Source organism: Oceanobacillus damuensis, assembly GCF_001618145.1.
In the GTDB taxonomy this organism is placed as follows: Bacteria; Bacillota; Bacilli; order Bacillales; family Amphibacillaceae; genus Oceanobacillus; species Oceanobacillus damuensis.
On record NZ_LQNF01000014.1, the window covers coordinates 57672 to 107386 of the forward strand.

Sequence of the window (49715 nt, forward strand, 5' to 3'; positions counted from 1 at the left end):
TCTTTTTCTTCCAATTCGATTTGCTTTTGACGCTCAATGATTCTGATTTGCATTTCCTGCTCGGTAACCTGTTGTTTCGCGCGAGCAGTTTCATAGTCATATGCCTGGTCGGCCCGTGCTTTAGCTATATCCTGTTCTCTGCGATATTCTGCCGTTTTTAACTGATTCTCTTTTTCCGCTTCGGCAATTTCAGTTGCTCGTTCCAATTCAGACTTTTGTGCTTCTTTGGCCGCTTCCGCACGTTTAATCCGTGTTTCTTTATCTGCTTCGGCGGTAGCTATATCTGCATCACGTTTTACTTGAGCAATACGCGGTTTACCGAGCGATTCAAGATAACCGTTTTTGTCCCGTACCTCTTTAATAGTGAAGGATACGATGACAAGGCCCATTTTTGCCAGATCCTGAGAAGCAACGCGCTGCACTTCCTGGGAAAACTTATCACGATTCTTATAAATTTCTTCCACCGTCATTGAGCCAAGAATCGAACGAAGATGACCTTCCAGTACTTCTTTCGCTTCGTTCTCACGGTCTTCTTTGGATTTACCTAAAAATTGTTCTGCTGCAGTCGCGATTTCGCCGATGGACCCACCAATTTTAATGATTGCTGTTCCATCCGCCATCACCGGGACTCCTTGCTCCGTATAGACTTCGGGAGTGGTTACCTCAAGCTTGCTGGATAACAGACTTAGGGGTTCTGCCTGCTGGAAAACCGGCAAGACAAAAGTACCTCCGCCCCGAATAATTTTAATTTTGTTGCCAGATTCATCCACATGAACATTTTTCCCGCCGAGATAGCTTCCAGTTACAATAAGCGCTTCATCAGGACCTGCAGTACGATATTTCGTAACAAAAACACCAATGAGTGCGATTAATAAAAATGCTGCAATTCCAATGACAATCCAAATTTCTGTCATTTTGTATCCCCCTTAAATTTATTTATTAAAAATACCTACCTTTTGATAAGTATTATTAACCAGAGTAGCTGTAATCCAAATTGTTTTCATAAGAGACAACGTATAAAACCCCGTTCTTCACTTCAATTACAAGCACTTGCTGCCCTTCTGGGAGGGGTTTGTTTTCATAGCTTGCAGCCGTTTTTGAAATCATACCACTTTTGTTTTCTATGACCATTTCACCAAAACCATCCTTTGGGACAGGGATGATAATTTTTCCTACTCGACCTTTTAATGACTCTTCTGTATAGCTCAGAGATTCTTCAGCAGATGACATCGGAGTAAGGACAAATACATGAAGAAGTGTATCCAGAATGGTGGCAATCAGGATGGAAATGATAATAATCGTGATATGTGGAAGGGAAGTGATGTATTCCAGCACGTACCCAGATGCAGAGAAGATTACAATAAATGCTAAAATCACTGCTGGATTCATGAAAAATACCGTTTCTCCAATTCCTTCCAAGATATCGCCAAAAAAGATATAAAGTACGGTCAGCAGTCCAGAAACAACCAGCATGATTAAGTAAAGGCTTTCCAATGGATAACCAAAAATTGTCATATGTATCAGTCCTTTATGTGATGTGTGAAAGGCCTTGTAGCTTATATACGGAATACCTATGTAAATGGTTCCAAAAAAGTCTAAAGATTTTTACGTTTCTATGAGAGCTTACATTTCTGTGGAAAATCAAATCATGGAGTGGGGAAAGATAGAAGCATTGGATTTTGGTCAAAATTCATACATATTAAATATATTCTAAATGTTTGATGATATCAACCGTATTTGAATATTGCATTTTAAATTTATGATCTAATAATATGGCGACACTATTTATCCATCTTAGAAAACTCGATTGTCAACAAGCCTTTTGGTGAAAACCTTAGTTGCACTTAAGCAGGTTGTCAAGTTTATACTTTTCTTCCTGACAAAAAAGGCACTTTATATGCAGTGCCTTTTACACAATAATCCCATTGATGTTTCTATAAATTGACGATCCCATACTTCTTCATTTTGGTATAGAGCGTTACTCTTGAAATACCTAATCTTTTTGCTGTTTCAGATTTGTTTCCATTCGTTTGATTGAGGGTTTTCTCAATGAGCTGCTTTTCTATATTTTCTTTTTCCTGTGGCAGGACATTATTCTTTTTAGTCTGCTGACTGGTATCATTGGGTGATAGACTGGGCAGGTAGCCTAACAGGTCTTGTTTGGTTATCTGTGATTTTTCAGTTAGGATGATAATTCGCTCCATCAAATTACGCAATTCCCTGATGTTCCCCGGCCAGTTATACTGCAGGAGCAAATGAATTGCATCTTTTTCCATTACAGGGATAGGTACCTGGTAGTGGGAGGCAAAATGTTTAAGGAACATCTCCGCCAATTCGTGTATATCGTCCATTCTGTCCCGAAGCGGCGGCATTGTTACTTGTATGACATTTAATCGATAATATAAGTCGGACCTGAATTTCTTTTCTTCCATTAATTGCTCAAGATTTTGATTCGTTGCTGCAATAAAGCGTACATTCACTTGTCGCCCTTTGGAATCTCCAATTCGGTATATGCTGTTTTCCTGTAAAACGCGGAGCAGCTTTACTTGCATCTCGAGGGGAAGCTCACCAACTTCATCAAGGAAAATCGTGCCGCCATCTGCCATTTCAATTTTCCCTGCTTTCCCTTTTTTCTCGGCACCAGTGAATGATCCACCCTCATATCCGAATAGTTCACTTTCAAATAATGCTTCGGGAATAGCACCGCAATTTACAGGAATGAATGGGCCGCTGTTGCGGTCGCTTGCTTCATGTATGGCGCGTGCGCAAATTTCTTTTCCTGTGCCGCTCTCTCCCAGAATTAATGTTGTTGCATCTGTTTTTGCCGCTTTACGGGCAATATTAATTGTCTGCTGCAATGGTAGGCTTTTTCCTGTCAATTTGGAGAAAGGAGTTTCTTCCATATTTGTATATACCTTTTGCCTTAATTCATGTAGTTCTGCAGAGGTCGTTTCCAGATTATCATTTAATTTTACAATCTGTGAAATATCCCTTTCCACAGATAATGCCCCAATTAATTGATCCGTCTCATCGAAGATAGGAACAGCATTAACGACTACATGCTTATCTTTACGAGGTCGGTGATAGGCATTTTTAACAGGCTCTTTTGTCTCAAGTACTTTCAATACCATTAAATCATCGTTATGAAAAAATGCGTTTATTGGTTTATGAATGATATCAGCTAGCTTAATATTGTACGTTTGAACAGCTGCATCATTCCAGAAAATGACTTCCATTTTACTATTTACAATTGTAATTGCATCATCTTCCGCAGCTAAAACAGCTTCCAAATAAAATAAATGATTAAGCATTATCTTCACCCCGCGATGTGTTAAACCATTGTAAGTATCATTGTATAGTTATTTAACAATATTGTAAATATACTTTACATCTGTTTTCAGATTACTTGTTCGATTTCTTCTATTTAGATATTAAAGAATTAAAGATTTTTCGTTGGTGACAAGAGTTTTAAAGGTTTTGATGTATGTTGGATTTAAGTTGGCACGAGTTTTGCTAATTATAATGGTGAAGGGTTATATCCCTAATTATTTTACTACAATCCCAAGGAGGTTTTTATATTGGTACTGCCATTTAAACACGAACCATTTACAGATTTTACCGAGGAGACAAATATTAAAGAATTTGAAGCGGCTCTAGAATTGGTTAAAGGTCAACTAGGCAAGGAATACCCATTGGTGATTAATGGAGAGAAGATCTTTACGGATGATAAACTTGTTTCCGTCAGCCCATCCGATAAGGAACAGGTAGTAGGTAAAGTATCAAAAGCAACTAAGCAGCATGTCGATCAGGCATTTGATTCGGCAGTGGAAGCTTTTAAAACCTGGAAAAAATGGACAGCGAAAGAACGTGCTGATGTTCTTTACCGTGCAGCAGCCATTGTTCGCCGTCGCAAACATGAATTCTCGGCATGGCTCGTCTACGATGCGGGAAAACCGTGGAACCAGGCAGACGGTGACACTGCAGAGGGCATCGATTTTCTGGAATATTACGCACGGCAAATGATCGAGTTAAGTCAAGGTAAGAAATTGGTGGACCATGAAGCAGAACATAATGACTACTTCTATCAGCCAATGGGTCCTGGAGTGACGATTCCACCATGGAACTTTGCATTTGCCATTGTGGTTGGTACGGTTGCAGCTCCAATTGTGGCGGGTAATCCGGTACTCTTGAAGCCATCTGAAAATACACCGGTTATTGCCTATAAAATGGTTGAAGTGCTGGAAGAAGCAGGTTTGCCAAAAGGTGTTCTCAATTTTGTTCCTGGAGATCCAGCTGAAATCGGTGACTATCTTGTGGATCATAAAGAAACTCACTTTATCAATTTTACCGGTTCACGCGAAACTGGCACACGCATTCTTGAAAGAGCTGCAAAAGTTCAGGAAGGACAACAACATCTTAAACGTGTCGTAGCCGAGATGGGTGGCAAAGATACAATTATTGTCGATAATGATGCAGATCTCGATTTGGCAGCAGATGCGATTGTGAACTCCGCATTCGGTTTCTCTGGTCAGAAATGTTCAGCTTGCTCAAGAGCAGTCATTCATAAAGATGTATACGATGAAGTTCTTGAGAAGTCAATCGAATTGACAAAGGAACTGACAATGGGTAACCCATCTGAAGAAAACTATTATATGGGTGCGGTCGTCAATCAGAAGCAATTCGATAAAATAAAAGAGTATATTGAGATAGGCAAGAACGAAGGGGAATTAGTTTACGGTGGGGACGCTGACGATTCCAAAGGTTTCTTTATTTCTCCAACTATTTTCACAGATCTTGATCCTAAGGCAAGAATCATGCAGGAGGAAATTTTTGGACCTGTTGTTGGATTTGCAAAAGCTGAGAATTTCGATGAATTACTTGAAATTGCCAATAACACAGAATACGGTCTTACAGGTGCAGTTATTTCGAATAATCGGGAGCATTTGAATCGCGCGCGTCATGACTTTCACGTAGGAAATCTATATTTCAACCGTGGTTGTACGGCAGCCATTGTCGGCTACCAGCCATTTGGTGGTTTCAAAATGTCGGGTACGGATTCAAAAGCTGGTGGCCCAGATTATCTGCAGCATTTCCTGGAAGCGAAAGTTGTTTCCGAAACATTTTAGTTTTAAATGATCTCGCGGCAAGTATTGTTGCTTGCCGCGAAGGTAAACTGATTTTTAATTTACGAAATGTGATTGGAGTGGAAGGGATGTCACATTTTAAAGGGGAAACTGACATGACAAACCTAACGAGAGATTTTTTTATCGGTTTATCAAATAACAAATTGTTAAATAGTAATGCAAAAAAATGGGGGTTCCGTTTAGGGGCAGATAAATTTGTCGCAGGCACGAATATTGAAACTGTAATTGAAACGATCAAAGAGCTGAACAGCCGTAATATTTGCGGTACTCTTGATAATCTTGGGGAGTTTGTGTCCGACAGAATGGAAGCAACCACTGCAAAAATGGAAATAATCGGGATTTTAAATAAGATCCATGAAGAAAATCTTGACTGCCATATATCGTTAAAGCTTACTCAGCTTGGATTGGATATTGATCATGATTTTTGCATGGAGAATATGAGGGAAATTCTGGAAATTGCAGCTGATTATAATATATTCATTAATATTGATATGGAAAAATATATTCACTATGACAAGACACTGGAAGTATTAAAGATTTTGCGTCGCCAGTACAGTAACGTCGGGACAGTCATTCAGTCCTACCTTTACCGTGCAGAGGATGATCTTAAAGAATTGAAAGATGTAAGGATCCGGCTTGTAAAGGGGGCTTATAAAGAAAGCGCTTCCGTTGCCTATCAGTCTAAGGAAGATATTGATCGTAATTTTATTAAACTGGCTAAACAACGCCTGCTCGGGGATGCGTTCACTTCCATTGCAACCCATGACCATCATATTATTCAAATACTAAAGGACTTTGTCAGAGAGAATAATATTAACAGGGATAAGTTTGAATTCCAGATGCTTTATGGTTTTCGGACAGAGATGCATTATGATTTGGCTAATGAAGGATATAATTTTTGTACCTATATTCCGTTTGGAAGCGATTGGTTCGGATACTTTATGCGCCGGTTGGCAGAACGTCCGCAAAATATGAATCTGGTTTTCAAAGATGTGTTTTACAGCAAAGATAATAAACTAAAGAAAGAACCGATTATACTTGGTACCTTGGCAGTGACCTCCGTATTGGTCTGGAAAAAAAAGAAAAACAGAAAAGAAAAAATTGGCTGATGCCCACCAGCGTAACAAGCACAGTGGTTTTGGAAATATATATTAAAAACAAAGCGACACCTGCTTAGGCAAGTAGTCGCTTTTGAAAATTTATTGGTAATTCATTTTACACTCAATGCCCCGCTACATCTCGCTTCGTAAAAAATATCCAGGATAACATCAAAAACAGCACATAATAAATCAACAGTACCGTAATGGAGAACCCCAATGTCATTCCTTCTATCCACGGTGTATTTCCGTTGAAATATAGGCTTAAATCTGTATTTGCAAAGAGGATATACTTTGCCCACGAACGTTCCATGAAAAAGAATACGATTTGGTTCCCTACCATCATGAAGAAAATGGCCGTTCCAATTGCCAGAGCACTATTGCGAAATACCGTCGAAATCATAAAGGCAAAGGTGGCCATCATTAGAAGCGTCACAAGCTGAAAACCATAGCCGGTAATAATTTCATTGATAACCGAAACATATTCAAACCCAGTATTTTTCTCCATTACGATATGTGGATTTATTCCCTCTACACCAAATAGAAGCGCTCCTACGACCCAGGAAAGCAGCAATACAAAGAGCAGGGTAAACAGAGAGAACAAGAGAACCGCACCATATTTGGAAGCGAGAATTTTCTCCCGGGAAATCGGGCGAATAAGTAAGAGCTTAATCGTTCCCCATCTGAACTCATTAGCTACGATACCTGCAGCGACGATAATCGTGAGCAGGCTGACAATTGATAAAAGCATTTCATTTTCCATAACGAACTGCCATGCACCATAGCCTGCTGGCTGAATGTCATTTTCCAGGTAATAATTATTCATTTCGATGGAACTTAAATTGAAATCCTGTAAGAATGGTTCTTCTTCCATTTCGTTTGTCAGTTCCTCATTCTCTTCCTGTAAGGTTTCCCGCCAAGTATCCGCTTCATATCCATCGTTCAGATCCCCGTACGTGTTTGCTAATATACCAAGACCAAGAATAATGACACCGAGTAACAGATACATGATCCATGTTGATTTTTGAATGTATATTTTGGCAATCTCATTATAAATCAGGCTGAAAAAGTTACTCAATTGTATTCTCTCCAATCAAATTAAAGAATTTATCTTCTAAGCTAGATTTGGCAATTTCAAGCTGGTAGATGGAAATATTGTATTCTACTAAAGTCCGAATCATAGCAGGAATCTTTTCTTTCTCACTTTGGAAATGTAACTTTCCATCTGTTTCCATTGCAGTAATTCCATGATGTGTCTGTAATAGTTCCATAGCTTCGTTCATTGGAGTGACTTCCATTTGTACCTGTTTCAGTTTCTCTATGTCCGTTTTTTCATTCACCTGTTGGATAGCAACGAGTTCACCGTTTTTAATAACGCCTATCCGGTCACAAATCAACTCAATTTCGGATAAGAGATGACTGGAGATGATAACGGCCACATTCTTCTCTACGGCAAGCCGTCGGATATACATTCGAATTTCCCTTATTCCGGCTGGGTCAAGACCATTTGTTGGTTCATCAAGAATCAGTACGCTTGGGTTATGTAATAAGGCCTGGGCTATACCAAGACGCTGCCGCATTCCCAATGAATATCTGCCAACTTTTTCCTTCGCCGCTTTTTCCAGGCCGACAAGGCTAATGACTTCTTGTATACGTTGCTTTGATACCTCAGGAATCATACGGGCGTAATGGTTTAAATTTTGTATGCCGGTCATAAACGGATACATCTCGGGGTTCTCAACAATTGCTCCGACTTCCCGTACAGCTTCTATGTAGTCTGATTTAATACTCTTACCGAGAATGGTGACATCCCCTTCAGATAATTGCATTAGTCCAACCATCATTCGGATTGTCGTTGTTTTCCCGGCACCATTTGGTCCGATAAGCCCGAATACCTCCCCTTTATTGATGGTGAAAGATAACCCTTTAATAATTTCCTTCTTGCCAATCCTTTTTTTAACATCAATCAATTCCATCGCCGTTTCTGACATATTTCGATACCTCCATTATTAAACACTACCAATATATACGAATTACGTTTTTAAATGTTTCATAAATTTACGCATTTAACTGAAAAATAGGTTTTTCCATATTTTTTTGGTAGAAAGGTTTTTCGGGTAGATAATTATAAGAAGATAATGTCACGATGTTACTGTATTTCTGTTCAGGGAGCCAATTCGATCGTTTTTGATACACCAAATGTTTAACATATTGCACAACGGGAAATTAAACACTAACTTAACAAATAGCTTTTAAAATTGAAAGGAGTTTTTACATTGGATACAACTTTACAAAATCAGAAGAAAGCAAAAACAGGTTTAGTCGTTGCAGGAGTTCTTGCAAGTGCATCTCTTGTTCTGCTTAACAGCAATGCACGAACAAAAGTGAAGGATACATCAAGAACAATGAAGGACTCCGTAAACAAATATGCTACAACAATTAAAGAAGATCCTAATGGCACAAAGCAAGCACTGATTACACGTGTGCAGAATGCAACCGAAATTTCCAAAGAAGCGATTAATAAAATTCAGGCAATCTTGGATACACAAGCAAAAGATATCAAGGAAACGACAAAGAACGTTGCTGACGAATCCAAAGAAGTTTTATCTTCAGCTAAAGATGCACAGGGTAATTTAATGGAAGCCAAAGATAAAGCTCTGGAAGCGAAAGACGAACTGATTTCTGCTAAGGATGATGTTAAGTCTAATTCATCAGAAGATAATAACAATAAAACGGCAACAACTACAGATCATACAATTACAAAGACGCCAGTAAGCTAAGCAATTGAACAAAAGCGCAGAAACTCAATGCTAGCAAGGGACTGGAAAGCACATGGTTGTCGCGCTTGGAATATCCATTGCTTATGACAGGAGTTTCTAGGAACCGGAGCTGGACGTGGCCGTTTATATGTAATAATTAATTGCTGCCAAAATTTATACTTTCTTATGTTAGACAACTTGGCATGCGCCAAGCCTTATCGGCGAATGCCTTAATTGCCAAGGAAGGCTGCTTCAAATTCTAATTGATGGATTGAAGTAGCTTTTTAATTTGCCTTCAGCTTCCTTTTAAAGTGAAAAAATTCCTTCTAAATGAGCTTTAATGGTTACAAGTTCCATTCTTACATTTAATATGTCTTCTTCTTTTACAGCTGCCATCAGTTTATTGATACTTTCATCGATTCCTTCATATTCTCCTTCATCTCCAATTAATTGCAGTTTCCACTTGTTATCTTCATACATGAAGTTCAACTCTTCCGCCTGCGTTTCAATATATGTCCAGTCCGGTTGGTCAAGAGCTTTCTCAAATTGGTCAATATGATCGAAAAAGTAATGTCCTCCGACTTTATTCGTACACGCCGAAAGAAGGACCATTAAAAATAGATATGTCAGGACTTGCTTTTTCATTGTCGTAACCTCCGATATGTATGTTACATCTAGATTGTCCAATAATATAAAAAGGTTGCATCAAGATATATGAAGGGGCTCGCGGACATGTCAGAGATGGTATTAATTTTAATTCGCTCTATAAGTGCATTTCTATTATTATTGCTTATGGCCCGCATTATGGGAAAAAAGCAAATTTCACAGCTTACTTTTTTTGATTACTGTGTTGGAATTACAATAGGATCGATTGCCGCTACCATGTCAGTCGATCAAAATGTCAAAATTTCAAACGGATTGGTTTCGTTGATCATCTGGGGTCTATTTCCTATCATTCTGGCATATGGCGGCTTAAAATCGATAATATTTTCTAATATAACAGATGGCAAAGCAACAATTGTCATACAGAATGGGGAAGTACTTGAAGAAAATTTGAAAAAAAATACTATAACTGTCAATGAATTGATTTTATTATTACGAGAAAAAGGTGTTTTCAAATTTTCCGATGTTGAAATGGCGGTCCTTGAAACGAATGGGGATCTCAGCGTAATGCTCAAGACGGAGATGCAGCCGATAACACCTCATTCAATTGGTCTGAAACCGGAGCAGGAACATGCACCGAATATCCTGATTATGGACGGACAAATTCTTGAAAAAACACTTCAGAAGCTTGGCTACTCCAAAGGGTGGTTATTGGGAGAGGTTCAAAAGCAGGGAGCGAACGAGATTGAAGATGTCTTTGTAGCTCAACTGGATTCATATGGTAATGTATACGTCGATTTATATAATGAGAAAAGCAAGAAGCATACAGCAGAAGAAAGCCCCACTGCTGGCAGCAACATTAAAAAGAATCCAGGCAAACCTTGAAAGCATTTATTGCAAACCACACTTCCAATGTGAAGGAGCTTTATGCAGAACAGGCATCCAAATTGAAAAAGACATTTTCACTCCTGATGAAAATTACTTCTCAGTCACTTGCCTATGGAACTAGTAACTTTATTTCGAATCTTATATTTAGTTTTTTTGAAACTTTTACCATCCAATATCGTATAACTACCTGAAAATTAATTTTAGGAGGAATGTAAGATGAGGAAGTGGATGGTATTCTTTGTATTATTATTAACTGTAATTCTCGCCGCTTGCAGTAATGAAGATGCTGAGGGTGTGTTTACGAAAGCAATGGATGTTTCTGGGGAAATGGAGAGCGCCGAGGTAGATATGAACATTACACAAATTTTATCTACATCTGATGAGTCAATGGAGTTGGAAATGGAAAGCGATATGAAGGCAGAAATAATAATGGATCCGATTGCTATGTATCAAAAAGGTACGATGAATATGGAAATGGATGGATTCCCCATGGAAATGGATACAGAAATGTATATGACAGAAGATGGCCTATATACATATGATTCCATGTCACAAACATGGATGAAACTTGATAATGAGATGTATACAGACCTATCTAATCTGGCGCAGCAGGATCCTTCCGCACAACTTGAAATGATGGAGCCTTTCATGGATGATGTAGAATATGAGGAAAAAGATGATTCCTATATTTTTAGATTTGCAGGGGAAGGGGAAGCACTGAACGAATTTTCGGAAAGTGTAATTCAAGAATATTTGGATACTGAAATGTTTGCTGATCTCGGAGCAGATGTTAATGAGGTACTTGAAAGCATGACTGTCAACAAATTAAATTATGAGATGGAAATCGACAAAGAATCTTATGAAACGAAAACATTTTATATGGATCTTGATATGGCACTTTCCGCAGAAGGTGAAGAAATGTCAATTGCACAGCAAGTAAACGCCGTATACACTGGCATCAATACGATAGATTCCATTGAGGTTCCACAGGAAGTCCTCGATAATGCAACGGAGATGAGTTACTAATAGGAAGATTTTCCTCAAAGAAGACGGATGACTACACTAAAAGATACCTTTTTGAGTTGTATTTTCAAAGAAATACAACTCAAATTATATTAAAGTTGATCGATAAAATAACAAATAAAAATTGTATTTTATCATTAATAGTGACAAAGTTAGCTTTTTACTTAGATAAGGCGGAAAAGGAATGGTTTGTCCTTTATTTTTAATATAGTACTGTCATGTCATTTTATTTAGTGAATTTTTATTTATGTGGGGGTAATTATGAAAGTCCATATTATACATACTGGTAAAGTGTATATTGATAAAGCATTGGCTTATAATGAAAAAAATCTACATCCTATGCCATATACTGGTTGGTTAAGAGGTGAAGAAACAAAGATGTGGGTTCCTGTTTCATCTTATCTTATAGAGCACCCGAAAGGTCTTATTTTGGTTGATACCGGATGGCACGAAGAGATGAGGACCAATCAGAAAAAGCATCTGGGTCGTTTAGCATATTCTATGTACAGAGGAGAGCTTCCAGAGGGTGATTCAATAATGGATAAGTTGAACACTTTGGGTATAAAGAGTAATGACATTGACTTTGTTTTATTAACGCACCTACACTCTGACCATGTTAGTGGTCTGAAGCACCTACTAGATGCAAAAAAAATACTTACAAGTGAACTGGAATGGAAAGCAGCAAACAAAAAAATTGGCTATATAAAATCAATGTGGAAGGATGCTCCGATTAAAACGTTTGCATTAGAAGATGTGCCTTATGGTCCATTTAATAAAGGTCTTGATTTTTTTGGGGACGGAACTATATTCCTGATTCATACTCCAGGTCATACTGACGGAATGTTTTCTTTGCTGGTTAAAATGGACGAAGGCTGGTTATTGTTAGCTAGTGATGTCGGATATTCAAAAAAATCCTGGACACATATGATATTGCCTGGTGTTACAACTAACAAATCAAATGCAAGACAATCATTAAAATGGGTCAGGGACTTTTCCAGTAGAAAAGATTGTATACAAGCTATCGCAAATCACGATCCTGCTACAAAAGCTCAAGTCATTGAGTAATATGAATGGATAAAATAGAGTTATGTTAAATGAGATGTATCTTGAACTCTAAAAACCTCCTAAACAAGAAGAGGTGGGACAAAAGTGGTTTAGTTATAGAAAAAACCGAACTATGATTCTGAATTCTTTAGTTAGAATTCGAATAAGAGCGGATTTTTCTTCTTTATAAACTTTTTTATATTGAAATCATTTGCCTTTTGTCATGGGGCTTTTACTTATGTCCCAGCCTCTTAGTCTCATTTAACCATCTTTCACTTCAAAACAGTATCTATACTAAACAACCGGCTTCTTGTATCGAACCATAAATACTAAACATATAGTTAATAAACATATGTATATTCAGAATTCCACCTGTTATAATGGAAGGGGTTACATTATACTTTTTGCTTCCTTTGCACCAAAGGAAAATAGTGATGATAGGGGGATTTATATGAAAGAACTGAACTGGGATACTCCAGAAAAACTGCGCTCGTTACTGGATGAGATAGTCAGCTGGAAAAGCATGACATTATCAGAAGGAGAGAGGCAATTTCCTGCAAAGCTACATGCCAAGCTGCAAAGTCTTGCCTATTTTCAGAAGCATCCGGAGCATTTAACAACTCATGAAGCTGATTTGAGAAGAAAATTCTTAACAGCCTTTTATAAACATCCCGAAGCAAAAGAAACAATTTGCCTGATCAGTCATTTTGATACGGTAAATACAGAAGAGTATGGTGTTTTCGAGCCTTTGGCAACACAGCCTGAGGAGCTTACAAAGGTTCTTAGGGAAAAACTGGATGAAGTACAGGAAGATGTGCGTAAGGATATTGAATCAGGTGAATTTCTATTTGGCCGAGGTACAATGGATATGAAAATGGGGCTCGTCATGCACATGAGTCTGATTGAAAAAGCAAGTGTGGAGAGCTGGCCAATCAATCTCCTGTTGCTGACGGTACCTGATGAAGAAGTAAACTCTGCTGGAATGCGTTTTGCAGTTCCCGTATTGCTGGAACTTCAAAAGAAGCATCAATTTACATATAAACTATTTCTTAACAGTGAACCAACTTTTCGTCAGGATCCCACAGACAAGTCAAATTACTTGTATACAGGTTCAATTGGAAAACTGCTTGCTGCTTCTTTGTTTTATGGCAAAGAAACACATGCAGGTGAGCCGTTAAGCGGTATAACTTCTTCTTATATTTCGTCATTTATGACAAGGGAAATGGAATGGAATGACCTATTTCAAGAGACAGTTCTTGGAGAAACAACACCACTCCCGGTAACATTGCAGCAGACCGATTTACGGTTGCATTATTCGACTCAAACGCCATATCGTTCATCGGCATTGTATAATATTTTTCTTATGAAACATAGCGCTTCGGAAGCCTTCAATATTTTTAAAAAGGTAGCGGAAACCGCGGCTGAAAAGTGTAACGAGGCATATGAACATATTTGTAAAAAACATAACGTCGAACCGATTGGAAAGGTTAAAGTTATTCGCTATAAAGAGTTATTAGCATATGCTGCCAACAAGCTTGGTGAAGATTATATTAATGAAGTGAAGGCGGATATTCATTACAACGAGGCTTGGGATGATAGGGAAAAGTCGCTTCGCATTACAGATAAATTAATGATTCAATGTCAGGAACTTGCTCCTGCAATTATTGTATTGCTTACACCTCCATATTATCCTGCTGTTAATTCTTCAGGGAATAAGCTGATTGAGGACTGTACTTCTTTTATTGCAACGGTTGCACAGAATAAATTTAATTTGCCGATTAGACGAATTCATTACTTTAATGGAATTTGTGATCTTAGCTATGTAAACTATTCTGGATCGGCAGAGGGCTGGAATGCTTTTGAGGAAAACACACCTGTCTGGGGTGACAGCTATACTCTCCCGTTTAAGGAAATGCAAGAACTGAATGCACCAGTACTTAATGTTGGTCCATTTGGGTATGATGCACATAAAAGGACAGAGCGGCTGAATATCAAGAACGCATTTGAGGAGTTTCCTGTAATCATGGAAGAGTTAATTCATATGGTCAGTAAGACTGAGTAACATCCTGGATATGCAAACTTAATAGTTTAATGTTTTGGGATTATATTTCACTTCTTGTCAGCAATGGTATTAGAACAAATGGGGTCTTATCTGTAATAGGGTAAGCCCTTTTGTATCTGTTAAAAAAAGGGGCACAAAACTATTATGCCCCGATCGTGTTCCTCCATTTACATGCTAGCTTCTATCTTCCGTGTTCCTGTATCATCATCTTTCCTTTGGCGTTGGATATACCAGATTGCTAACATGATTAGTAAACCAGCAGAGCTGCTGATTAGGTTGGGTATGATCAGCATGATGCCAGCTGCAAATAATAGAATTCTTTCCGACGTATAGGAATTTGTGATAAGGTATCCGATCACAGAACTGCTGACTGCTGTCATTCCCAATATCGCTGTTGCTCCGGAAATAATTAGATTGACTGGAGTCACATCAACAAGTACAAGAATCGGATTATAGATAAAAATATACGGAATGATAAATGCAGCTACAGCAAGTTTCACTGCCGTTACTCCAGTTTTAAAAGGATTAGCTTTTGCAATCCCTGCTCCAGCATATGCGGCTAAACATACAGGGGGTGTAATATCGGCTATAATGCCGAAATAGAAAACAAACATGTGAGCAGCAATGGGGGCAACACCAAACTCGTTTATAAGAACAGGTGCAGCGACCGTAGCTGTAACAACATAATTGGCTGTTGTTGGTAATCCCATGCCTAGTATAATACAGGCAATCATTGTAAATATTAATGCAAAAATAAGATAGCCACCTGATAATGCAATAATACCTGCAGCAAACTTTGTGCCGAGCCCAGTAATGCTCACGACTCCTGCGATTATCCCTGCTGTACCGACTGCTGCAATAATTGGGAGGGCTACCCGGGCACCTTGTTCAAGGACGTGGATAAGTTGTTTGACATTCATTCGTGTGTCCTTTCGGGCCAGACTTACTAGAAAGGCTGCTGCAATTCCCATCAGGGCTGCTCTTTGTGGGGTAAACCCTGCCATAATTGTTCCTATAATGACAAACAATGGTAAAAGCATATAACCATTTTTTATCATTAATTTACGAAAACTGGGTAATTCAGAGGCCGGTAAGCCAAGTATATGCAGCTTTTTTGCTTCAAAATGCGTACCAATAAAGATTCCGGTGAAATATAGGATTGCCGGAACTAGAGCTGCCAACATGATGGTACTGTAGGATACACCCAAATATTCCATCATGATAAATGCTGCCGCACCCATAAGAGGAGGCATAACCTGTCCGCCTGTTGATGCTGATGCTTCCGTTGCAGCAGAAAACTCCGGTTTAAATCCTGCTTTTTTCATCATCGGAATGGTGAAAGACCCGGAAGCAACCGTGTTTCCAACCGAACTCCCAGAGACCATCCCTTGTAATGCACTAGCGGCAACAGCTGCTTTTGCAGTCCCTCCAGTAAACCTGCCAGTTAATGCAAAGGCTAAATCATTAAAGAACTTACCAATTTGTGTATGCACTAAAATAACTCCAAAGAAGAGAAACAGAAAAATGAATTTTGCTGAAATCTGGATAGGCGTTCCGAAAACGCCGCTTTCTTTAAACCATAAATCTGTTGCGATACGGTTTACTGAAAAACCAGGATGAGACAGAACTTGAGTAGGTATCATGTTACCAAATAGAGTGTATAAAATGGCAATGCTTGCTACAATCACAATCGGCAATCCAACTGTTCGACGCGTAGCTTCCAACAATAATAGAATACCGAGAATAGAAACGATGACATCTAATGGACCATAACCTGAAATTCGGCTTTGGAGAATTGAATCGAAGAATATAATTTTATGATAGGTCACATACATTGCCGTAAAGGCTAATACGACATCATACCATGGAACTGATCTTTGTTTTTTTTGCCAACCCATTTTAGCAGGGAAAAGCAGGAAAATAATCCCTAGGGCTGTACCTAAGTGAATTGCACCTTGTTGCTGAGATGGAAGTGTCCCATAATAACCGGTGTATAAATGAAAAAGAGTTAAAGCGATCCCGAGAAATGTGACGACCCACGCCCAATTGCCGATATTTGTCCGATAATTGTTTTCTCTATCATATTTTTCAAGTATTTCATTCATATCAGTCTGCTTATTTTCTTTCATCCAATCACCCTTTGTAATAAAGTCATATTTTCAAAAGCCGGGCTCATCAAGTTCATGTGGTCGATAAATGGAGGAAAAGGCCCCCTCAACTTGAAATCGGGGGCCCCTTATGAATTGTTCTTCTTTTTAAACAATATGGAGATTATTTCAGCTCATCCAAGCTTTCGATTCCACTATTTTCACGTGTGACGATTTGAACGACCTCTGGATAAATATGACCGATGAACGCTGCGTTGGTTACTTGATTTCCTTCAAAGTCTCCCTCGCCGTTTATCGCATCAAGTGCTGGAACATGCACCGTCATTCCGAGATCCATATTGCCATCACGAATACTGGATAAGTTTTCAACCGAAGCACCTGTCTCGGTATTCGTAATGTTTAAACCATCAATATTATTTTTCCAAATTGTGGCCATCTCACCACCAAGCGGATAATAGGTGCCGCCTTGACTGCCGGTTCCCAAAATAAGATCATTTTTAATTTCACTGACGTTCAGTTCTGCGACAGGATTATCAACAGTCAGTCCTTGTTCTTCATAATAACGCTTTGCACCGGGATGAATTGGTAAATCTTCTGCACCTTTAAGGGCATTTTCCAATGTCATATGTTCCGATTGGGCATGTGTGTTTTCACTGGCGTTTTCTACCATGCTTTTAGCAAGCTCATATCCCAATTCTTCACTGATTGTGTCTGTATTCCCCATTAAAACAGCATATGCTGTAACTGTTTCTATATCCGAATCCAGAAAGTCATACATGTCTTGTGGGATGGTGTAGCGTAAATATCCGCTATTTTCTTCAATGTAGGCAATTGCATCATCAGAAAGGCTTAGCATCTTTACATCACCCGCTGAAGCTTGCAGGCTTTCGATGCTTCCTGCAGGCAGTCCAAGTATTCCAATCGATATGTCAATATTACCATCCTGTACACCATCGGCAGCATCACCAAATCCTTCCTGGTATGCATTATAATCATCGTCCCCAATACCATAGGCTGCCAAAATCAATTTAGAAACAGAATTCGTTTCACTTGCCGGTGGGCCGATTGCAATGTTTTTCCCGCCTCCACCACAAGCAGAAAGGACTGTAATCATCATTAAACCAAAAACTGCAAATCCAAATAATTTCTTGATTCTCATTTTAATTGCCCCCTCGTATAATAAAAATAGTCAATAATTGGATCCTGCATTTGGCATAGAGAAAGGAGTAGTGCTTCAAGGTTAGTAACTTATTTAGGAAATGATACTTTGCGCGTTAATGGTATCAAATTTCTAAATATTATTAATTATGTAATAATAATACAATTGTAATCAGTGGAAGTCAATTACATATAGCTTTTTCTAAATGGATTTATTTTTGGCTAAGATGTTTTAAGATTAAATATTCTAATTATTGCAATTTTATTTGTGGGCATCTATACTAACTGTAATTAAATAAAGTGCGAATTCCTATGAAATATAAAGGGGAGATGGGTATGCCTTTTGTTTCCGATAAAGTGAAAAATTTACCGCCCTATTTGTTTTCAGAATTTCAACGGGAGAAGAAGAAACTTGAAGATAAGGGAGTGGATGTTATCGATTTAGGCATAGGGGCTCCGGACTTGCCTGCTCCTGATTTTATCTATGACAAATTAATGCACGAAGCCAGAAAACCGGAGAATCATCGGTACTCTGCCTATAGTGGATGTCTTGAATTTAGAGAGGCAATCGCTCATTTTTATAAACGCAGCCATGGGGTTGACCTTGATCCGGAAACAGAGGTTTTAGCGCTGATAGGGTCTAAAGAAGGGATTCATAACTTTGCTCAGTCAGTCATCAACCCTGGAGATAGTGCTATATTGCCGGATCCAGGCTATCCTGTATACCGTACTGCAGTCCATCTGGCAGGTGGCAAAAGTGTACTATTACCATTAGATGCCGAAAATGGGTATACCCCGTTATTTAATAACTTAACGGAAGATGAAAGAAAACGTGCTAAGTTAATGTTTTTAAACTATCCAAGTAACCCAACAGCCGCTACGATTGAATTAAATACATTCTCAGAAGCAATCAGCTTTGCTAGTGAAAATAATATGGTTATTGCTAACGATGCTGCCTATAGTCTTGTGACATATGACGATTATAAATCTCCAAGTATTTTGGAAGCACCGAATGCAAAAGACGTAGCAGTAGAATTTGGATCACTATCCAAGAGCTTTAATATGGCAGGATGGAGAATAGGTTTTGTCGTTGGTAATAAGGTAATGATCCATGCATTAGCTACATTAAAAAGCAACATTGATACGAGCCAGTTCCTGCCTGTTCAAAAAGCAGCCGCTTACGCGTTGAGAAGTGATCTTTCCGTTGTTAAAGCGAATAACCGCATCTATAAAGAACGGATGGAAAAGTTATATGCTGCTCTCGCAGAGGTCGGTATTGTTGCTGAAAAACCAAAAGGTACATTGTTTATTTGGGCACAAATACCGGGTGATTACAGCTCTCTTTCTTTTTCTGCTAAACTATTGGATGAAGCAGGAATTATCGTTACACCTGGTACGGCTTTTGGGCCGGCGGGAGAAGGATTTATTCGAATAGCATTAACGGTATCTACCGACCGATTGGATGAAGTTATCAGGCGGTTGAAGAAGCTTGATTTACAAGGAGGAAAAAACGGATGAATACAGTTCCGTTAACCGCAGCCCAAGCAATTGTGGAATGTATGAAAAGAGAACGTGTAGAGCAAGTCTTTTGTGTCCCGGGAGAAAGTTATTTGCCAGTTCTGGATGTATTGCACGATGAACCTTCCATTCATGTGATAGCAAATAGACATGAAGGTGGGGCAGCATTTATGGCGGAAGGCTATGCGAAGTGCAGTTTAAAGCCAGGTGTCGTTTTTGCTACCAGAGCAGTCGGAGCGACAAATTTATCCATTGGTGTACATACCGCTTATCAGGATTCAACACCAATGGTTGTCTTTTTAGGTCAGGTGCATCGAAAATTTAGAGGAAGAGAAGGATTTCAAGAGGTTGATCTGGATCGTCTTTTTCAGCATATTGCAAAATGGTCTGTTGAGATAAATGATGCAGAACGTATACCCGAGATTGTGCAACGTGCTTTTCGAGTGGCACAAACCGGGAGGCCTGGACCGGTCGTTATATCCCTTCCTGAAGATATACTTCCCGAAAGAGCGGTAATGCAGTTTGGTCCGCTAATGGAAAAGCCAAGGCCAGCTCCATCACACAATGAAATCACGAAGGTAGCTTCGATTCTTAAAGCAGCAAAACGACCACTGATCATAGCCGGGGGCGGCGTCAAAAGTGCAGAGGCAGAGGAACTGCTTGTACAGTTTGCCGGAAAATTCACATTACCTGTAATCGCTGCTTTTCGCCGTCAGGATGCCTTTCCGAACAATCATGCATTATACACAGGACATCTCGGTCTTTCTACGAACAAGGAAATCCTGCAAACCGTTGAAGAAGCGGATGTGATCATTGCACTGGGTACGAGACTTTCGGAAGTGACGACCCAGGATTATACGATTCTATCTAGTGATAAAAAACTGATTCATATTGATATAGATTATGGAACGATTGGAAAGGTTTATGCGCCGGATATTGGAATTATTGCTGATTTAGCGGAAGCTTTACAAGTGCTCTATCAAATGGAAATTGATGTCACCTGGAAAAGCTGGGCAATAAAGAGACGACAGGCTTTCAGCAAGGTCAGTAGCTTGGAAGTTTCAGCGACTGATGTCATTAATAAGCAAGTAATTGCCATGCTGGTTGAAAAACTCCCAACTGATACGCTATTGACCACAGATGCCGGCAATTTTGCCGGATGGCTTCACTCCTTTTACCCCTTCCAAGAAAAACATACATTTGTCGGGCCTACTTCAGGGGCGATGGGATACGGCATGCCTGCAGCACTCGGAGCCAAATTGTCCTTCCCGAATAAAACGGTCGTTTCCCTTTCAGGTGATGGAGGGTTCATGATGACTGCACAAGAATTGGAAACAGCTGTCAGATATAATATACCAATCATAAGTCTTGTTTTTAATAATCGTATGTATGGTACCATTCGAATGTACCAGGAAATGCATTTTCCACAAAAGGTAATGGCGACTGATTTAGGGGTAGTTTCTTTCAAGGATCTCGCACAAAGTGTTGGTGCAGATGGGTATGTAGTAAATTCAATAGAAACCTTTGAAACAGCGCTGGAACAAACATTACTGAAGCAGCACCCTACAGTAATAGAAATAATTACAAATAAAGAGGATATTTCTGTTTCATCAACCATATCTGGCATCCGCAGAAAAAATAGCTGATTAAAAGACATCCTTCTGTTGCTTAAGGATGTAGGTTTTATCCAATATAAGAAGTTTGATGAAATGAATCAGAGCGTATATAATTGGCGCTTAAGCAATGGAACTTCAGTAGGGCGGGACCACTGAAAAACGATCTGTATTCATTAGTCTCGTAGACTGTCAATATTTGTGCCCCCAGTTATGAAATTTTTCTTAGGATATAAGGTGAAAGATTTTAAGGTTTCAAACGTCTAGAAAAAATAAAATGAAGACAGCATCTTCCTGAGTGGAATGAAAGATGCTGTCTTCATTTTAATTGGATTTCAGAATTTTGTTAGGATTTAAAATGGAGTTCGGATCCAGAACTTGTTTGATCTTTTCCATTACTTTCAAGGCTTCACCATGTTCTTTTTCCTGATATTTTCGCTTTCCTGTCCCTACACCATGCTCCCCAGTACAGGTACCACCACGAGCGAGAGCATATTCTACTATTTGTTCGTTCAAATTCATGGATTTTTCAACCTCTTGCGGATCGTTCATATCAATCATAAGAATGATGTGATAGTTTCCATCACCAACATGTCCAGTGATTCCTCCAGGAAGACCGAGTTGGTCCACAACGGTTCTTGCATGGTGAATTGCTCCTGCCAGTTCAGATATTGGCAGGCATACGTCTGTGACCATCATCTTCCTTCCAGGATAACTGTGAATATAGGCATAGGCCAGATTATGCCTTGCATCCCAAAGCTGATTACGTGCTGCAGTATCTGTTTCAAATTGGATGTCAAGGCAGTTAAAGTCTTTAAAAATTTCTTCCGTAAATGCGATATCCTGCTTTAATCCGGCCTCATTTCCATGAAATTCCAAAAAGAGGGTCGGAACTTCCTTATAGTTGGAATCACGAAACTGATTGACTTGTCTTACAGAAGTTTCATCTACAATCTCAATTCTTCCAATTGGTATTCCAGCCTGTAAGACTGCTACTACAGCTTCTACTGCATCATCCACTGTTTTGAATGTTGCCCTTGCAGCAGAGATGACCTCTGGTATTCCGAATATTTTCAGAGTCAATTCGGTAATACAGCCTAATGTACCTTCAGAACCGACAAAAAGTCCATTTAGATGATAGCCGGAAGATGACTTTGCCGCTAATGTACCGGTATGGATTGTGGTGCCATCAGCCAGTACAACTTCCATATCACGGACGTTATCCCGCATTGTTCCATATTTTACTGAAAGTGTCCCACTGGCATTAGTTGCTGCCATACCACCAAGTGTTGCATCAGCTCCCGGATCGACCGGAAAAAAAAGACCGTACTTTTTCAATTCCTTATTTAGTTGGGTTCTCGTCACACCGGGCTCAATTTTTACGAGAAAGTCTTTTTCTTTGATTTCAATAATTTTATTCATTTGTGAAAAATCAACCGTTATTCCATGGTCATAGGGGATGACATGTCCTTCCAAGCTTGTGCCCATTCCAAAGGGCTGAACCGGAACTTTATTGTCGTTTGCAAGTTTCACAATTTGACTTACCTGCTCAGAATTATCGGGAAAAACAACAATATCCGGCAAACTTGGTATATGGTATGATTCGTCTTTGCTGTGCAATTCGAGAATTGTATCATTTGTGCTAATTTGATTTTCATTCAGTATGTTATGTAATTCCGAAACTATTTTTTTCATGGTTGCATCCAATCTAATCGCCCCTTAATCAAAAATTATTTCAACTATTTCAACTATTTAGTTTGCAATTTGTAGTATAAATGATTTTTAAGTGGAAGTCCATGAAAGCTAAAGATAGCTTCATTTCTTCTATATTAGTGTCTGTTAGAAAGTAAGCGATTTTTAATAAATAGAAATCTAAATCTATATTGACTTTTGGATTGGTAAATATATACTATATAATGTTGGATTATCAAACAAATTAATTATGTTTATCTGCTTAAACTATTACATTGGTCCCGTTATAAAATACTTAAACCATATAAATTGTATCAGAAAAAATGGCTGATTGATGGACTTGTAGAGAGAGCAATATTCAACAAGTAGTTAACACGACATTATAACAAGGGGGTAAAAAAATGATGGATCAAAATTTTAATAATAAAAAGCCTGACATATCTGCAGATAAGGAAGTTGTCGATACTTCACGCCGTAAGTTTCTGAGAAATACTGGAATTGCAACTGGTGGGGTTGTTGGAGGAGCGGTTTTAGGAGGCTTATTAGCTAACCCTTTCAAATCACACGAACCAGCTACAACTATGGCAACGGAGCACCCTGAGCCAATTAATTATGCAGAGTCTTTGACCTTTTTCAGACGTCAAAAAGATTTTGATGCCTTAAGTGCGGCAACGGAAGTTATTTATCCGGAAGATGCAAACGGTCCAGGAGCAATTGCTTTAGGAGTACCTTATTTTATTGATAAGCAATTGGCTAGCCCATGGGGAAGTAACGCGGATGATTATAGGAAACCTCCTTTTAAAAATGGCCAGACACCATTAACAAGAGGGGATATCTTTCTGCAAGGTGTCAGAAAGCTTAATGAGATCAGTGAGAATGAGCATGAAGTCTTATTTAAAGATTTGGAAGAAGATAAGCAATTCGCGGTACTCGAACGTTTTATGAAAGGCGAGGTAGAGATGAACCTGGTTATCTCGGCGGAATTCTTTGCATTGCTCAAATCAAGTACACTTGCAGGTTGCTATGCAGATCCGCTATATGGCGGAAATAAAGATATGGCTGGATGGAAGATGAAAGAATATCCAGGTTCACAAATGTCCTATATCGACATGATAGAAGCAGATGAATTTATTTTGATTGAGCCAAGAAGTGTCGGCGGTCATAAACACTAATTCTTTAATATTGAATAGTGGAAAAACAGGGGGATTATGATGGTTACAAAATTACCGAAAGTAGATGTTGTTACTACTGGCGTAGGTTGGACAGGCGGCATTGTGGCTGCAGAACTGACTAAAGCTGGATATAAAGTAGTAGGTTTGGAACGTGGAGAAGATAGAACAATTGAAGATTATTTGCACGGTCATGATGAATTGAAATACAATCAAAGAAAAGAATTAATGCAGAAGCTGACCAAAGACACGATAACGTGGAGAAACACGATGGATCAGGATGCTGTTCCAGTTCGTGATGAAGAAGCGTTTGTAGTTGGCACTGGAGTAGGTGGGGGAGGCGCACACTGGGGAGCTCAGACCTATCGCTATTTTCCATATGACTTTGAAATAAAAAGTAAAACAATCGAACGTTATGGTGAAAGTAAAATTCCTAAAGACATGCTTATCCAGGACTGGGGGCTTTCCTATGATGAAATAGAGCCTTACTATTCCAAATTTGAGCAGATGGCTGGTGTTTCAGGTGAGGAGGACCCGCTTGCTGGACCGCGTTCGATTCCTTATCCGACCCCGCCAATGAAAAAAAACCGTCCGATGCGATTGTTTCATGAGGCTGCAGAAAAACTCGGTTACCACCCATATGTCGTGCCTGCGGGAACAGTGTCTGAAGTCTATACCAATCCTGACGGGGAAACATTAAATGCTTGTCAGTATTGTTCCTTCTGCGGTAATTATGGATGTGAATATGGAGCGAAAGCGGACCCGGTTGTAACTGTCGTACCTACAGCCAAAAAAACCGGTAATTTTGAGCTGCGTACGAATTGTCTGGTCACTCGAGTATTATATGACGGTGACAAAGCAACAGGGGTATTATATAAAGATACTCGCACTGGAGAAGAGTTTGAACAGCCGGCCGAAATTGTTGCTATGACAAGCTATGTATTTAATAATATTCGCTTATTATTGCTTTCCGGTATTGGTGAACCTTATGATCCCAAGACTGGCAAAGGAATCATCGGAAAAAATTATGTTGATCACCATACGATTATGGGAGCAACTGGATTTTTTGATGAAAAATTCAATTTGTATGCAGGAACGGGTGCATTAGGTTCAGCATTCACTGATTACTGTGCAGATAACTTTGATCATAGCGATGTTGATTTTATCCATGGTGGACAAATTGAAATCCATATTATGGGAAATGAGCCGATTGCCAATAATCCTGTACCAGCCGGAACCCCGGCTTTTGGAAAAGAGTTTAAAGAAAAATCGTTACATTATTCTAATCGAACGCTCTCGGTAGTTTCCCAAAGGGCATTTATGCCGTGGAAAAATCATTACCTCGATTTGGACCCTGCATATACGGACGACAATGGTGATCCACTAATTCGTGTAACTTTTGACTATACTGATCAGGATTGTAATTTGAATGAATTTTTAGCTGATAAATGTGCTGGTGTATTGAAAGAAATGGGAGCGGAAATTATTGATAAGCACCCAATGCCGGAACATTTCGGCGGGCGCTTTACATTCCAGCATGATTCCGGTGGGGCGATTATGGGATCCAGTCCAGAAAACTCTGCAGTAAACAATTATTTGCAAATGTGGGATGTTGATAACTTATTTGTATGTGGTGCATCTGCTTTTCCACATTTTGGCCCAACAAATCCAACTCCGACTACCGCAGCATTAACTTATCGTGCAACTGAAGGTATGATTGAGTATCTTAAAAATGGTGGCGGTCAATTGGTTAAAACAGGAAAAGAGACTCAAAACGTCTAAGATATTAGGGTAAATCCTATCAAAACTTCTGCATTCGGTTGGCTGAATCTGCTGGGAGAGGTGCTTAAGTACTTTCTTCACATGTATATATTATAAATTATCGCAAAAAACTTAAACTTTTAGACAAAGTAGAGTATAATGAATAGTGTATGGAGGTGACACCTTATGGGTTTCGCAAATATAGGCATTCCTGGTTTAATACTTATCGTAATTTTGGCCTTAATCATTTTCGGTCCAAAAAAATTGCCAGAGATTGGTAAAGCTGCTGGACAGACACTTCGTGAATTCAAGACTTCTGCTAACAGTTTGATGGACGACGATGCTTCAGAAGATAACAAAGATAAAGAAAAAGCAAAAACAGAGACAGAAAAAGCATAATAAAAAAATCAGAACCTATCTATTGACGGGGTTCACTTGTGAGGTGCAAATCAGTAAAACGCAAGTTAAACCTCACTATAATCACATAACTTTCACTATTAATTTCACAGTAAAAAATGGCTCGGAGAAATGTCCAAGCCATTTTTCTTTATATTATCTGGTGTTAAACGCTTGATCCCCCTAGTGCTGTAAGAAAGTTTCCATTATCTGGTTTAGTCTATAGTTAAACCAACACTACTTGCTATCAGTTAAAGCACGCTCAAATAGAGTCCTACCATACAAGTACCCAACGATTTAAATGGCCCTCTTAACTCTTGCACTAGTATAATAATTCACACTGATATCTTTGTTCTCTAATTCTTAAGATCCTACTCATTTAACTTCATGCTAAAACAATTCCTCCAATAAACCCGCCAATCTGTCCCATTATAATACTAAAATGAGACTTATATTAATAAGAGTTTGGGATATGTTAAAGATAAATACCAGAATCTTAGGAGGAAAGTTATGGAACATGGAGAAAAATTGAAAACTGCGGGACTTGCTATGGGAAGCGATTTTAAAGTACAAACAGTTGGTGGTGCCGAAAAAACAACTAAAACGTTTGCAAACATGGATACAGTCAAGCATATTGTTAAGGATTGGAATGCAATGTCCAAAAAAGCAGCTAATCTTACAATAGACCAATACGGTCCCCCTAATGAAGCTACTGAAAGCAGGCTGATTTGGTATAATAATGGTCCTTGGAAGAGAACCATTGTCTATCGTGATGAAATCCCACACGATTTCCCACAGCCCCATACCGATGTTATCGAGAACTATATTAACTATAACGTGCCCATTGAAAAGTTTAGTGAACTTGCAAAATTTGATGGCAGTGTCATTGTTGAGAGAACAAGAGGTGAAGTTTCTTCTCGTTGTGATATGGAAGCTGCAAATATACTTGCACTGAATTTGGTGAATGACATTGTTACAGATAAATTAAGCGTTGAGGAAGCCCGTGAAAAATATTGCGAAGTGACCTCAGCTTTTATGATGAACAGATCAGCACCATATGCAGAGAAACTTCAATTTGAAGTATCAAAGGACGAAAAATATGATACAGACGTTGTGATGATTGCTGATGAAATGATGGAGCAAGCCAAAGAAAAAGTTAACGAAGTAATCGATGATAATCTGAATAATGGCAGACTTCATTAAAATAAAAAATAGAAATCTTTAAAAAGCTGTCTGAAAAGACAGCTTTTAATCATCCACGATTTCTGTATTAACATTTAAATTCACAGGAGATTTCCCTTGAAAATCTATGTATTTGACTGTGTGTTTCAATGTTTGCACCTCTGAAGCAAGCCTGTTACCTGTCTTTAGATAATGTTTTCCACTAAAGAAAATAGAAGAATCTTCAAAATTAATTTGTCTCATAATACATTAACTCGCTGTTTTTGGTTTACTTATAATTGTGTGAAAAGCTCTGTGATTTGACTGTTATCCATGGGTTTGCTGAAATAGTATCCTTGTCCTTCATGGCACTTTTGTTTTTTAAGGTAATCTAGCTGGTCTTCACTTTCGATGCCCTCGGCTATGACCCTGAAATTTAAGTTTTTTCCCATGCTTATGATGGTATTGGCGATAATTTCCCCGTCTCTATCAAGATCGTCGATAAATGACTTATCAATTTTTAGTGTATCTATCGGAAGCTGCTTCAAATAGCTTAATGATGAGTATCCTGTCCCAAAGTTATCAATTGAAACTTTCACACCTAAATTCTTTAAATCATTAATAGTCTGGGAAGAGGTTTTAATATCGAGAATGGTTCCTTCTGTAATTTCAATTTCCAAATAGGATGCATCAAGCATTGTTTCATTCAAAATCTCTTTTAAGTCTTGGATGAAATTTCGGTCTTTGAATTGGATCGGAGAAACATTTACACAGATCCGCTGCATCAAGATCCTTTCCTCCTGCCAAAATTTCATTTGGCTGCATACCGTAGCTAAAATCCATTTTCCAACAGGGACTATCAAACCGTTCTCTTCCAAAATTGGAATGAATTCATTGGGCGGGACAAGTCCCAGTTTTCGATTATTCCAACGGAGCAGTGCTTCTGCACCGACAATTCTATTGTTTTTCAGATTTACGATCGGCTGGTAGACGACCGTAAATTCATTTCGGAGCAGTGCTTCTTTTATTTCTAAATCGAGCTGATAGTTTCGTTCAAGGACCATGTTTTGATGGTCATTGTTAAAACAATACTGATTACCGCCTTGTCTTTTAGAATGATACATAGCAGTATTTGCATTCTTGATTAAACTCTTCAAAAAATTATCATAGGAATCTTCCTCTGAAGGTATGTAATCTTTGCTTATCCCTATACTTGTAGTGGTAAACAATTGTTTATGATCAAACACATAGGGCATACCGATTCTCTTTAAAATTGCAGACGCAATTTCCCTGATTGATTGTTCATCATCATTGTTTTTCAGTATGATAATGAACTCATCTCCGCCTTGACGTGAAACAAAGTCTGTTTCACGCAGACATCCCTTTAACCGGTTTGCTGCTGTTTTTAGTATGGCGTCACCTGCATCATATCCGTAGTTATCATTGATTGCTTTAAAACGGTCTAGATTCAGAAATAGTGCCGTTACTATTTCGTTTGTTTTTTTCGGTTGGCTTTCGACCCATTTAGTGAATTGATTCCGATTTGGCAGTTGGGTTAAAGGGTCTGTATATGCCATCGATTCGATTACTTCTTCGTACTTTTTTCGGGTTGTGATATTATATTGGATTGCTATGTATTTATATGGCTTCCCTTTTGCATGTAAAAATGGAATGATGGTCGTGTCTACCCAATAATAGCTGCCATCTTTTGCCTCGTTTTTAATTTCACCTTGCCATACATTACCCATACTGATTGTTTTCCACATTTCTTTAAAAAATGATTTCGGATGGTACCTCGGCTGACGATATTTTGATTGCTGCCTATTAATTCTTCCAGACTGTATTTTGATATCTCGCAAAATTTTTCGTTTGCGTGTTTTATAATACCCTTGTTATCTGTAATTGCTACGATTGATGACGCATCAAGGGCAAACTCAATGTCTTCCAGTTTTTGATATGCCTGTTCTAACTCGTTTGTATCGTTCATCGGCAATACCTCTCTCGCTACTTATGTCCTGCTTCTATTTTACTAGAATTCTATTATACTATCTATGACAAATATCGCAATAATTTACAAAGTTTTTGAAATATAATATGCAGCGGTAATAGAATAGTGGGTGGGAGAGGTATTTGGAAAATTCAGGGGTAATCCGGGAAATTCTGTTAGAAGACTTGGTTGTCACTAAGCTTTATGTGCCCATTCTCAGTTGCGTTTATGAAGGTTGGTGAGTTTATATTTTCGTACCTGTCGAAAAAAAGAAACCGGCACTTGGCGCGGTTTCTGCATTAGTCACTGATTTTTTCAGGTTCCGGATAGTCGTATCCTTTTGTGTCTACTTCAACTTTTTTCATGGTTTGATCCTCCAATGGCTTATCCCCATCACGCTCCTGGCCAACGATCGCGTCCACTGCTTCCATCCCTTCTGTAACTTGTCCGAAGGCCGCATACTCGCCATCCAGATGGGGGGAGTTTTCCACCATGATAAAGAACTGTGATCCGGCTGAATCGGGATGTCCCGACCTTGCCATGGAAATTACTCCGCGTTCGTGTGTCAGCTCGTTTTCAAAGCCATTGGCACTGAATTCACCCGCAATCGAATAGCCTGGACCTCCAGTGCCATTTCCTGCAGGATCACCGCCTTGAATCATAAATCCTGGGATAACCCGATGGAAAATCAAACCATCATAATGACCGGCTTCAATTAAGTTAATGAAGTTAGCCACAGTATTTGGAGCAATCTCCGGGTAAAGCTCAATCATTATTTGTTCATCATTGTCCATGGTTATCGTAACAATTGGATTTTCTTCCACATCCGGATAGTCCTTACTTGATGTTTTACTGGACTGGTCTTCCGGCTCATTTTCCTGTGCGATTCCACAGCCAGTTAAAACAATAATCAGAAGTATTAATGCAGCAGCTCTTATAGCTATTTTTAATTTTGCCCCCATGCTCGTGTCCTCCAACATTTAAAAATTAAGCAGAATCATTATAGCATGTCTTTTGAATGACCTGCTAATTATATAAATTCGCTATTCAGCTGCAAAAATCCTTCTCTGTATGCGTTTTGTTGGATTCATCATGCATAATGGCCGCCGATCTTTTTGCTTCGATCCAAGGTGACACCGGCATCCGTATAGCTGGAAGCACGGAGTATTGCAGTAGAACCATATTTATCACGAATAGCGTCCATCACATAGCCTATGTCACTCTTCTTTGCACGGTCTTCAAATAAATCGAGTTGCGTTTCCCCTTTTTCGACTAAGTTAGTGAGGGTTACGTAGACATGCCGTATATTGCTTTTCCCATCATAAAACTTTTTGAACAGCTGCAGGCATTGATGATAGACATCCATTGTCACATTGGTAGGTATATCAATCGATCTGGAGCGGGAAAAGCCACTGCCTGTTTCCTTTGAATAGGATATTCCAAGATGAATTGTTCTTCCTGTTTGATTGGCTGTTCGTGCTCTGCGGCATACTTCCTCACAAAGGTCAAGAATACAGTAAGCAACTTCATCTTTTGTATAGTCTCGAAGCAGAGATATACCATGCCCGAATCCTTTTTGTTCGGTCTTTGCAAAATTTCCGAATACAGGACTTAAATCGACTCCCCATGCATGCCAATACAATTGTTCACCCATAATCCCGAACCGTTTTTTCAGTTGTTCCGGATTATAATTGGCAAGCTGGCCGAGTGTAACGATTCCCATCCGGTTCAGGTTTCGTTTCATTCTCCTGCCGATTCCCCAAATGTCTTCAATTGGAAAGGGCCAGAGCTTTTCCTCGACATCTTCATAGGTGCACTCGGCAATTCCAAGCTTTTTGGCATGCAGGTCCATTACCACTTTTGCAAGAAATTTATTGTCACCAATACCGATGGATGAGGTGATTCCAAAGCTTTCAAAAATGTCATTTTTGATTCGTTGTGCTACATCCTGCCGGTTTCCAAATAGTTTTTTGAGCCCGTTAACCGTCACCCAGACTTCATCTACGGAGTATTGATGAATTGCCTCTTGAGGTGCATATTGATTGAGAAGCTTTGTTATTTCCACGGATACATGGAGATAATCCGCCATATGGGCAGGGACGATATGGATATCGGGATCGTTCGGCAGTTCAAAAAAGCGACTGACATTGCTGATTCCATGCTTTCGTTTTAATTCGGGGGAGGCAGCAAGCACGATACTCCCTGACCTGCTTGGATCTCCAACTACAGCGAGAAGTGTTTTCATTGGGTCCAGGCCGAGCTTTACGGCTTCCACACTTGCGTAAAACGAGCGCATATCAATACAAAGTACATCATTGCGAGGGTAAGAAGAATAATCCAAGTCATCACCGCCTTATAGGAACGTTTGTTCCTATTATATGCAGTTTTTTGGAAATTATCAATTGGGAATTTAATACATTTATCTTTTCAATGCACAAAAGTGGAGGTGACTGTTTAGAAACGCATGCATAAGTAAGGGGCTGGAAAGCGCATGGTTTTCGCGCTTGGAATGTCCATTGCTTATGACAGGAGTTTCTAGGAACTGAAGCTGGACAATCAAAAGCGGAGGTGACTGTTTAAAAAAAGGATGCCAGAAGCATCCTTTAAAATTCCGATTATTAGTGAGAGGAGGAAAGAAGCTAGCTGATAAATGGTCGACTACATCTTAATAATGTTTTACGAAAGATGTTCCAACGATAATTAACAAGATGAACAGAACGACAATCAAAGCAAAACCACTGTCGCGTCTGCCACCAACGGAACCACCATAAGCACTCATATGTTTCACCTCCTGTATTCGTATACACACATTATATGGAAGGAGACGAAAATAAGGCAGGGCCCTCACCCTAGAATGGAGATACAAAAATAACGCTTCTTCTATAATAGAAAATAGAGGATTCTCCTGACTTTTATAGAATGATAATTAAGAAAAGCGATCTGCAAGCTTTAGCCAAAGCCAAAGGAGGGATTGAATAATGGAAAAAGAATTAAGAAATTATATTGTAAACGATGAAAAACTCAAAGGGGGATTATTAGGTTTAAGTATATGCTCTCTTTCCTCCGGTGAACCATTGTTTGAACATAACAGTAAAATCCGCATGCATCCAGCTTCCAATATGAAACTTTTGACTGGTGTAGCGGCTCTTAATGTGCTTGGTCCAGCGTACAGATTTGAAACAGAAATAAGAGCGGATGGATCTATAATAGAAGGTAAGCTGGAAGGAAATCTATATCTGATTGGAAAAGGTGATCCCACTTTACTGATAGATGATTTTGATGAATTCGCGACAAAGATAAAGATGCAAGGAATCCATACAATAACAGGGAATATTATAGGTGATGATACATGGTTTGATGATGTGAGACTTTCCCATGATTTGGTATGGACGGACGAACAATATTATTACGGGGCACAGGTATCGGCGCTGACCGTATCTCCTAACGAGGATTATGATACGGGTTCTGTCATGATTGAGGTTACCCCTGCAGCTACTGGAGAGAAACCATCATTTGCAGCTTTCCCAAACACCAATTACATAACCATTCGAAATGAAGCTGTAACAGTCAGTGAAACAGTGGAGGATGGGCTGATTATAGAAAGAGAGCATGGAGGCAATCTCATCACAATCAAGGGAAAGATTTCCTATGATTCAGATCCGATTAAAGAATGGATGGCGGTATGGGGAGCCAGTGAATATGCAACGGCCATTTTCAGTCAGTCGCTTGAGAAGGCTGGAATTAATTGGAGTGGAAGTGTCAAACAGGGGAGCACTCCAAAAGAAGCGGGTTTACTTGTTTCGAGAAGTTCCATCCCACTTTCAGAATTACTTGTTCCATTTATGAAATTGAGCAATAATGGCATTGCTGAAATTCTGGTGAAGGAAATGGGAAAAGAAAGCTATGGTGAAGGCAGTTGGGAAAAAGGCCTTGATATTCTGGGAAAAGAAATGAATAAATTTAGAATGGATATGGGGAGCATGATGATCAAAGACGGTTCCGGCATCTCCCACAGTAATCTCATTCCACCAAAGGAAATTGCACAGCTCTTATACGAGGTACAGAAAAAAGAGTGGTTTCCGGTATTTTTGCATTCACTCCCAGTTGCAGGAATAGAGGAAAGAATGACTGGCGGTACACTTCGGGATCGAATGAAAGGTCGTGTGGTAAAAGCAAAAACGGGAACAATTGAAGGGGTCAGTACACTAGCGGGGTACATGGACACTAGCAGTGGCGAACAACTGATCATTTCCATTATGGTAAATAATTTGCTTGATGAAGATACAGGGAAAGCAATTGAAGATGAAATCATCGAGATAATAGCAGCAGGACATTGGAAAAGGTCAGAACTTTAAACGATAAAAGCGATCGTTCAATTTGGAATGATCGCTTTTTTGCACTATTTTTTTCCATCGTTCAATTTTCTTGCCTCTTCGGGGCTTGACATCTTTGCTGTACCTTTATAGCGAAGACCCACATCCCGGTCGGATTCCACACGTCCGCTTTCTCTTAGCTTTTTTTCCTGACGGTCTCTTCCCATATTAAGCACCTCCTAGTGTTAACATGAGTTTTTTTATAAAAGGTTATACATACAAGGTGAATAATTAATCTTCTTTTCAAAATTAGTAAATGGAAAGTAGGCACCATCTGCTGTTAATTGAATATCTAATAAATAGAATGGATTATTTGCCTATTTTGTTACTAAATTTAAGGAAGTGATTTTATTGTTTTATCACGTTAAAGAATTACAATATCACGCAAAACCGGAGCGTCCCGACCCGGTATTTGCAAGAAAACTTCAAGAGGTGCTCGGTGGGCAATGGGGTGAAATTTCAGTTGCTATGCAATACTTGTTCCAAGGATGGAATACACGCGGTGACGGGAAGTATAAGGATTTATTGATGGATACTGGAGCAGAGGAACTGGCACATGTGGAGATGCTTGCGACAATGATCGCGCGTCTTCTCGATGGGGCTCCTGATCTTGAATTAAAAGATGCTGCAAAAGATCCGATGGTAGCTGCAATATTGGGGGGATCGAATCCGCAGCATACAATTGTTTCAGGATTAGGAGCGATGCCTGCGGACAGTAATGGAAATCGCTGGACTGCAAATTACATCATTGCAAGCGGAAACCTGCTTGCAGATTTTCGAATGAATTTAACAGCTGAATCCCAGGGGCGTCTTCAAGTAGCCCGCCTGTATGAAATGACGAATGACAGAGGAGTAAAAGATATGCTTTCCTGGCTGCTTGCAAGGGATACAATGCATCAAAATCAATGGTATGCTGCAATTAGAGAATTAGAGGAAAAAGAAAACATTGTAGTTCCAAGTACTTTCCCACGCGAATTGGAAAAGCAGGAAGTAGCATATACTTTATTCAATTTATCACAAGGGAATGAAAGTACAACAGGTAGATGGGCACATGGTCCAAGTATGGATGGGTGTGGGACGTTTAATTATGTGGAAGACCCTGTACCTTTTGCACCTGCCCCAAAACTTGCCCCAGCACCACCGTATTTCTTCAATACACCACTCTGGGCATTGAGAAAATCAGATGATTTACCGGATCCGGATATGAAATAAAATACTGACCAAAAAAGACCATTAGCTTTTTCTTAGCTAATGGTCTTTTTTTTGCAGATAGGAAGTATAAAAATTTCCTATCTGCATAAGTGCAACTAAGAAAGAAGAAACATTCTTGATTATGTACAACGGGTTCACTTGCAAATTTTCTGATGAATCTACCAAATTTGTCGCCAGTTTTATAGTAAAGCAAGATGGGTAATATACAGTAAACTAAAAGGGAGAGAAACGAATGAGTGCACACCAAGTATTAATTCTATTGATTATCGGTTACATCGTTTTTTCCATTGATAAGAAGCAAAAGTTTTTCCCTGTGCCGGTGGTATTAGTGCTTTTGGGATTAGTACTTGCTATTATTCCTTATTTTGATGATATAACGCTTACCAAAGAGTTGATATTTAATGTTTTCCTGCCTGCCCTGTTGTTTGTTTCAGCATATAGCTTTCCTTTGGACAATTTAAGAAAAAATAAATGGATTATCGGTACATTGGGTACCATTGGATTGCTTCTTACTGTACTCATTCTTGGTGCAGCTATCTATCTGGTCGGTAATCTGTTTATCCAATTACCTTTTGTAGCATCACTGTTAATCGCTTCGATTCTTGCACCTACTGATCCCGTATCCGTTGTTTCCATCTTGAAACAATCATTAAGTGACGAGAAAATAGCGGATATTGTTGAAGGAGAATCGATGATTAATGATGGGACAAGTATCGTTGTATTCACTTTATTGCTTGAGATGTTCACGCAAGATAAGAGTTTTTCATTTGGGTACTTTATTGGTGAATTTTTATACGTTTCCATCGGGGGAATTCTATTAGGCATTATATTTGGCTGGACTTTGAGTAAAGCAGTACACTATTCCAAGCATCGTCAATACCAAGTAATGCTGAGTATTATTGTTGCTTATGGCAGCTTCTACCTGGGGGAAGCTATAGGTGTTTCCGGAGTGCTTTCAACAGTAACCGCGGGCCTAATGTTGTCTTTTGAGTTTGGGAGAAATATTAAAGAGGATTATTTCAGAGAATCGCTGGATGGATTCTGGAATGTTGTTGAACCATCTGTTCTATCGCTCATTTTTCTGCTAATTGGAATTCAGGCGGCAGATTACCTATTATTTTCCGAATGGATGTTAGCAATTGCTATCTTTATGTTGTCATTAATTGTACGGTTTATTGTATTAAATGGGCTCACGTTAACAGTTCCGGGCTGGAGACATACTATTTCAACGAAAGATACCGGACTTGTCACATGGTCCGGCATTAAAGGGACGATGTCTGTCGCGCTGTTGATGGGATTTGAAGCTGCAGCTGATAATGCCGATATGCTTATTTCATTAACCTTTGCCGCAGTGTTATTATCCTTAGTCATACAAAGCCTTGGTGTCTATCCAATTGCCAAGAAAATCAAGCAATAGGATAGCGTCTATTGTTATATATATGATATAAAACGAACAGACGTTTGCGGATAAGGGGGTTATATAGTATACTATTAGGAGGTTAATCCTCTTCCAAATATAATTTCCCCCCCTCAATAATTCAATAGAATAGGTGATTTCCAAATGAAACTGATTCTCGCTGAAAAACCATCCGTAGCGAAAAATATCGCAGACGCATTAAAGATTAAAACAAAAAAAGATGGCTATTTTGAAGGTAATGACCATATAATCACTTGGGCATTCGGACATCTTGTAGAACTGTATGATGCGAAGGACTATGACAGCAAAATGAAAAGCTGGAAAATGGATAACTTTCCTTTTATCCCATCTGAATTTAAATATAAAGTGAAGAGCAGTCCACGCAATAGAGCCCAATCAGACGCAGGAGCAGCCAAACAGTTAAAAACGATTCAAACGCTCATGAAACGAAATGATGTGGAGGCGATTATTTCGGCATGTGACTATGACAGAGAAGGCCAGTTAATCGGAGACAGCATTATTTATCGTGGTGGTTCAAAGCCACAGGCAGAGGTATACCGTCTTTTGCTGAATGAATGGACTCAGAGTGAGGTTTTAAATGGCCTTGAAAGGATGAAACCGAATACTGCAATGAAGCCTTTGAGGGATGCCGGCATCAGCAGACAATGGGCTGACTGGGTAATCGGCATTAATCTGACTTCAGTAGCTACGTTAAAATATCAAAAAGGAAAAGGAAAAGCATTGAACATTGGCAGGGTCCTTTTGCCAACACTAAAAATAATTTATGACCGGGATCAGGAAATTGAGAATTTTAAGCCGGAGGATTATTTCAAGCTGAAGGCGATATTTCAGACAGAGAACAATAAGGAATATGAAGGGATATATATCGAAGGAAAAGAGGAAAAGTTCAAGAAAAGGGAAATTCTTGATCAGATTCAAGATAGGATTCAAAACAGGCAGGCAGAAATTATTGATAAACAGGTAGAGAAAAAGAAAGAGTTTCCTCCATTCTTATTCAACCTATCTAATCTGCAAGGATATATTACGAATAAATTCAGAGGGTGGACATCCGACAAAGTATTAAAAGTGGCACAATCTCTTTACGAAAAAAAGTATATTACATATCCAAGAACATCCAGCATGGCATTGGAGGAAAGTCTTGTTGGAAAGACTGCAAATGTATTGAAAACACATACCGAGGACCTTCCATATAAAGATGAAATAAAGTTTATAAAATCAAAAAGAGTTTTCAACAACGCAAAAGTGGAAAGTCATAGTGCAATTATCCCAACGTACGTTAAACCAAAACGGCTTTCAGCTGATGAAACGATCGTTTACACAGCAATTAAGAATCGTTTTATCATGCAATTTATGCCAATTGCCGAATATGAGGAAACCAAACTGACAACGAAAGTTGATGATGACGATTTAGATGGAGTTTTTATCTCGAAAGGAAAGGTCCAGCTTACAGAAGGTTGGAAAAAGGTTGAAAAAATCCAGTCCAAGGATACTTTACTGCCTTTGGTTGAAGTAAAGAACCGAGTCAGTTTGATAGATGCCGAGGTCACTTCAAATGTGACAAAGCCCCCAAAACATCATACAGAGAGAACCTTGCTTCGAGTTATGGAAACATGCGGGAAAAGCTACAAGGAAGATGACAGTGAAAAGCTAATGGGAAGTATACTAACAGGCTTTAGTATTGGAACGCCTGCAACGAGAGCAGAGACAATCAAGAAACTAAAGGATGTTGGCTACATTAAAACTGAATCAAAAAACTTGTTATGCACGGATTTTGGAAAGCGCCTCGTTGAAACGTTTCCAGTACAGGATTTATTTGATTTGGAATTTACCGGACGACTGGAAAAAGCATTATCAGATATTCAAAAAGGAAAAGCCAGCAAACTAGAGTTTCTAAAACTAGTCTTCCATTTTACAAATCAGTCTGTCGAAACGATTAAAAATGGGGATGCCATCATTATTAACGAAGTGAGTTCAACACGGGTAACAAATGAAGTACTGGGGACTTGTCCAGCATGTGGCGGCAAGGTGACCGACGGATATAAGGGCTTTGGCTGCAGTAATTGGAAAAAAGGCTGTAAATTTATAATATGGAAAAACGATAAATTCCTTGCAACTATGAGGAAAAAACCAACCAAAACATTGGTGAAGGATCTTTTAAAGAATAAAAAAGCGTATGTGAAGGGTTTGACAAGCAAAAATGGAAAGAAATTTAATGCCTATTTAAGCTATGAAAAAAATTCGGAAAGTGACTATTACAGCTGGAAAATGGATTTCTCCAAATAAAAATGGCCGTATATGTGTAATGAAAGCGCATCCGGGAAAATAGTTCAGTTATTGCTGGGAAATTGGTGTATACTTAATAGTAGAGGTAGCATAATTCATTAAACGGATATCCAGAAGAATTATATTTGCGATGCTAATTTTCCTCGAAGCAGAAGGATGATAAACATATGAAAAAAGTAATCGTAAGTACGAAGGAAAATCTGTCATATGGTACATTAATATGGATTTATGCAAGTAATAAGAAAGTATACCACAGCAGTAAGTGTATCGATAGTGATGCATCTTTTAGTGAATACGACTCTAACTACATGGGAAAAGTCCACGAGCTTTATCGGAATCATGACAAGCAACCTGCACTTTTCAACCGTATGCTTGCAAAATCAAATAGAATATTCGGTGTTTGTTTAAATAACAGACGTTCAGATAACGGGTTAAAAGATGTAAAGGTTCTATTCTTCCCGAACTGGGAACAGGTTCAGGAGTTTGCTGAGAACGATTTTCCGGTTCTTGCGGAAACGGAATTAAACAGAAGGAAAGAAGCTAAACAAAAGTGGATGGAAAGAGGTAAAGTTTTTTCAAACAAGAAAAAAACGATATAACCTCTCTACTTCCCAACATGAAGATAAGAACTGTTCGGCTAGGCTAAAACCTGCCCGGGCAGTTCTTTTCTTTTGACTGTTATCTAAAAAATGGGAGTGCAGCGCCTTCTATTATTAAACGGTCAGACAATTAATGAAAAAGAATTGAAAAATATACCAACAAAGGCTTACAATAGGATAAACAGCTGAAATCGATAATAACAGACAAAATATTTATAGAGGAGCGACGAAATGAAAAATAAAAAACTCATCGCCATTAATTTGTTGACACTCGTTGCTTTCCTTCTTGTTGTAAGTGCAGGTATTCACCAAGCCGAAGCCACAAAGGAGGAATACGGAAAAATCGACAAGAAAGAAGTTGAAAAACAGGATTTGTCTATAACTGACGTTGAAATGAATACGACCGAAGTCAGTCCCGCGAAAGAAAATTTGCAAATACATACGCCATTATCCTTTGTCAAAAGAGGGAACGCAGGTAGTCTGGCAATTCAAAACATGGATTTTCCAGCAGAAGACACAGGAGAGATAGAAATAGCAGAAGAAGAAACAACAGAAGCAGTGGTTACAGAAACTGAAACTGACACAAAAGGAAGTTCTGCAGTGAGTACCGAAACTAGCACATGGGAGCCAAGCGGTAATTCCACTGAAAATAGCGTAAGCAATAAAAAAACGATAATATCTACGGAGCCGAAAGAAGATAAAAAAAAGAAAGAAACAACTAAAAAAGAGGCTGCTGATAAATCGATAGAAGAAGAGCAGCAAGAGGAAGAGGAGACAGAAGAGAACAAAACAGATGGAAATTCTGAGAAAGACCAAGAAGATGAATCTCAAGAACCGGAAGAAAAACAAGATGAAGCAACTGAGGCAGAAGTGGAAGAAGAGGAAGAAGAGGAAGACCTCGAACATTCACCTGATTCAACAGATGAGGAACAACCCGCTGCTGGATAAACAATAAAGTGAATAATATAGGCGAATAAAGGAGGATGCGCTATGGCAAAATTCAAAGGGAAAACTGCTATTATTACCGGGGCAAGCAGTGGAATTGGATCTTCCATTGCCCAGCATTTAGCGGAAGAGGGTGCAAATGTTGTTCTTGCAGCCCGCAGAGAAGAGAAATTGGTTGAAGTAGTTAACACGATTAACAAGTGGGGAAAGGGAAAAGCATATAGTATCAAAACGGATGTTTCGAACAAGGAAGATGTAGCCTCCATGGTAAAGAAAGCAATCGATACGTTTGGAGAAATTGATATTTACGTCAACAATGCAGGAGTGGTTGGCAATGGGGCGGTAAGAAACGAGAAAGTAGAAGAATGGGACCAGATGATAGATGTCAATATTAAAGGCGTCTTGTATGGGGTTCATGCTGTTTTACCTCGCATGATTGAGAACGCAGCAGGACATATTGTCAATATTGCATCTGTCTCAGGCCTTGAAGTTACAAAATCCAGCACGGTTTACAGTGCTACAAAATATGCTGTTCGTGCCATTTCAATGGGGCTTGAAAAAGAACTGGCAAGAACAGGAGTAAGAGTTACAAATATTTCTCCTGGAATGGTTGAAACGGAACGGAACTCTGATAAAATGCCAACAGATCGGAAACCATTACAGACGGAAGATATAGCAAAAGCTGTTATTTACGCAGTCACCCAGCCAAATTATGTAAATGTAAATGAAGTTACTGTCAGACCTGTATAGAGAAAATTTTCGGGCAGTTATTAAGATCATAAGTTAAAATACATTTAAAAACGGTTAATTAGATAGATTTTTTGTAAAAATGATATGATTATTAGCCTATTCACAAAAAGTTTGATATTATTATTGATGAACACACTAAATAATTAATGGTTTGAGCGATTTTATATTTATTTGCAGTATTTTTATCTGATGAAAGCGCTTATAACTCCTTACAATTATCAATAATGAAAAGAAATGAAGGGTGGAGAACGATTAATGAGTAAACCAAAGATAGTAGTTCTTGGTGCTGGTTATGCTGGTCTTGTTACAACAAGACGTTTATCGCAAAAGCTGTCACCGGAAGAAGCAGAAATCGTATTAATCAACAAACACAACTACCACTATGAAAGCACATGGTTACATGAAGTCGCTGCAGGAACAATCAATCCGAACCAGGCGCGTTTTATGCTTACGGATGCTGTTAATCCTAAAAAAGTTCGCCTGATTTATGATAGTGTCCTTGAAGTGAAGAGAGACGAACAGCGTGTAGTTCTTGAAAACAGTGAAGTAACCTATGATTATCTTGTCATTGCATTAGGATGGGTATCAAACACTTTCGGAATTCCGGGTATGGAGGAGCATGCTTTTGCAATCACTGATATTGATTCAAGTCGCCTGATTGCTGAACATATTGAATATCAATTTGCGAAGTATGCTACAGAAGAAAATCCTAATGATGAAGACCTTGCTATTCTTGTCGGTGGAGGTGGTTTCACTGGAATTGAATTTGTGGGGGAACTTGCTGAAAAAATTCCTCAGCTCTGCAAGAAATACGATATTGATCGTAGCAAAGCACGTATCATCAATGTTGAGGCAGCACCTTCAATTTTACCAATGTTTGATGAAGATCTTGTTACATATGCGAAGAAATCGCTTGAAGATCGTGGCGTTGAATTCATGATTGGTACACCAATTAAAGAAGCAACTTCAGAAGGCTTTATCGTTGGTGATGATAAAGAATTGGTTAAAGCTGGTACCGTTGTTTGGACAGGCGGAGTTACCGGAAACCCGGTACTTGCAAAATCCGGCTTCGAATTGGTAAAAGGTAAAGTAAATGTAGATGCCGATCTGCGTGTGCCTGGCGAAGAAAATATCTTTGTTCTTGGGGACTGTTCATGGGTAATGGATAAAGAATCCGGAAGACCATATCCTCCAACAGGACAATTGGCAACCCAGGAGGGTGCAGTAGCCGCAGATAACATTATTGCAATGCTCCGCAACCAGCCAGTAAAGGACTTTGTATTCAATAATAAAGGTACTGTTGCATCCCTCGGTATTACAGATGGTATCGGAAATATTCTTGACGGCAACAAAATTAGAGGTAAAGCAGCAGCTGCAATGAAAAAAGTAGTTGATGACCGCTCTCTATTTATGGTTGGCGGACCAAAAATTGTACTTAAAAAAGGTAAATTCCGTCCTTTCTAATATTATTAAAAGTAAATATTATGATTAAAAAAAGCTCCAGAACAGGGAGGTAAATAGTTATGAAAAATTTCTTGTGCGGATTATTACTTGTACTGGCATCTATCGTCGGATATCGACTTGCAAGTGACTATTTAGAAGACAATCGAAACTTTAGATAAGATCAAAAGCGAAATTGCTGCCAAAATCTATACATTCTATAATGAATCAAAAAAACCATCCAATTGGATGGTTTTTTTGAATTATTACAGGAATCATTCTCCAATTTTTCTAAGTGTTTTCCGTTTATTATAATATCAATTTCGGAAAAAACTCGAGTAGCGGAATGAATGAATGGAATTGATTCATACTATCGTTAGGAGGTGCCATGCTGATGATGTTCCTATCCCTTTTACTGATGATCATATTTCCGGTTACTGCGGAAAGTGACAATATAGATATTTATAATAACGAAATTACATTAAAAAAAGTGGAAATTCAACAGTACGGTTTAACGTTAATTGATATGGCTTTCATCAATGAGTATAAATTGGAAAATTTAATGGATAACCTGGAAGCTGTTATCTATAAAGAGGCTCAGGATGCGCGTTTTGGGGAAGATGGCACATTAATCCCTGAAAAACCTGGTGTAACTTTAGATAGACAAGCGTTTCAGCACTTATTCAGAAATCTGTATTATAGTGACAACGAAGGAAGGCTGAGAGTTCCTGAAGCGCCAGTATATCCTAAGGTGGATCGTGGCTTATTAAAGGAAATCAGTACGAAAGAACTTGGGGGATATGTAACCTTTTATAGACAAAGCAATAAAGAAAGGTCCCATAATATTGCTCTTGCGGCAGAAGCTATCAATAATACCGTGATTTTTCCGGGTGAAACATTTTCCTTTAATGAAGTGGTTGGCGAAAGGACAGCTGACCGAGGCTACAGGCAGGCACCTGTCATTGTTAAGGGTGAATTGGCGGAAGATATTGGAGGAGGCATTTGTCAGGTTTCATCCACTCTATACAATGCAGTTGATCTTAAAGGAGTGCAAATCATTGAAAGATACGCACACAGCAGACGGGTGCCATATGTTCCTCCTGGAAGAGATGCAACAGTAAGCTGGTGGGGACCTGACTTTGTATTTAAAAACCTGTATAATGAGCCAATTCTAATTCGAGCTAAATCTCAGAACGGGCAAATGGTTGTTACAGTCCATTCCTCGGAAACAGCAGAATATTTTAGTGGGAATGGGGATTAATTTGGCATGATTCTCCATCTTCACATTGGTTTACAGGAACAAGCTTCCTGTTTTTAGCTACCCATATATATAGTAAGTCACCAAGACCAATAAACTTAAAAAAATACATGAATGGTACAAGTGCCCAAAACAGCGGAAGCATTTTAGTTATTTGAATAATTGCAGAATAACCGTTATACCATTTATTATTATGGAACACATGCAGACTTTTTTCCATTTCAGGTGGATAATCTTTCATATTCCGAAATGAATCAAAGGTAAGGTTATTTCTCCAATCAAACTTTTTCCAGATGGTTGAAGAATTCGTACAGATCTTACAGTAACTATCATAATAAACAATCATCCCAAACACTCCTCCATATATATTATATGTTAACAGGAAAAAAGCTGTATTTCATAAGGAAATACAGCTTTGGAATTTTAAATTACAATTAGGCTTGTTTATGAAGTTCAAGCTCAAAGTTAATGTTAACATCTTCCCCAACAAGTACGCCACCAGTTTCAACTGCTGCGTTCCAGGTAAGGCCGAAATCTTTACGGTTGATGGAAGTTTTTCCGCTGAATCCAGCTACAGTATCTCCACCCATTGGATCTTTACTTTGACCTTCGAATGTAACGTCAAGGGTAACCGGTTTCGTAGTGTCTTTGATTGTCAAATCACCAGTCACTTCATATTCGTTTGCTGATTTTTTTGTGATATCTGTAGCTATGAAAGTCAATGTAGGATAATTTTCAGAATCAAAGAAATCTCCCGAACGCAAATGATTGTCACGATCCTCATTACGTGTATTGACGCTTGCGGTATTGATAGTTACCTCAACTTTAGAATCTGTTAAATCTTCTACATCTGCTTCGATTACTGCATCAAATTTATCAAAAGTCCCTTTCGCTTTTGAAATCATCATATGCTTTACAGAAAATCCAACTTCACTGTGTACTGGGTCTACTGTCCAAAGTGTTTTTGTCATTATAAATCCCTCCAATTATTATGGTGTAACCCGTTAGTTACTTTATGTCACCTAGTATATAATGTAACACGAAACAAGTCAAGAGCATTTAATTAAAAATAGTTGAATTAAAAATAATAAAATTAACGTTTATGTAACATTTCCCTTATCGCTTTGTTTTTAAACCTCGATAAGTTTTCAAATATAGGAAATGGAAGGGGATAAACAAAAAGCGCTTTAAATCGTATACAGAGTGTAAATAATAATGAAATTTTTTTAATATTTCGTTATACTGTGAAGATAGGGTAAAATTTAAAAAATATTTAAGGGGCGATTTGATGCAGGCAACATACAATCCAACATGGGATTTAGAGGCAATATTTCCCGGGGGCAGTGAGTCAGAGGAATTTCATACATATGTTATTTCTATAAGAGATGAAATGGACAAACTATCCCAATTAGTGGAAAAATTTGATTCAGATGCAAAAGTAAACGATTACATGTTATCAACGATTGTTAAACTGATGGAAAGAACAATGAAGAAGCTGCGGGAGGCATTTGCTTTTGTTAGTTGCCTAAGCGCCCAAAATGTTAAAGATGAAAAAGCAGACCTACTAGTTGGTAAGCGAAGCGCATTATCAGCTGAAATGGGTGCGATTCGTACAAGATTGAATCAAAAGTTAGCTACTATTGATGATGCGAAGTGGGATGAGCTTTTAAAACAGCCTGATTTCCAAGAAGTTGCTTTTGTTTTGAACGAAAATAGAGAAGAAGCAAAGCAGCTGCTGTCGGTTGAACTGGAAGTATTGATCAATGACTTGGCAGTAGACGGATATCATGCATGGGACCAAATGTACAGTACAATCGTTGGGAAAATGAATGTGGAAATTGAAGAGGATGGAGACGTGAACGCTTATTCTGTCGGCCAGGCCTCAAATAAAATGACCAGTCCAGACAGGGCGCTTCGAAAACAAGTCTTTGAACAATTAGGTGAGGCATGGAAAGAGCAATCCGATCTTTTCGGCCAGACGCTCAACCACCTGGCCGGTTTCCGATTGCAAAAATACAAACATCGTAAATGGGATAATGTATTAAAAGAGCCTCTGGAAATAAACCGCATGAAGCAAGGGACATTGAATGCTATGTGGACAGCCATAACGAATAATAAAAAGCACTTTGTCTCCTATCTGCAGAAAAAAGCAGATTTATTGGGCTTGGAGAAACTAAGCATCTATGATGTTGGGGCACCATTAACAGATACGATGAAGAAATCGAGCTACTCTGAAGGAGCAGAGTTTATTGTAAACCACTTCCGTGAATTTAGTCCGAAAATGGCCGATTTTGCCGAGATGGCTTTTAATAAGAGGTGGATTGAGGCTGAAGATCGTTCGGGAAAACGTCCAGGAGGATTTTGTACAAGTTTTCCTGACAGTGAACAAACTCGTATATTTATGACATATTCCGGCACCTCCTCCAATATTTCCACGCTGGCACATGAACTGGGACATGCGTATCACCAGCATGTTATGAATGATGTTAATGGATTAAATCAGCAATATGCCATGAATGTAGCGGAAACTGCCTCCACTTTTGCGGAAATGATCGTTGCCGATGCTTCTGTAGCAGCTGCACGGAATAAAAAAGAAAAATTAGCGTTGCTCGAAGATAAAATACAACGAAGTGTTGCATTCTTTATGAATATCCATGCACGTTTTCTCTTTGAAACACGTTTTTATGAAGAACGAAAAAACGGTATGGTCTCTGTTGAACGTTTAAATGAATTGATGATTGAAGCTCAAAAAGAAGCTTACTGTGATAGCCTTGAAGAATATGACCCGAATTTCTGGTCCTCCAAACTGCACTTCCATATAACAGGAGTCCCTTTTTATAATTTTCCATACACGTTTGGATACCTGTTCAGCCTTGGAATATATGCTTATGCCAAGGAAAAGGGAGGAAGCTTTGAGGATGATTATATTGCATTGCTTCGTGATACAGGACGTATGGATGTAGAAGACCTGGCCATGAAACATCTGAATGTTGACATAACTCAGCCAGAATTCTGGGAAAATGCAATTTCTCTCTGTGTACAGGACGCTAAAGAGTTTATCAGTCTGTAAGCGTTGTTTTAACTGCAGTAATAAGGTACAATACAGGTAACAAAAAAGTAAATAGAAAAGCCTACAGGGGGAGCCGTTATGGCTGAGAGTGGAATTGGTCCAGACCCTTTGAACCTGTTAGTTAATTCTAGCGTAGGGATGGTAGTCTTTTTGATGGATAAAAGTAATGTGAGCGAAGCAGGCTGCAACTGTGCAGTCCCATCAAGAAGCTTCCCCTTGGCATTGCTTTTTTGTGTTGTGACAATTGCTGGGAGTAATTTAATTGGCTTCCTGGAACTGTTAAAGCTTAAATAGGGGAGGTAAAAGAATTGAAATCAAAACGGATTTTATTTTTAGTAGAAGTATCTATCTTTACTGCACTTGCATTACTGCTTGATATATTACCATTATCATTTAAAATTTGGGCACAAGGCGGCTCGATATCATTTGCGATGATTCCAGTATTCATTGTGGCATTTCGCTGGGGATTAAAAGGTGGGCTGCTATCCGGATTTTTATGGGGACTCTTGCAGGTGGCAACTGGTACAGCATATATTTTAACCCCTTTGCAAGGGTTTATTGATTATGCATTGGCCTTTACAGTCATTGGATTTGCAGGTGTTTTTGCAAACAGAATTCAGCAGGCAGTGAAGTCTGGTGAAACGAAGAAATATCTTACCTATATTACACTTGGTGTTTTCTTAGGTTCTGCATTAAGGTTTGTCGCACATTATATTGCAGGGATCGTATTCTTTGGGTCGGCGATAGAAGGGCAGCCTGCTTGGATCTATTCACTGATTTATAACGGATCTTATATGCTTCCATCCTTTATCTTGTGTACTGTAATCGTATTCTTCCTATTCCATAAACAACCTAGAACTTTACTGAACGCAGCGTGAAATCATATCCCTATTCGCTCACAGACAGGATAGTCTATTAAATTAGAGACTATCCTTTTTTTATATAGGCCTTTGGGCGAATGCCTTAGTTGCACATATGCAAGTAAGAATTTATTCTATCTTACTTCTGGAAATAAAAAGTGGAGCTATAATCAATACTAAGCTCCACTGTCCTTTACATTAAATAATTATTTACTTGGTCATCATTGGTGACCATTAAAAGGATTTTACCGTCATCTAATTCTTCTTCGTAATTTTCCGCTTCTGCTTCGGAAAATCCCATTTCTTGAAGTTTGGTGCGTAGTTCATCACCTTGACTGTTGAACATATTTCCAACAGCACTTGAAAAATCCATTTCCTTCATGCCAATTGTATTTGCGTCTGCCCCATCGGCTAAGCGACCGGTTCTTTCATCATCATGGGTAAGGATATATATATCATCCTTATTAACCCCTTTAGCCTGTAGTTTGTTTACGTCTGTTTTTAATTGTTCCTCATTAACATATTCTCTGATAAAAGGTTTCATATCCGTTCCCTCCTTGTATAGTATATTTGTTTTATTCCCGCTGTCGGCCGAAATAAACATCAGGCTATATCGTAGCGTTTCTCCTCTCAAATGCATAGGCTATAGCACTATCCGAAGAGAGGAAGAAGAATCATGGAAGAAATAACAATTTCCCATCTGTTATATGGATTATTTACATTGATGATCATTGTAACGATGATATTCCGTAAAGGTGTGGTGTTACCGACGCTGCTTGGTACATTTGTGATTGCATTGGTGTATAAAGGGAATATTATTGATGGTTTTACCGCAATATTTAAAGCGAATTTAGTTGCTGCACAAGAGCTGTTCAGTATTTTTCTAATCATTACCTTTATGCTTGCGCTATTGCATTCTCTACGTGATTTAGGTGCAGATGTGAGAATGATTCATCCTATCCAGAAAATGATGGTGAATGGGCATGTATCCTTTTTTGTATTAGTTGGGATAACCTATGTTATTTCATTATTTTTCTGGCCTACCCCCGCTGTACCATTAATTTGTGCGTTGCTTGTCCCAGCAGCTGTAAAAGCAGGATTACCCGCAATGACTGCAGCGGTCGCTATAGCTCTGGCAGGTCAGGGGATGGCATTGTCCTCAGACTATATCGTGCAGGTTGCACCGAGTCTGTCTGCAGCATCGGCAGGAATCAGTACGGTTTCTGTTGCAGATAAAGCGCTTGTTTTGTCGCTTATAGCTGGAGGAGTTGCGATTCTCTTAGCCTATTTAGTTTACCGGAAGTCCATTCGCTCTAAGAATGACCCACTAAATAATGTGGAGCTGCAAACCTTGCAGACCACTGAAACCTCAACAATTAAAGTGAGGACCGAAAATCTGAATACATGGAGTAAAGTGTTTGCAATTTTGGTACCCTTATCACTGCTTAGTGTTGTCCTATTTATGATGTACAGTAAGCTCTATGCTGGTGGAGGGGCACTCGTGGGGGGAGATGGGGCGGCCTTCGTCGGTGGTGTAGCCGTAATATTACTATTACTATCAACGGTGGCCTTTGGAAAGCAGCACGCCTTAGATTATGTAAGTAATCATATTACAGATGGGTTTGTATTCGCTTTTAAAGCGATGGGACCTGTTATTCCCATTGCTGGGTACTTCTTTTTGGGAAGTTCCGATTTTTCCGGAGCCATATTAGGTGTGGAGGAAGGACCTTCTTTATTGTTTGATCTTGTGGCGTCCACACAAGAGTTCCTGCCGCAAAGTGCCCTGCTTGCAGCATTGAGTGTGCTGATTATCGGTATTATTACCGGGCTTGACGGTTCTGGGTTCTCCGGTTTGCCGCTTACGGGAGCACTTGCAGCTTCATTGGAGACAACATCCATTGATGCAGCAACACTTGCAGCAATTGGTCAAATGGGAGCTATCTGGACTGGTGGAGGCACACTCGTTGCATGGTCATCCTTGATTGCCATTGCAGGCTTTTGTGGGGTATCGGTAATGGATTTGGTGAGAAAAAATTTCCTGCCAGTAATTGCTGGATTAACAATAGCAACAATTATTGCTGTATTTCTGCTCTAGGAAGTCGATAAAAATGTTGTCTTCATCAAACAATAAATAACATAAATGATTGTAAAGAGGCTGGGACAAAAGTAGGTTTAGTTATCGTAACGTCCGAACTATGATACAGAATTCTTTAGTCAGAATTCAAATTAGTTCGGTTTTTTTTCAAAGATAAGAAAGCATTCCTGTAACAAAGCAAAATGAGGATTGAATAAAAAAAGTCCCCT

43 protein-coding genes and 1 riboswitch (1 of these 44 only partly in view) are annotated in these 49715 nt (G+C 39.0%); of the genes, 25 read left to right on the forward strand and 18 right to left on the reverse strand.

Going from position 1 to position 49715, the window contains the following annotated elements; all coding sequences use genetic code 11:
• The 3 genes from A4245_RS10620 to A4245_RS10630 all read right to left on the reverse strand — a co-directional run.
• Positions 1–914, reverse strand: partial view of a flotillin family protein gene (locus A4245_RS10620; RefSeq protein ID WP_067727712.1) — the 5' portion only. The gene continues 628 nt to the left of window position 1, outside the view; the window shows 914 of its 1542 coding nt (coding positions 1–914); it begins with the start codon at positions 912–914; its stop codon lies beyond the left edge, outside the window.
• Between the two features lie 55 nt (positions 915–969).
• Positions 970–1515, reverse strand: coding sequence for an NfeD family membrane protein (locus A4245_RS10625; protein WP_067727713.1), 546 nt, complete (start codon positions 1513–1515; stop codon positions 970–972).
• A 419-nt stretch (positions 1516–1934) separates the two neighbouring features.
• On the reverse strand, positions 1935–3311 hold the full coding sequence (locus A4245_RS10630; RefSeq protein WP_067727714.1) for a sigma-54 interaction domain-containing protein: 1377 nt from the start codon (positions 3309–3311) through the stop codon (positions 1935–1937).
• Between the two features lie 267 nt (positions 3312–3578).
• Here A4245_RS10630 and pruA point away from each other — a divergent pair, with 267 nt between their 5' ends.
• On the forward strand, positions 3579–5126 hold the full coding sequence (gene pruA, locus A4245_RS10635) for an L-glutamate gamma-semialdehyde dehydrogenase (protein WP_067727715.1): 1548 nt from the start codon (positions 3579–3581) through the stop codon (positions 5124–5126).
• Between the two features lie 113 nt (positions 5127–5239).
• Positions 5240–6253: a proline dehydrogenase family protein gene (locus A4245_RS10640; RefSeq protein ID WP_067727754.1), complete on the forward strand. Its 1014-nt coding sequence runs from the start codon at positions 5240–5242 to the stop codon at positions 6251–6253.
• A 112-nt stretch (positions 6254–6365) separates the two neighbouring features.
• Here A4245_RS10640 and A4245_RS10645 read toward each other — a convergent pair whose 3' ends face one another.
• Positions 6366–7319, reverse strand: coding sequence for an ABC transporter permease (locus tag A4245_RS10645; protein ID WP_067727716.1), 954 nt, complete (start codon positions 7317–7319; stop codon positions 6366–6368).
• Positions 7312–8232 carry an ABC transporter ATP-binding protein gene (locus A4245_RS10650; RefSeq protein ID WP_067727717.1) on the reverse strand — a complete coding sequence of 307 codons (921 nt, stop codon included), beginning with the start codon at positions 8230–8232 and terminating at the stop codon, positions 7312–7314. The genes A4245_RS10645 and A4245_RS10650 overlap by 8 nt, the downstream gene beginning before the upstream one ends.
• A 285-nt stretch (positions 8233–8517) precedes the next feature.
• Here A4245_RS10650 and A4245_RS10655 point away from each other — a divergent pair, with 285 nt between their 5' ends.
• A complete protein-coding gene (locus A4245_RS10655) occupies positions 8518–9021 on the forward strand; it encodes a hypothetical protein (RefSeq protein ID WP_067727718.1) in 504 nt (167 codons plus the stop codon).
• Between the two features lie 285 nt (positions 9022–9306).
• On the opposite strand, the gene A4245_RS10660 is transcribed toward A4245_RS10655, so the two are convergent.
• On the reverse strand, positions 9307–9645 hold the full coding sequence (locus A4245_RS10660) for a DUF4363 family protein (RefSeq protein ID WP_067727719.1): 339 nt from the start codon (positions 9643–9645) through the stop codon (positions 9307–9309).
• Positions 9646–9732: 87 nt separating this feature from the next.
• On the opposite strand from A4245_RS10660, the gene A4245_RS10665 reads away from it, so the two are divergent.
• From A4245_RS10665 to A4245_RS10680, 4 genes are all read left to right on the forward strand, one after another.
• Entirely contained in the window at positions 9733–10488 is a 756-nt protein-coding gene (locus A4245_RS10665; RefSeq protein ID WP_084268768.1) for a YetF domain-containing protein, read from the forward strand.
• Positions 10489–10707: 219 nt separating this feature from the next.
• Positions 10708–11517, forward strand: a complete 810-nt coding sequence (locus A4245_RS10670; protein WP_067727720.1) for a DUF6612 family protein — start codon at positions 10708–10710, stop codon at positions 11515–11517.
• Between the two features lie 258 nt (positions 11518–11775).
• Entirely contained in the window at positions 11776–12579 is an 804-nt protein-coding gene (locus A4245_RS10675; RefSeq protein ID WP_067727721.1) for an N-acyl homoserine lactonase family protein, read from the forward strand.
• 430 nt (positions 12580–13009) lie between these two features.
• Positions 13010–14620, forward strand: coding sequence for a M20/M25/M40 family metallo-hydrolase (locus A4245_RS10680; RefSeq protein WP_067727722.1), 1611 nt, complete (start codon positions 13010–13012; stop codon positions 14618–14620).
• Positions 14621–14787: 167 nt separating this feature from the next.
• Here the strand turns inward: A4245_RS10680 and A4245_RS10685 are convergent, their stop codons facing one another.
• Together A4245_RS10685 and A4245_RS10690 are read right to left on the reverse strand one after the other, a co-directional pair.
• Complete coding sequence (locus A4245_RS10685) at positions 14788–16749, reverse strand: TRAP transporter permease (RefSeq protein WP_067727723.1); 1962 nt, start codon at positions 16747–16749, stop codon at positions 14788–14790.
• A 142-nt stretch (positions 16750–16891) separates the two neighbouring features.
• Positions 16892–17887 carry a TAXI family TRAP transporter solute-binding subunit gene (locus A4245_RS10690; RefSeq protein ID WP_067727724.1) on the reverse strand — a complete coding sequence of 332 codons (996 nt, stop codon included), beginning with the start codon at positions 17885–17887 and terminating at the stop codon, positions 16892–16894.
• Between the two features lie 335 nt (positions 17888–18222).
• On the opposite strand from A4245_RS10690, the gene A4245_RS10695 reads away from it, so the two are divergent.
• Positions 18223–19404: an LL-diaminopimelate aminotransferase gene (locus A4245_RS10695; protein WP_067727725.1), complete on the forward strand. Its 1182-nt coding sequence runs from the start codon at positions 18223–18225 to the stop codon at positions 19402–19404.
• On the forward strand, positions 19401–21050 hold the full coding sequence (locus tag A4245_RS10700; RefSeq protein WP_067727726.1) for a thiamine pyrophosphate-dependent enzyme: 1650 nt from the start codon (positions 19401–19403) through the stop codon (positions 21048–21050). Before A4245_RS10695 ends, A4245_RS10700 begins: the two co-directional genes overlap by 4 nt.
• 291 nt (positions 21051–21341) lie before the next feature.
• Here A4245_RS10700 and A4245_RS10705 read toward each other — a convergent pair whose 3' ends face one another.
• Positions 21342–22712, reverse strand: a complete 1371-nt coding sequence (locus tag A4245_RS10705) for an FAD-binding oxidoreductase (RefSeq protein WP_067727755.1) — start codon at positions 22710–22712, stop codon at positions 21342–21344.
• A gap of 398 nt (positions 22713–23110) precedes the next feature.
• Here A4245_RS10705 and A4245_RS10710 point away from each other — a divergent pair, with 398 nt between their 5' ends.
• The 4 genes from A4245_RS10710 (at position 23111) to A4245_RS10725 (ending at position 27238) form a co-directional block, all read left to right on the forward strand.
• Positions 23111–23881: a gluconate 2-dehydrogenase subunit 3 family protein gene (locus A4245_RS10710; protein ID WP_067727727.1), complete on the forward strand. Its 771-nt coding sequence runs from the start codon at positions 23111–23113 to the stop codon at positions 23879–23881.
• 39 nt (positions 23882–23920) lie between these two features.
• The gene (locus A4245_RS10715; RefSeq protein ID WP_067727728.1) at positions 23921–25660 is read left to right on the forward strand and encodes a GMC family oxidoreductase; all 1740 of its coding nucleotides are present in this window, start codon (positions 23921–23923) and stop codon (positions 25658–25660) included.
• 165 nt (positions 25661–25825) lie between these two features.
• On the forward strand, positions 25826–26038 hold the full coding sequence (gene tatA / locus A4245_RS10720; RefSeq protein WP_067727729.1) for a twin-arginine translocase TatA/TatE family subunit: 213 nt from the start codon (positions 25826–25828) through the stop codon (positions 26036–26038).
• Between the two features lie 507 nt (positions 26039–26545).
• Entirely contained in the window at positions 26546–27238 is a 693-nt protein-coding gene (locus A4245_RS10725) for a hypothetical protein (protein ID WP_199860675.1), read from the forward strand.
• A 251-nt stretch (positions 27239–27489) separates the two neighbouring features.
• On the opposite strand, the gene A4245_RS10730 is transcribed toward A4245_RS10725, so the two are convergent.
• From A4245_RS10730 to A4245_RS20945, 5 genes are all read right to left on the reverse strand, one after another.
• The gene (locus tag A4245_RS10730) at positions 27490–28944 is read right to left on the reverse strand and encodes a sensor domain-containing protein (protein WP_067727730.1); all 1455 of its coding nucleotides are present in this window, start codon (positions 28942–28944) and stop codon (positions 27490–27492) included.
• Positions 28881–29183, reverse strand: a complete 303-nt coding sequence (locus A4245_RS20605; RefSeq protein ID WP_067727731.1) for a PAS domain S-box protein — start codon at positions 29181–29183, stop codon at positions 28881–28883. The genes A4245_RS10730 and A4245_RS20605 overlap by 64 nt, the downstream gene beginning before the upstream one ends.
• 299 nt (positions 29184–29482) lie before the next feature.
• The gene (locus A4245_RS10740; RefSeq protein WP_067727732.1) at positions 29483–30145 is read right to left on the reverse strand and encodes a peptidylprolyl isomerase; all 663 of its coding nucleotides are present in this window, start codon (positions 30143–30145) and stop codon (positions 29483–29485) included.
• A gap of 128 nt (positions 30146–30273) precedes the next feature.
• Positions 30274–31524, reverse strand: coding sequence for a DNA polymerase IV (locus A4245_RS10745; RefSeq protein ID WP_067727733.1), 1251 nt, complete (start codon positions 31522–31524; stop codon positions 30274–30276).
• Between the two features lie 324 nt (positions 31525–31848).
• On the reverse strand, positions 31849–31962 hold the full coding sequence (locus tag A4245_RS20945; protein ID WP_084268769.1) for a YjcZ family sporulation protein: 114 nt from the start codon (positions 31960–31962) through the stop codon (positions 31849–31851).
• A 199-nt stretch (positions 31963–32161) separates the two neighbouring features.
• On the opposite strand from A4245_RS20945, the gene dacB reads away from it, so the two are divergent.
• Positions 32162–33538 (forward strand): D-alanyl-D-alanine carboxypeptidase/D-alanyl-D-alanine endopeptidase, encoded by a 1377-nt coding sequence (dacB, locus tag A4245_RS10750; RefSeq protein WP_067727734.1) that lies wholly within the window; start codon positions 32162–32164, stop codon positions 33536–33538.
• A gap of 44 nt (positions 33539–33582) precedes the next feature.
• Here the strand turns inward: dacB and A4245_RS19710 are convergent, their stop codons facing one another.
• Positions 33583–33723, reverse strand: a complete 141-nt coding sequence (locus A4245_RS19710) for a YpzI family protein (protein ID WP_084268771.1) — start codon at positions 33721–33723, stop codon at positions 33583–33585.
• A 184-nt stretch (positions 33724–33907) separates the two neighbouring features.
• On the opposite strand from A4245_RS19710, the gene A4245_RS10755 reads away from it, so the two are divergent.
• The 8 genes from A4245_RS10755 (at position 33908) to A4245_RS10790 (ending at position 43484) form a co-directional block, all read left to right on the forward strand.
• On the forward strand, positions 33908–34768 hold the full coding sequence (locus tag A4245_RS10755) for a manganese catalase (protein WP_067727735.1): 861 nt from the start codon (positions 33908–33910) through the stop codon (positions 34766–34768).
• Positions 34769–35000: 232 nt separating this feature from the next.
• The gene (locus A4245_RS10760) at positions 35001–36185 is read left to right on the forward strand and encodes a cation:proton antiporter (RefSeq protein ID WP_067727736.1); all 1185 of its coding nucleotides are present in this window, start codon (positions 35001–35003) and stop codon (positions 36183–36185) included.
• A 144-nt stretch (positions 36186–36329) separates the two neighbouring features.
• Positions 36330–38489, forward strand: coding sequence for a type IA DNA topoisomerase (locus A4245_RS10765; protein ID WP_067727737.1), 2160 nt, complete (start codon positions 36330–36332; stop codon positions 38487–38489).
• A gap of 167 nt (positions 38490–38656) precedes the next feature.
• Positions 38657–39088 (forward strand): hypothetical protein, encoded by a 432-nt coding sequence (locus A4245_RS10770; protein ID WP_067727738.1) that lies wholly within the window; start codon positions 38657–38659, stop codon positions 39086–39088.
• A 231-nt stretch (positions 39089–39319) separates the two neighbouring features.
• Entirely contained in the window at positions 39320–40036 is a 717-nt protein-coding gene (locus tag A4245_RS10775; RefSeq protein ID WP_067727739.1) for a hypothetical protein, read from the forward strand.
• 42 nt (positions 40037–40078) lie between these two features.
• A complete protein-coding gene (locus A4245_RS10780) occupies positions 40079–40783 on the forward strand; it encodes an SDR family oxidoreductase (RefSeq protein ID WP_067727740.1) in 705 nt (234 codons plus the stop codon).
• A 255-nt stretch (positions 40784–41038) separates the two neighbouring features.
• Positions 41039–42247, forward strand: a complete 1209-nt coding sequence (locus A4245_RS10785; protein ID WP_067727741.1) for an NAD(P)/FAD-dependent oxidoreductase — start codon at positions 41039–41041, stop codon at positions 42245–42247.
• A gap of 370 nt (positions 42248–42617) precedes the next feature.
• Positions 42618–43484, forward strand: coding sequence for a VanW family protein (locus tag A4245_RS10790; protein WP_067727742.1), 867 nt, complete (start codon positions 42618–42620; stop codon positions 43482–43484).
• Here the strand turns inward: A4245_RS10790 and A4245_RS10795 are convergent.
• Positions 43465–43827: a thiol-disulfide oxidoreductase DCC family protein gene (locus A4245_RS10795; protein WP_067727743.1), complete on the reverse strand. Its 363-nt coding sequence runs from the start codon at positions 43825–43827 to the stop codon at positions 43465–43467. The two genes, A4245_RS10790 and A4245_RS10795, sit on opposite strands and share 20 nt — an antisense overlap.
• An 88-nt stretch (positions 43828–43915) precedes the next feature.
• Positions 43916–44452, reverse strand: a complete 537-nt coding sequence (locus tag A4245_RS10800) for a YceI family protein (protein WP_067727744.1) — start codon at positions 44450–44452, stop codon at positions 43916–43918.
• A 317-nt stretch (positions 44453–44769) separates the two neighbouring features.
• Between A4245_RS10800 and A4245_RS10805 the strand changes: the two genes are divergently transcribed.
• The gene (locus A4245_RS10805; RefSeq protein WP_067727745.1) at positions 44770–46551 is read left to right on the forward strand and encodes a M3 family oligoendopeptidase; all 1782 of its coding nucleotides are present in this window, start codon (positions 44770–44772) and stop codon (positions 46549–46551) included.
• Between the two features lie 56 nt (positions 46552–46607).
• Positions 46608–46708, forward strand: a riboswitch (TPP riboswitch).
• 151 nt (positions 46709–46859) lie between these two features.
• A complete protein-coding gene (gene thiT / locus A4245_RS10810) occupies positions 46860–47429 on the forward strand; it encodes an energy-coupled thiamine transporter ThiT (RefSeq protein ID WP_067727746.1) in 570 nt (189 codons plus the stop codon).
• 175 nt (positions 47430–47604) lie between these two features.
• Here the strand turns inward: thiT and A4245_RS10815 are convergent, their stop codons facing one another.
• Positions 47605–47955, reverse strand: coding sequence for a YflT domain-containing protein (locus tag A4245_RS10815; protein WP_067727747.1), 351 nt, complete (start codon positions 47953–47955; stop codon positions 47605–47607).
• A 132-nt stretch (positions 47956–48087) separates the two neighbouring features.
• On the opposite strand from A4245_RS10815, the gene A4245_RS10820 reads away from it, so the two are divergent.
• Positions 48088–49506, forward strand: coding sequence for a hypothetical protein (locus A4245_RS10820; protein WP_067727748.1), 1419 nt, complete (start codon positions 48088–48090; stop codon positions 49504–49506).
• The last annotated feature ends 209 nt before the right edge of the window (positions 49507–49715 follow it).

Bases quoted from the DNA above. Each gene is read 5' to 3' on its own strand.
- A4245_RS10625 (WP_067727713.1), bottom strand. From the start codon at position 1,515: ATGACAATTTTTGGTTATCCATTGGAAAGCCTTTACTTAATCATGCTG.
- A4245_RS10630 (WP_067727714.1), bottom strand. From the start codon at position 3,311: ATGCTTAATCATTTATTTTATTTGGAAGCTGTTTTAGCTGCGGAAGAT.
- A4245_RS10640 (WP_067727754.1), top strand. From the start codon at position 5,240: ATGACAAACCTAACGAGAGATTTTTTTATCGGTTTATCAAATAACAAA.
- A4245_RS10650 (WP_067727717.1), bottom strand. From the start codon at position 8,232: ATGTCAGAAACGGCGATGGAATTGATTGATGTTAAAAAAAGGATTGGC.
- A4245_RS10660 (WP_067727719.1), bottom strand. From the start codon at position 9,645: ATGAAAAAGCAAGTCCTGACATATCTATTTTTAATGGTCCTTCTTTCG.
- A4245_RS10665 (WP_084268768.1), top strand. From the start codon at position 9,733: ATGTCAGAGATGGTATTAATTTTAATTCGCTCTATAAGTGCATTTCTA.
- A4245_RS10670 (WP_067727720.1), top strand. From the start codon at position 10,708: ATGAGGAAGTGGATGGTATTCTTTGTATTATTATTAACTGTAATTCTC.
- A4245_RS10675 (WP_067727721.1), top strand. From the start codon at position 11,776: ATGAAAGTCCATATTATACATACTGGTAAAGTGTATATTGATAAAGCA.
- A4245_RS10680 (WP_067727722.1), top strand. From the start codon at position 13,010: ATGAAAGAACTGAACTGGGATACTCCAGAAAAACTGCGCTCGTTACTG.
- A4245_RS10685 (WP_067727723.1), bottom strand. From the start codon at position 16,749: ATGAAAGAAAATAAGCAGACTGATATGAATGAAATACTTGAAAAATAT.
- A4245_RS10690 (WP_067727724.1), bottom strand. From the start codon at position 17,887: ATGAGAATCAAGAAATTATTTGGATTTGCAGTTTTTGGTTTAATGATG.
- A4245_RS10695 (WP_067727725.1), top strand. From the start codon at position 18,223: ATGCCTTTTGTTTCCGATAAAGTGAAAAATTTACCGCCCTATTTGTTT.
- A4245_RS10700 (WP_067727726.1), top strand. From the start codon at position 19,401: ATGAATACAGTTCCGTTAACCGCAGCCCAAGCAATTGTGGAATGTATG.
- A4245_RS10705 (WP_067727755.1), bottom strand. From the start codon at position 22,712: ATGAAAAAAATAGTTTCGGAATTACATAACATACTGAATGAAAATCAA.
- A4245_RS10710 (WP_067727727.1), top strand. From the start codon at position 23,111: ATGATGGATCAAAATTTTAATAATAAAAAGCCTGACATATCTGCAGAT.
- A4245_RS10715 (WP_067727728.1), top strand. From the start codon at position 23,921: ATGGTTACAAAATTACCGAAAGTAGATGTTGTTACTACTGGCGTAGGT.
- tatA (WP_067727729.1), top strand. From the start codon at position 25,826: ATGGGTTTCGCAAATATAGGCATTCCTGGTTTAATACTTATCGTAATT.
- A4245_RS10725 (WP_199860675.1), top strand. From the start codon at position 26,546: ATGGAACATGGAGAAAAATTGAAAACTGCGGGACTTGCTATGGGAAGC.
- A4245_RS10730 (WP_067727730.1), bottom strand. From the start codon at position 28,944: ATGGGTAATGTATGGCAAGGTGAAATTAAAAACGAGGCAAAAGATGGC.
- A4245_RS20605 (WP_067727731.1), bottom strand. From the start codon at position 29,183: ATGAACGATACAAACGAGTTAGAACAGGCATATCAAAAACTGGAAGAC.
- A4245_RS10740 (WP_067727732.1), bottom strand. From the start codon at position 30,145: ATGGGGGCAAAATTAAAAATAGCTATAAGAGCTGCTGCATTAATACTT.
- A4245_RS20945 (WP_084268769.1), bottom strand. From the start codon at position 31,962: ATGAGTGCTTATGGTGGTTCCGTTGGTGGCAGACGCGACAGTGGTTTT.
- dacB (WP_067727734.1), top strand. From the start codon at position 32,162: ATGGAAAAAGAATTAAGAAATTATATTGTAAACGATGAAAAACTCAAA.
- A4245_RS19710 (WP_084268771.1), bottom strand. From the start codon at position 33,723: ATGGGAAGAGACCGTCAGGAAAAAAAGCTAAGAGAAAGCGGACGTGTG.
- A4245_RS10760 (WP_067727736.1), top strand. From the start codon at position 35,001: ATGAGTGCACACCAAGTATTAATTCTATTGATTATCGGTTACATCGTT.
- A4245_RS10765 (WP_067727737.1), top strand. From the start codon at position 36,330: ATGAAACTGATTCTCGCTGAAAAACCATCCGTAGCGAAAAATATCGCA.
- A4245_RS10770 (WP_067727738.1), top strand. From the start codon at position 38,657: ATGAAAAAAGTAATCGTAAGTACGAAGGAAAATCTGTCATATGGTACA.
- A4245_RS10775 (WP_067727739.1), top strand. From the start codon at position 39,320: ATGAAAAATAAAAAACTCATCGCCATTAATTTGTTGACACTCGTTGCT.
- A4245_RS10780 (WP_067727740.1), top strand. From the start codon at position 40,079: ATGGCAAAATTCAAAGGGAAAACTGCTATTATTACCGGGGCAAGCAGT.
- A4245_RS10785 (WP_067727741.1), top strand. From the start codon at position 41,039: ATGAGTAAACCAAAGATAGTAGTTCTTGGTGCTGGTTATGCTGGTCTT.
- A4245_RS10790 (WP_067727742.1), top strand. From the start codon at position 42,618: ATGATGTTCCTATCCCTTTTACTGATGATCATATTTCCGGTTACTGCG.
- A4245_RS10795 (WP_067727743.1), bottom strand. From the start codon at position 43,827: ATGATTGTTTATTATGATAGTTACTGTAAGATCTGTACGAATTCTTCA.
- A4245_RS10800 (WP_067727744.1), bottom strand. From the start codon at position 44,452: ATGACAAAAACACTTTGGACAGTAGACCCAGTACACAGTGAAGTTGGA.
- A4245_RS10805 (WP_067727745.1), top strand. From the start codon at position 44,770: ATGCAGGCAACATACAATCCAACATGGGATTTAGAGGCAATATTTCCC.
- A4245_RS10815 (WP_067727747.1), bottom strand. From the start codon at position 47,955: ATGAAACCTTTTATCAGAGAATATGTTAATGAGGAACAATTAAAAACA.
- A4245_RS10820 (WP_067727748.1), top strand. From the start codon at position 48,088: ATGGAAGAAATAACAATTTCCCATCTGTTATATGGATTATTTACATTG.